This window comes from Streptomyces sp. CB00455, assembly GCF_001905445.1.
Classification (GTDB): Bacteria; Actinomycetota; Actinomycetes; order Streptomycetales; family Streptomycetaceae; genus Streptomyces.
Map to the genome: position 1 here is coordinate 1 of NZ_LIVQ01000010.1, position 55,983 is coordinate 55,983.

A 55,983-nucleotide genomic window follows, 5' to 3' on the forward strand; every position below is an offset into this window, starting at 1 on the left:
CCCGCGGAGCGGGTACCTGAGGCGCTGCGCGCCTCAGGAGCGGAACCGCCTCGCTGCGCTCGGCGGGCTCGGCTTCGCCGAGCAAGGCCGGCCTTCGGCCGGGGTCCTGCGCTTCGCTTCGGACTGCCCGGGTTTCGCTGGCCCCAGGGCGCTGCGCGCCCTGGATGGATTGCCCTCCGCTGCGCTTCGGGCAAAGCCGGCCTTGGGCCGTAGGGACCTCCGCTTCGCTACGGTCTGCCCGAGTGAAGCGCCCTCCGCTGCGCTTCGGGCGCCCCCCGCCTTCTGCTGGGAAAGTCCTCCGCTCCGCTACGCACTAGAGGACGGAGGCCCCCATCCCCTTCCGCTGCGCTGAGGGGGATGGGGGCTCCGCTCTGCTACGGGCTGCTTGAGGGATATGCCCTTCGCTGCGCTCTGGGCAAAAGCCGACCTGGGGCCGGAAGTCCTCCGCTTCGCTACGGCCTGAATCCCCCCTGAGGGTCATGCCCTCCGCTGCGCTCTGGGCAAGGGCGGGCCTTCGGCCGGAAGTCCTTCGCTTCGCTACGGACTGAACTGCTGTACCAAGTGGCCCTTCCTGCGCTTCAGGTAAAGCCAGCTTGGGCTTCAGGCTTCCGCTGCGTTCCAGCCTGAAGTGGTGCGTGTGTTGCGGCGGTTTTGTACGGGCGGCTGTTCCTTTTTGGCGGGGGTGAGGTGGGGTTTGCTTGGTTTTGTGGTGGTTCTGGAGGCGTTAACGGCGTTAATGGTGCTGGGCACGGTTGGTTCTGATTCAAAGTGGCGGCTGGATAAAGATAGGAATCAGACAGATTCCCCGGAGTTGGCGGGTGTCGGGTGGGGCGTGCGGTGGGGTCTGTGGGTTGGTGGGGTGTTGAGAAGTTGGGTCGGCGGAGGGGTTCGAGACGTGGGTCAGGACGCGCAGCGCGGTAGGAGACGGCCTATATAAGGTACGGAGATGCGTTTGCGCAGGTCAGAGGGGGTGTGGGGGGAAAGTTATGTCCCCTCAGAAGGGACATAACTCGGGGGATGTGTCGCTGGTAGGGGGACACAACGCGTGCAAAACGTCAAAGGTACTGACGGTATTTGGGCTAAAAAGTCGGCTGGGCTGACGTTTTGCACGGGATATGTCGGCGAACTGGTGGAGGGGGCGGTGGGGTTGGTGGAGGGGGTGGCGGGAAGGCGTGGGTATGGCCCTGGCCGAGATGTGTCCCTGCTGAGGGGACACAAGACACGCCGAACGTCAACCAGCGTGACACTTGTGTCACCCTTGTTGACATACTCTCTCTGCAGATCAACGAACTGGAGAGAAGCCTCGTGTCATCAGAGCCACAACGGCGTCGGCGGAGTCCGGCTGGTACGCCGCGTCCTGATCTCCCCGTTGATGATGCGATCTCGGCGTGGAGTCAGCCGCTGGCTCCGGTCAAGGATCTGGACAGCCTGGCGAAGCGGTACCCCAGTCGGAAGCTGACGCTGGACGGCGAGCGCAAGCCGCTGGAGTTCTACGGGACGCAGAATCAGCCGAATGCGTTCTCGATGGACAGCCTGGAGTTCTTCCTGGTTATCGCCCAGTACTTCCGGGAAGCCTTGCCGCTGAGGCTGATCCTGCTGCTCATCGCTTGCCAGCGAGCGGGGGGGCGGATTCCTCTTACGCAGGAGGAGATGGCTACCATCCTGGACGTCAGCCGGACAAAGACGTCGGAGGCACTGCACACCGTCATGTCTCATGGGATCGTCTTCAAGGTGCGGCGGGGCGTGTACCAGTTCAACCCGCCCTACAGTTACCGAGTGGCCGAGTTCATCCCGGGTACGGAGATGACGGGTGAGTTCGTGAAGGTGGAGCAGCACAGCACCATCTCGCAGATTCGCGGTGACACGAGCCTGCCCGACCTGGTGCGGTTTCCGTCGCTGGACCACATGCGGCAGGCCATCGAGGAACTGCGGGCCGAACGGGCCAAAGAGCGCGCTGCGCGTCGGCTGAGCCGGGCGCAGCGCACGGAAGAAGGGACAGCTCAGTGAGCACCTTGCGATTCGCTGCGGTCAACGCCGACGGGCTTCTCTCCGACCTGGACCTTCCGCCCGCGGCCTACCGCGTGTTGCTGAAGCTGCGTTCGCTGAGCGAGCCGGGTGGGCGGATCCTCATCGACCAGGCCACGGTCGGGGGACTGTTGGAGTTGAGCCGGCCGAGCGTCAACGCCGCACTGCGGAGCCTGGAGCTTGCCAAGCTGGTGCGGAAGGTCCGTAACGGGGTGTACCAGATCAACCCGATGCTGGCCGGGTACAACTCCTTCGAAGACGCTGTGGCCGCCGTGAACGACATGGCGCCGGACGAGCGGCTCGATGCGCGCGGGTACGTCGCCAGTTACCACCAGGCGGTGGCGGCGTATCAGGATCAGCTGGCCGAGCAGCGGAAGAAGCGGACCGCGCAGGCGGCTGCGAAGAAGGCTGCCGAGTCCAAGCGGCGGAGGACGTTGCACGCCGTGGGGTGAAGTGCCCCTGCGGGCTCGTGAGGGCCGTGTAGGGCCCCGGGGAACCATCCCCGGGGCCTTTGTGTGTTCGCGGTTGAGAGGGGGCTGGGAGGGCCTTGTCGGGCCTTCTGGTTCTTCCCTCTGCCTCGGAGGTCTGCTGCCGTTCCTAGAACGCGAAGTCGACGTAGTCGATGTCCGTGAACTCGACCAGGAGGCTCGTGGCGCGGGAGCCGTTGTCCTTGAAGTAGATCTCCTGGAGGGCCTCGGCCGCGATCTGGCGGAGTTGGGGTTCGGCGGCGCCGGCCTCCTGGGCGGTGAAGAGGCGGTCTGCGTACTCCGGGGGGAGGTGCTGGGTGATGCGGCGCATGCGGCCGTCGTCGGTGGTGCCGGGGGCGGCGGTGAAGCCGAAGCGGGCGCGGGTCTCGATGACCAGGCCCGTGGTCCGGGCGGCCTTCGCGCGGGCGCGCTTGCGGACCAGGGGCTGCCAGCTCTTGCGCACTTCGGCTTCGAGGCGGGCTGCCAGGTCGGGGCGCGGGGTCTTGATCTGGTTCTTGAGGTACCGCTCGACCGTGCGGACGGAGATGCCGAGGCGCTGCGCCGCCTGCTTGGTTCCCTTGGATGCCTTCACCAGGAACTTCATCCGGGCTTGGGGTGACTTGGGGATGGGGCGGGTGAAGTGTTGTTCGTCGGCCTTGGTCAGGCTGTCTGAGATGTCGGACATGTGTTACTCGCCGTCTGCCGCTGCGTCGTGGCCCTTGATGTGGCGGGCGGGGTTGAGACCTTCGTCGAGCATTCCGACGGCCCAGATGAGGGGCTGGGTGCCCTCGTGCTTGACCATGCCCGGGCTGACGCCGAGACGGAAGCCGCCGGGGAGGGGTTTGCCGTCGGGCGTGCGCGGGAGGAAGTCGAGCGGGCTGGGTCCGTTGGAGAGGTACACCGCGCAGTCGGAGAGGACGGCGATGGGATACTCGTCTGCTGCCGTGGCGAGCTTATGCATTTTGCGGTGCATGTTCACGCGGGCGGTGGAGATGACGGCGGCCCGGATGTCGGGGCGCCAGGTGGGGCGTTCGAGGGCGGGCCAGCGCTCGCCGGGCCGGTAGCCGGCGCCCTGGGGGCGTTCGCGGAGTTTGCCGATGCCGCCCTTGACCGTCGACTTGATGGCGGAGAGGACGGCGGTGGCGTTGTCCTTGCCCTGTTCCTTGTACGTCGTCATGGCCGTGAGGAACTCGGTCTCGGTGAGGCCCGGGGTGACGCCGAGGTCCGCCATCGTGGCCATGTAGGCGTCGCGGAGGCGGGTGTACCAGGCGTCGAGGTACGGGCCGCACTCGGGGCGGAGCCATGCCTCGGTGGGGTGCACCTCGTGACCCAGTTCCTGTGCGTAGGCGAGGGTCGGGGTGGCGTACCAGGCGGGGCCGGTGGGGGCCTTGCCGTGCGGGGTGAAGGGGCTGGGGAGGCGCGGGTCGACGGGGAGCGCGGAGAGGTCCGCCAGCCAGCATCCGGGGGTGGACGGGTCGAAGCGCGGGTTCGTGGTGTGGACCGCGGGGCCCAGGCCGACGGTCAGGCGGTTCGCGGCCGCGGCGAAGGCCATGTTCACGTCGATTCCGACGGCGTGGGTGCGGGTGCACTCGGCGTCGGTGAGGAGCTCCGGGTCGCGGATCCAGTCGTATGCCTCTTCGTCGAGGACCTGGTCCGGGGTGCGCTGGTGGGAGCGGGGGTACAGCGCGGCGACGACGGGGTGCTCGTCCGGGGCTTCCGGGGGGGCCGGATCGACGGGGCGGGTGAGGGAGCCGGCGACGGGGGCGGACTCCCAGGCGTTGGTCTCGGGATTGCGGGCGGCGCGGGTGGGGGGACGCAGGGCCGTCATGAGTTCGAGGCCGGTGACGGCGGTGGATCCGCGGGGGGTGAGGACGCGGGCGGCGTAGGTGGTGAGGAGCTCGGCGAGTTCGGGGGCCGGGAGGTCGCCGGTGTTCTCGCCCCAGGCGCGGGGGTCGAGGGCGCCCCAGGGGAGGACCGCGAGCTGGACGCACTGGCGGCCGGTGGTGGGGGTGGCGGGGCGGTAGACCCGGGCCCAGGGGCCGAAGCCGCGGCGGGTGAGCTGCCACTTGGCTTTGGCGAGCTGCTTCACGACCGGGTGGTTGTCCGGGAGGCGGAGGGCACGGCGGTCTTCGAGGGTGAGGGGCAGGCCGAGGCGCTCGGCCGCGGGGGCGGTGAGGACGAGGAGGGGGTCGCCGTCCTTGCCGTTGCGGTGGAGGCGGGGGGCGCGCAGGTCCGCCTGGGGGCCGAGGGCCCAGGTGACGAGGGCGGGGAGGCCGCCGGTGGTGGGGTGGTCCAGGATCAGGCCGCCGGCGGTGTGGGCGTGGCCGGCGGTGTGGGCGTGGCCGGCGCCGTCGAGGACGGCGAGGGGGCCGTTGCCCTCCTGGGGGGGCAGGGGCTTCCTGGGGGCGCGTGCCTTGCGGGGGGTGGTGGCTGTCTTGTGGGGAGCGCGGGTGGGTGCGGGGGCGGCCTGGGGCGTCGCTGCGTCGCTGCCCGGTTCTTCGGGGAGTGGCTGGGGCGTCGCCTCGGGTTGCGGATGGGCGTTAACGGCGTTAACGCCGTTAACGGGGGCGACGGGTGCCGGGTCCGGCTGCGGGGTGTTAACGGCGTTAATGGCAGGGGGCGTCGGCGGCTGGGCTTGCGTATCGGCCGGGTGGAGGGTGGCGAGGCCCTCCAGGAGGCGGGCGTACGCCGCGCGTTTGGGCGGGCGTGGGGAGGTGCGGCCGGTTTCCCAGGAGGTGACCGTCTCGCGGCGGACCGCCAGGGCCCTGGCGATCTGGTCCTGGCTCAGGCCGGCGGCCTCGCGCAGGCGCTTGCGCTCGTCCGGGTGGGGGAGCGGGTCCTGGGCGGCTTCTTCGAGCAGGGCGTCGACCGCTGCGAAGAGGCCCTCCTGCTCGTGGGTGTCAGGCTGGCTGTTTCGGTCGTTCGGCATCGGTACCTCCACCCGAAGCCTATGCGAATCGCACCATTGAACGCACATGAAACACACGTGGGGCGTTAACGGCGTTAACGGTGGATGGTCAACGGCGTCAGCGCCCCGGCGTGGGTGTGGCGTCAGATGCGGTTCATCAGGAGTTCCGTGACGGCCTTGAGGTCGTCGGGGGTGAGGTGGGCGGTGAGCGCGTCGGCGATCGTCTCCGGGGAGTGCGTGGAGATGGTGATCCGCGGGGGTGCCTCGCCGACGGTGCGCACGGCGTTGACGGCGTTAACGGCGTTAACGGTCGGGGAGGTGCGCTGGCGGGGGGGATTAACGGCGTTAACGGTTTCCTCTGCCGCCGCCTCCTGGGCTTCCTGGGGGAGGCGGCCGATGCGGCGGGCCGGTTCGACCTTGAGCTCGCCCGTCTCCACCTTCTCCTGGAGGGCGGGGGTGAGGTTGAGCAGGGTGAGCCGCTGGGAGACCCAGGCCGCGGTCTTGCCGAGGCGCTTGGCGACCTGGGCCTGGGAGCCGTGGACGTCGACGAGCTCCTGGAGGGCGCGGGCCTGGTCCATCGGAGCCACGTCCACGCGGTGGACGTTGGCGATGAGCGCCGATTCGAGGATGTCCGCCGCCGACGCGGACAGGGCGTCGTTCACGTGGATTTGGATCATCTTGAGGCCCGCCAGGTGGGCGGCGGCGAGACGGCGGTTCCCGTCGATGACCACGTACGGGGCGCGGCCCAGGCCGTCGGTCCGGCCCGGGTGGGCCTCCATGAAGGCCATGCGGGTGGCGACGGCGAGGGGCTGGAGCTGGCCTCGGGAGACCAGGGACTGCGCCAGCTCGTCCAGTTCCGTGAGGTCTTCGCGGAGGTTGAACGGATTGTGCGCGAGGGCGTCGATGGGAACCTCGGAGGGCGGGATCACCCCGGAGGTGGGCGCGCCGGTGGCTTCCGCGATCGCCGCGCGGCGGGAGCTGACGCCGGCCGGTTGTGCCCGGGCGAAGGACGCCGAGACTCCGAGTTTGTCGGCCTTGCTCATGAGATCTCCCTTGCGAGCGCGCGCAGCGCGACGGCCTGGTCGCCCTTGGGCGCGTACACGAACAGTGGCTGCTTCACGCGGACTGCTTCGCGCTGTTCCTTGAGGTCGGGAACGATGGCGACGACCCGCGGATCCTTTATGTCCATCCACGCCTGGAGCGAGGAGGTCGCGATGTAGCCGCGGCGGCCGTCGTAGAGGTTGACGACGAGGCCGAGGTAGTCGATGTCGAGGCTGAGGTCGTCGCGCAGGTCGTTGATCTGCGAGGTGAGGAGGTCGTAGGCGTCCGCAGAGGAGTCCTCCGCCTGTACGACGATCAGCGCGCCGGAGGCGCCGGGCTGCTCGGTGTCGCGGCGGCGGCCGTAGTAGATGGCCGCGTCCATGCTGAGGCCCAGGCTGGGCGGACAGTCGACGAGGATGACGTCATAGTCGGACTCGATGGGGGAGAGGGCCCGTTCGAGGGCGGCCTCGCGGGCGCGGACGGTGGAGAGGCGGACATCGAGGAGGAAGGCGTCCGTGCAGGCCGGCAGTAGGTGGAGCCGGTCGCCGAAGCGGTCGTCCGGGACGGGGACGATCAGGTCGGCGAGGGGGCCCTTGGCTTCGCCGGCCATGTGGCAGGTGAGGCTGTCACCGCCGATGGGGAGCGGCTGCTGGCCGAGCTGCTTGGTGAGGTGGCCCTGGGGGTCGAAGTCGATCAGCAGGACGCGCATGCCGAGGCCCGGGAGGTCCTCCAGGTCCGGCGGGGTGGTGCCCGGGTCGGGCTGGACGTCGTCGGTGGAGAGGCGGGCCAGCTGGCGGGCGACGCGTACCGGATGGAGGGACGCGGGGTCCTCGGCGAGGGCCTCGGCGGTGCCGGCGGTGATGGCGGTCTTGCCGACGCCGCCCTTCTGGTTGCACACGATGATGCGGCGCACGACGGAGGGGCGTACGACGGACGGCGCCGGATTGAGCTCCAGCCAGAGCCGGACGGACTGGGCGAGGCCTTGGATCAGGGAGACGCCGCGGTCCTTGGAGTCGGCGCGGAAGGATTCCCACTGACCGGCCGGGAGCCAGGTGGAGAAGGATTCCGCGCCGGAGGTGTCGACGGGGGAGGGGGCCGAGGCGAGGGCGCTCCAGTGGGCGATCCCCTGGTGGACGGCGTCCTGGATGTCCACCCGCAGTTGGGCGGTGCGGATCTTCAACTCCTGGCGCAGCCACGGGGGGAGTTTGGAGACGACCTTCTCTCGGTCGCTCTGGGACGAGGGCGAAGTCATGAGAGGGACTTTACTAACGTTCAGGGGTGCGTGTGGCCGCCACGCTTGAGTTTTGCTAACGAAGTGGCGGCAGAAGGGCCCGGATACGCCTCAGGGCGGCTTCGTACACGCCGTGGCGAGCACCCCCGTGGTTCACCACGGCGTGTACGAAGCCGCCCTGGATGCGCCGTCAGCCTGCCGGGACGGCTTGGGGGTCGGGGACGGGCAGAGCGATCTCGGCCCGGCAGGCGGGCGAGCCGGCCGGGTCGAAGCGGGGGAGCCTGGCGGTCGGAACGATGCCCGGGAGGAGCAGGGTCCACAGGTCGACGATCCGTGTGCGCAGGTCGTCGCGGCCGGTGCGGACGTGGGAGGTGACCTGGATGCCGGTGAACGAACCGACCAGGAGGGTCGCGAGGCCGTGCACGTCGATCGCGGGCAGGATGTCGCCGCGTTCCTGGGCGGGTGTCAGGCAGCCGTGGCAGATGTCGATCCACGAGTCGTACGGGGTCGGGTCCGGGTTCGTGAAGGAGCCGAACTCGATGACGAGGCGGATGCTCGCGCGGATGCGGACGTCGGTGCGCAGGCCGTGTGCCATCCGGTGCGTGAGGTCGATGACCGTCTGGAGGCCCGGGGTCTCGAAGGAGGGGACGTCCCGGAAGACCTGGAACTGTTCTTCCATCAGGGTGCGGGCGAGGACTTCCTTGGACGGGAAGTGGAAGTACAGGGCGCCCTTGGTGACTCCGGCGTGCTTGACGACGTCGCTGAGGCTGGTGCCGCCGAAGCCGGTGCCGTCGAAGGCGATGGCCGCGCCGTTGAGGATGGCCTGCCGGGTGATCTCGGCACGTGCCTGCCTGGCCCTCGCCACGTGTGCGTCTCCTGGTCGGTCTGCGGTCTGCGGTCTGCGGTCTGCGGTCTGCGGTCTGGTCGTCTGGTCGTCCGGGGGTGGTCTGTACGGGGCAATCTAGTGGGGCCTCGTCAAGGGAAACCAGTCGATAAGTACCTTCTGGCGGGTGGGGGCGGCGGCGGTGGCGTGTGGGAGGGCGGACGGCGTTAACGGCGTTAACGCCGTTAACGGTCAGCCCCTCTTGATGCCCTTGACGCTCCGCCCGGTCAGGCCCAGGGAGTGCCCGCCTGCTGGTGGGTGGCGAGGTTGATGCGGTTCCAGACGTTGACCATGGAGATGGAGAGGAGCAGGGCGGCGAGCTGCTCCTCGTCGTAGTGCCTGGCCGCCTCCTCGTAGACGTCGTCGGGGACGGCATTGCTGCGGTCGGCGACGCGGGTCACGGCCTCGGCGAGGGCGAGGGCGGCGCGCTCGGCGTCCGAGAAGTACGGGGTGTCGCGCCAGCCGGCAATGACGTGGATGCGGTCGTCGGTCTCGCCCAGCTTCTTGGCGATCTTGTGGTGCATGTCGAGGCAGACGCCGCAGCCGTTGATCTGGCTGGCCCGGATGTGGACCAGTTCGAGGGTGCGCTCGCTGATGCCGGTGGCGGTGACGGTCTTGCCGACTGCGATGAGGGCCGCCATGGCGCCGGGGACGACGAGGGCCGGGTTTCCCATGCGTGCGGTCATTGCGTTCTCCCTGGGTGGTTCTGGTGTGGGGCCCTGGTGTGGGCCCTCACTGAACTGACGGAGTGGGGAGCGGAAATGTGACAGCTTCCGGGAGGTTCATTTCGGCGGCGGGGTCCCGGCGGGGTGCGAGGGTCCCTGCGCCTGGGCGTGCGGGCGGGTAGGAGGGGAGCGCGAGGGTGGTGGCTTTCGCGCCCGCTTTCAGCATCCGGTCGAGGATGCGGCGCCGGCTGAGCAGGCCGTTGCGCAGGCGCAGGCCGAGTTTGGTGGACGGGGCCAGGAAGGGGCCCGTACGGTCACCTCCCTTCTGGCAGCCCTGGGCGTAGGGCCGCAGGAGGGACTCGTAGCGGGCGAAGGCGGCCCGGTGGTCCTCGGGTGAGCGGGCGAGCTCCCCCGCCAGGACGTACGCCGCCACGATTCCGGTGCCTGTGCCCATGCCGCCGAGGGTGGCACCGCAGGCGGCGTCGCCGACGAGGGCGATCCGGCCGCTGGACCAGACGGGGACGTCGGCGCGGCTGATCGAGTCGAAGTAGAGGTCGTCGGCGGCGGCGAGTGTGTCGAGGAGGTCGCGGACCTTCCAGGGCATGCCGGTGAAGGCCTGTTCGAGGAGGGCCTTCTGCGCCTCGGGGTCGTGGCGGTCGTAGGTGAATTCCGGGGAGGCGAAGAGGAAGAAGGCACCGGCGCGGGTGGGGTCGGTGTGACCGGCGCCGACGGCGGCCAGGCGGCCGGGGGCGTTGTAGCCGACGGAGCCGGCGCCGGGGCGGAGGCCGAGGCGGTTGGGGAGGCTCCAGGTGGCGACGTAGTGGCCGAGGTGGGTGACGTGGTCGGCCTCGGGGCCGAAGGCGAGGCGGCGGACGTTGGAGTGGATGCCGTCGGCGCCGATGACGAGGTCGAAGGTGCGGGGCGGGGCGGTCCGGAAGGTGACGTCCACGCCGCTCGGGGTCTGGCTGAGGGAGGTGATGGAGTCCCCGAAGACGTACTCCGCGAAGGGGAGGGAGGCGTCGTGGAGAACACGGGAGAGGTCGCCGCGCAGGACCTCGATGTCGCCGCCCGCGAACTGGGCGGGAAGGTGGAGCAGGCGGCGGCCGTCGGCGTCGACGAACGTCATGGGACTGCCGCCGGTCTGGACGCGGCGGAGGTCTTCGAGGATGCCCATGCGCCGCAGGACGCAGAGGTGGGTCGCGCCGCGGAAGTCGACGGCCTGGCCGCCGGGGCGGAGGGCGGCGGCGAGTTCTACGACGGTGGGGCGGAAGCCGTGGTGGCCGAGCCAGAAGGCGAGGGCGGGGCCGGCGACGCTCGCGCCGGATATGAGGACGGTGCGGGGTGCGGGCGTCGTCGGCGGCGTGGGGGCGGGGCACGGTGTGGGGTGCGGCATGGTGGTCTCCTGCGGATAACTGTGTCCGATGGACACTGAAACGGTACCGTGTACGGTAGACGCAGTTTTGGTGCGAGCGCAAGGGGATCCGATGTCGAGTGAGCAGTGGGGCGCGGCCGTGCGGTTGTTGTGGGGGCCGCAGGTCCGGTCCGCGCGGGGGCCCAAGCGGGGGCTGACGCTGGAGGGGATCGCTCGGGCGGGGATCGGGATCGCGGATGCGGAGGGATTGGGCGCCGTCTCCATGCAGCGCGTGGCCGGGGAGCTGGCGGTCACGAAGATGGCGCTGTACCGGTACGTGCCGGGGAAGGCCGAGTTGGTGGCGTTGATGGTGGAGGGCGCGATGCCTGTGCCTGTGCCTGTGCCTGTGGCGCCGGGTGCGGGTGCGGGCTCTGGGGCGGGGGGCGGGGGGTGGCGGGAGCAGTTGGAGTCGTGGGCGCGGGAGCTGTACGAAGGGTTCAGGCGCCATCCGTGGATGTTGGAGGCGACGGTCGGGGTACGGGTGATGGGGCCTCGGGAGCTGGGATGGATGGAGCGTGCGCTCGCGGCGCTGGACGGCTGTGGGCTGAGCGGGGCCGAGGCGATGGACGCGGTGGTGCTGCTGTCCGGGCACGTACGGGGGATCGCGGAGCAGGAGCGGGCGGCCGGGCCGGGGGGTGTGGGTGCGGAGGGTGAGGGTGCCGGGGGTGCCGGGGAGGGGCCTGATGCGCAGCTCGCGGTGATGCTGGGCGAGGTGATGCGGACGCAAGGGGCGGATTTCCCGGCGCTCGGGGCGGCGTTGGCGTCGGCGAGGGAGCACGGGGGGAGGGACCAGGCGCTGGAGTTCGGGCTGGAGCGGATCCTGGACGGGCTCGGGATGTTGGTGTCCCGGCGGGCGGTGGCCCGGCGTGCGGGTGGGGCGGGCGAGTCGTAACGGCGTTAACGGCGTTAACGGCGTTAACAGTCCTGGATTGGGGCGCCGCGGTGTTAACGCCGTTAAGGGTGGCTCGTTCTGGGCTGGAGGGCGGAGGGCCCAGGCGCCGGGGCGCCGCTTGGCGCGGCGGGGAGCGAGTGGCGTTAACGGCGTTAACGGTCCTGGGCTCGGGCTCGGTGTGCGTCGGGTGTTAACGCCGTTAACGCTCCTCCCGGGCGGGGCGCCGGGGGGCGGGACCGGTCGGCCGACCGTTAACGCCGTTAATGGTTTGCCTGCTCTCGGGGTGGGGCCGGGGGTACGGTGCCGGTTGCCGCTCTGGCTGTCCTGTGGCGGGCGAATGGTGGCCCAGTCGAGCGGTCGTTAACGCCGTTAACGGTCCTGGGTCGGGGCTCAGGGTGCGTCGGGGTGTTAACGCCGTTAAGGCTCCCTCTGGCGAGGTGCCGGGGGCGGGACCGGTCAGGCGACACCGTTAACGCCGTTAACGCCGTTAACGGTCTTCCCGTTTTGGGGGGTGGGGCCCGGGGGTGCGGTGCCGGTTGCCGCTCGGGCAAGCGCGGGTCCGTACGCCTTGCCTCGCGGTGGTGGGCGTCAACGCAGTGAAGACGTCTGGGGAGGGCGGCGGTCCGGCGTTAACGGCGTTCATGGCGGGAACGGGCAGCGGCCTGGAACCGCGGCGGGTGGGAAGCGTTAACGGCGTTAACGGTCCGCGGCCGGGAGCGGGCGGGGTGTTAACGGCGTTAACGGGGTGGGGTGGGGGTCATCGGGTTGTCCAGCCGCCGTCCACCGACAAGGTCGTGCCGAGGACGAAAGAGGCGCGGTCGCTGCACAGCCAGACGGCCGCCTCCGCGATCTCCGTCGGGCTCGCGATGCGGGGGAGGGGGGCCGACTGGAGGAGGACCTCTTCCATCGCCGGGTTCTCCTGGAGCCAGGCGTCGATCATTTCGCTGCGCGTGGAGCCGGGGGCGATGGCGTTGACGCGGATGCCCTGGGCGGCGTACTCGGATGCGGCGGCCTTGGTGAAGCCCAGGACCGCGTGCTTGGACGCGATATAGGCCGCCGTGACCGGGGTGGCGACCAGGCCGGCGGTGCTGCTGTTGTTCACGATCGAGCCGCCACCGCCGGCCAGCATCGCGCGGATCTCGTGGCGCATGCAGTTCCAGACGCCGCGGACGTTGGTGTCCATGACGGAGTCGTACGTGTCCTCGTCCAGCAGGTGCATCGGCTTGGGGGTCGCGCCGATGCCCGCGTTGTTGAAGGCCGCGTCCAGGCGGCCGTACGTGGTGACGGCCGCCTTGACGGCGCGGGCCACGTCCTCGGTGCGGGAGACGTCGGCGACCACGTACTGGGCCTGGTGGCCGGCGGTGCGCAGTTCTTCCATGAGGAGCGCCAGTTGTGGTTCGCGGCGGGCCACCAGGGTCACCGAGGCGCCCTCACGGCAGAACACGCGTGCGGCGGCCGCGCCGATGCCCGCGCTCGCGCCCGTGATCAGCGCCGATTTGCCCGTCATCAAAGAACTGCTGGTCCCCCCGGTCACCGCGCGACCGTAACACGGTGGGATGGAACGTGTGATGACGAGAAAAATCCTGCCGGTGACCGGAGCCACCGGATTTGTCGGTTCCGCACTGATGGGACGCCGCGAGGGACGGCGGCCGGCCGCAGTGCAGGGGAACGGATCTTGCCGGGGAGCCGGAGTCGGTGGACGCGGTGATCCGGCTCACCGGTGAGCAGATGAAGAGATGAGCAGTTGGCTCGGCCTGATCGAAGGGACAACCCTGAGGGGTCCCGGACGGCCGGGATGCGGTGGTGCGGTGGTACGTCTACGCCCCCGGGGGAATCGCTGCTGGTTCGGCGGGTCCGGGGCCGGGGGTCGGCGGCCCCGGCCGTGGGAGCTGGTGTCACCGCAGGGGGTGCGGCTCGGGGGCAGCGGGGGGAGCAGGGATACGGGCGGGGTGGGGCGGGCGGGTCAGGCTGCGCCGGTCACCGTTGAGGTGAAGACGGTGCGGCCTTCCTGGTGGCCGACGACCTCGACGCGGCCGGGGGCGAGCAGGGTGGCGTCGACCCAGCACGGGGTGTCCAGCTCCGCGTACTGGAGGAACTCGGTGGACAGGCCGGCGGGGGTGAACGCGCCGGGGAGGTGCAGCCCGCAGGCGGCCTGACGGGCGGCTTCGACCAGCACCATGCCGGGGTGGTGGTCGTTGGCGTGCTCGAAGAGGATCGGGTGGTCCAGGTCGGGGTTCAACAGCCAGCGGCCGGGCCGGTCGCCGGGGGCGAGGACCACGTCGAAGGGCAGCAGCCGGCCGGCGGACGCGGCGGGGACGGGCGTACGACGGGCCATCGGGTCCGCTATGCCGGCGTGGCCGCGGTCGCCGCGCAGTCGGCGGTAGGTGGCGGGGGCGACGCAGGCGAAGCGGGATGTGCCGGAAGCGGCAAGTTGCCCGTCGCGGTGGATGTCGACCTGGAGGAAGCCGGAGAACCGGTTGCCCTTCCAGCCGAAGTCCGTGCACCTCGCGGTGATGTCGAGTTCGCTGGGGCCCCGGCCGATGCGCAGCTGCTCGGGGTGGGACGTGAAGTCCAGGCTCCACAGCAGGACGTTGTGACCGAGGGGTACCCCGTACACGGCGTGGCACAGGTAGAGCCCCGCCTGTCTGATGGTCTCGCCGGCCTGCACCGGGTCGTGGCTGGTGCCGTCGGCGCTGGTGAAGAAGGTGTGGGCGCGGGGCCACTGCCCGGTGAGGGAGAAGGTGTCGTCGGACAGGCGGTCGCACCCGGTCAGGAAGACCTCGGCGAGCGAAGTGCGGTGGACGTACTCCCTGGGCACCGTCCTGGTCAGGACCGGGGCCTCGTTGCAGCGAGTCCAGGCCTCCGCCGTACCCCGCAGGGGGAGAACGGGCGCATCGTTCCGGATCGTCAGCATGGTCATGGGACCTCTCCCGCAGAGCCGTTTGACGGATGGGATGGGTTGCGTACGCGAGACGCAAGATACGTACTCTCCGGTTTTGTTTGCAAGGTGCGGAGGGAGAGTGGATGTCGCCGGTGCGTGGGTGCCGGGGGGTGGGCAAACGGGATGGCACGGGGTCGCCACGACGTCCACCAGCGAATATCAGGGCGGGGGCGGCCGGACGTGGTGCGGGGGATCACGCCCCAAGTGGGAACCGGTCTTCCGGTCATATGTGCCGGTCCGGCAGGGCATCGTCACGTGTTGTTCAACGAGTGGCGTTCGAGCTGCTTTTGAATGATCGTCATGTGACCGGACGTACCTCGCAAACCATTGGCAGGCGGGGCGGGTCAATGTCAGAATCGGGGCCGCCACCGGTCGGTAAAGAACCGGATGGATGGTTTCTGAACGCAAGGTGTCGGCGGTGTGCTGCACCCTGTGACCGATGTACGTCACCATCCTGGAGAGCTCTCAGATGAACAACCGTCAGTGCCCCATAGCGATCGACCTCTCCGGAGCGGAGATGCACGCCGAGGCGGCGCGCATCCGTGAGCAGGCGCCGGCGACCCCGGTGCTGCTGCCCGGCGGGGTGACCGCCTGGGCCGTCAACCGGCACGCGGACATCCGCAGGCTGCTGGTGGACCCGAGGGTGTCGAAGGACGCCTACCGGCACTGGCCGGCGTGGATCAGCGGAGAGGTCGGCAACGAATGGCCGCTGGCGATCTGGGTGTCCGTACAGAACATGATCACCGCCTACGGCGCCGAGCACACGCGCCTGCGCAAGCCGGTGGCCGCCGCCTTCACCTCGCGACGCGTGATCGCGCTGCGGCCGCGCATCGAGGAGGTCGTGGACGAGCTGCTGGACGGCCTGGCCGCGCTGCCGCCCGGCCAGGTGATCGACCTGCGGGCGGAGTTCGCGCACGAGCTGCCGACCCGCATGGTCTTCGAGCTCTTCGGGATCCCGGAGCGGTCGTGGGCCCCCTTGCACAAGATCATCAAAGCCTTCTTCGACACGACGATCACGGTCGAGGCCGCGCAGCAGAACGCCGTCGACCTGGACCTGACGATGGCCGACCTGGTCGCCCACCGGCGGGAGCACCCCGGGGAGGACCTCACCAGTGTGCTGATCGCCGCCCGGGACTCGGGCGGCGAGGAGGACGGGGCGGCGCGGCTCAGCGAGAAGGAGCTGGTCGACAACCTGATCCTGCTCTTCACGGCCGGGTACGAGACCACCGTCAACCTCATCTGCACCGCTCTGGACGAACTGCTGCGCCACCCCGATCAGTTGAAGCTCGTGCGCGACGGGATCGCCTCCTGGGACGACGTGGTCGAGGAGGCGCTGCGCATCGAGCCGCCGGCCTCGTACGGGCTGCTGCGGTTCGCGGTGGAGGACATCGACATGGGCGAGGGGGTGGTGATCCCCCAGGGGGATCCGATCCTGGTGTCCTTCGGCTCGGCCGGACGGGATCCGCAGGTGCACGGGGCGGACGCGGAGCGGTTCGACGTCACCCGCGAGACGCGCGGGCAGCACCTCTCCTTCGGCTTCGGGACCCACTACTGCCTGGGCGCGACCCTGGCGCGGGCGGAGTGCGCGATCGCGGTGCAGCGCTTCTTTGAGCGGTTTCCGGCGCCGGTGCGGTCGGCTTCGGGGACCGGGGGGCTGCCGCGGGTGGCGTCGTTCATCTCCAACGGACTGCAGGGGCTTCCGGTGGTGCTGGGGCCCGAGGCCCGGGGTGTGTGAGGTGGGAGGGATGGAAGCGGTGGGAGAGGGCAGGGGGGTTTTGGCGGAGAGGTGACGGATTGTGATGCTGGCCTGTGCGGGAGTGCTTGACTAAAATACGGACCTTCTGGTTGGTTTTCATGGGGTGGTGGATCCTGTACGGGGATCCGGCAAGCGCGATCCCTCGAACAACGGAGGCACCGTGGCACGGCAAGAGCGTGCGGTACGTACGCGTCGCGCGATCTTGGAAGCGGCGGCGGCGGTCTTCGACGAGCGCGGCTACGACGCGGCCACCATCGCCGACATCCTCTCCCGGGCGGGCGTCACCAAGGGCGCCCTCTACTTCCACTTCTCCTCCAAGCAGGAGCTGGCCCAGGGCGTGCTCGAAGAGCAGTTCGCCGAGGGCGGGGTGCCCCACCGGGAGAGCAAGCTGCAGGAACTCGCGGACGTCGCGATGGTGCTGGCGTACCGGATGAAGCGCGAACCGATGCTCAGCGCGGGGGCCCGGCTCTCCCTGGGCCCCGGCATGCGCGACATCTTCGGCGGGGGGTCCGTACCGGGCTGGATCGAATTCACGCGCGCCCTGCTCTGCGAGGCGAAGGAGCAGGGCGAACTGCTGCCGCACGTGAATCCCGCCGAGACGGCCTGGATCCTCTCCGCATGCTGGACGGGTGCGCAGATCTTCTCGCAGACCCTCAACGAACGGACGGACCTCGAACAGCGGGTGGCCGCCGTCTACCAGCACATCTACCCGAGCATCGCCACGCCGGCGGTGCTCGCCAGGCTGGACCTGGACCCCGACCGGGGGCGGCGGGTGACCGCGGAGATGGGGCTCGGGCCGGAGCCGGTGCAGGAGCCCGAACTGGCGCTGCCGTGAGGCCGCGCCCCGCGGATCGCGGTTCCCGTCCCGGCGGCTGAGGGACGATCCCCTCGTCCTGGCGGTGGTGAGGGCGCGCGGACCGGGTATACGGCCTGAAGTGCGTTCGCGGGGCGGGCTGGTGTGTCACGGCTCCAGTGGGACACGAGCCGCGCTCCGTTGCGGCCGCAGACTGTGGCCGCCAAGATCCCGTACCCCTCTGGGCAAACCGCATTGGCGGTTTGTGGAGACTTCATGGTCAAGCAGGAGCGTGCGGCCCGCACGCGAGAAACTCTGATCCGTGCTGCGGCGGAGGTGTTCGCCGAGCAGGGCTTCGTCACCGCGTCGATCGCGGCGATCAGCCGACGGGCCGGTGTGAGCGCCGGCGGTCTGCACTTCCACTTCGAGAGCAAGACCGCGCTCGCCCAGGCCGTCGAGGACCGGGCGGCCGAGGCGCTGAGGGAGGTCACCGCCGGGAGACGGGCCGTGGCGGGGCCGGTGGACGGCAACGCCCTCCAGGTGCTGGTGGATGCCACCCACGACCTGATGGCCCTGCTGGCGGCGGACGTCGTGGTCCGGGCGGGCTTCGGGCTGTGTGCGGACGTCTCCCGCACGAGCGGGGTCGACCTGCGCCGGCAGTGGCGCCTGTGGGTCGAGGAGGCCACGCGGGCCGCGGCGCGGCAGGGGGAGCTGGCCGACGGGCTCTCCCCGCAGGACGCGGCGAGTGTGGTGGTGGCCTCCACCGTGGGGCTGGAGGTCCTGGGCGCCGGTGAACGGGACTGGCTCGCGCCGCACGCGCTCGCCCGGTTCTGGGCGCTGGTCCTTCCGCGGCTCGCGGCCGACCGGACGCTGGGTGTGCTGGTCCCGGAAGGGGCGGGCGGGTCGGCTGGTGTGACTGGCCGTGATTGCGTCGCGCAGCGGGGCGAAATACCAGACTGACCGGTCTGTTTGAGGAGGGGGTGACGCCCCTCCTGTGGCCTTTGTCGAGGGGTGGTTGAGGGGTTCGGCCGCTGGCGGTGGATGTGGAACAAAAGGCGAAACCGCAGGTGGAAATGGGTTCTTGAGCCATGCTGGGGTCGCGCTGGTCTTCAAAACAGCACAACCGGTTTGATATTGACAAACCGTCGGTCCTGTTTTCTACTGACTGTGCGACTCATCCAAGGACAGGGGAGTACGGCGTGGACATCGATGTACTGGGCGCGTTGGCTGTGCGGGAGAACGGGATCTCCATCACGCCGACCGCCCCCAAGCCCCGGCAGGTCCTGGCGCTCCTGGCCCTCCATGCCGATCAGGTGGTGCCCGTATCGGCGCTCATAGAAGAGCTGTGGGCGGGTGAACCGCCGCGCAGTGCGCGGACGACGCTCCAGACGTACGTCCTGCAGTTACGTGCCCTCATCGCGACCGCCCTGGAGCGGGGCGCGGCCGACGGCGAGCAGTCCGGTGCGGACCCGGATGCCGCGCCGGGCGCGGCCGTGCGGACCGCCAAGGACATACTCGTGACGCTGCCGGGCGGCTATCTGCTGAGCAGTGGTGGCGGCACCCTGGACGTCCGGGAGTTCGACCGGCTCGCCGGGACCGGCTACCGCGCGATGGACGCGGGGGACTTCCCCGCCGCGGCGCGGCTGCTGCGCGAGGCCCTGGCCCTGTGGACCGGGCCCGCCTTCGCCGACGTACAGGGCGGGGTCCAGCTGGACATGGAGATCCGGCGGCTCGAGGAGACGCGGCTGTGCGCCCTCGACCAGCGGATCGAGGCCGATCTGCGGCTGGGCCGGCACCGGGAGCTGCTGGCCGAGCTGACCGTGCTGGCGACCCGCTACCGCACGCACGAGAACCTGCACGGCCAGTTCATGCTCGCCCTGCACCGCTCGGGCCGGCGCGGTGAGGCGCTGGACGTCTACCAGCGGCTGCGCGGAACGCTGGTGCGCGAGCTGGGGCTGGAGCCGTCCGTGGCGCTGCGGCGCCTGCAGCGCTCCATCCTGATGGCGGGTCCGGAGAGCCTGTCCGAGCCCGCCGTCGAGCCCGGGGGCGAGCGGCTCGTACGGGTCTGACGTCGCCGTGGTTCGCAGGTCACCGGGGGCCCTGGGGCCTTTCGGGACCACCGCTCTCCGCCCTCCGGCCCCCAGGGGCCCGCGAGGGGCGGGGGCTTTGTCGGCGGCGGAAAAGGAGACGGCTCGGTGCAGGAGAGGTCGGAGCGGACCCGCAGGCGGCTGGTCTGCGCCGGGGCCGAGATGTTCCACCGCAACGGCTACGCCAACGCGACGCTGGGTGAGATCGCGGGCGCGGCCGGGGTGACGAAGGGGGCGCTGTACTTCCACTTCGCCTCCAAGGACGAACTGGCGGAGGCGGTGCAGCAGCGGGGGTACGCCCTGCTGCACGATGCGGTACGGGCCCTGCGCGAAGCGGGGGCGTCGCCGCTGCAGGCGCTGATCGACATCACGCACTGGCTGGCGCGGACGCTGCACGAGGACCCGGCGGTCCCGGCGAGCTTCCGGATCACCAAGGAGTGCGGGGCGGGACCCCGGGGGCCGGCCGGGGCGCGGCCGGTGGTGGTGGACTTCCACGCGGCGTGGATCTCGGCGGTGTGCACGTTGCTCCGGCTGGCACGGGACACGGGGGAACTCCCGGCGGCGGGCGGCCGCTGGGAGAGCACCGAGGCGCTGGTGGCGGCCGTCGCGTGCGGGATCGAGGTCTTGTCCGGGACGGGGATGCCGTACGCAGAGCTGCAGCGGAAGGTGGCGGCCATGTGGGCCCTGCTGCTGCCGGGCCTCGTGGACGGCGAGCGGGTGCGGGAGTACCGGACGGCGGGGCGGGGCGGCACGGCGGCCGGCTCCGGGGCGGCTGCGGCGGGCGGGCAGTGGTGCGACGAGGCCGTGGAGTTCCTCGGGGGCGGGGTGGGAGGGGCGCAGGCGGTGCGGAGCGCGCTGTGAGCGGTGGGACGGTGGTTCCGCTGTGGGCGGCCCCGCTGGGAGGAGTCGCGCCGACGGGAGCGGTGCCGAACGGGAAGGCGGGCGGCGCCGAGGGCGACGGGGGCGGCGTGGTGCCGCTGCCGCCGGGCGACGTGGTCGGGGGAGACCCGGCGGGCGAGTAGCTCGGCTGGCGCGTGGTCCGGGGCTGCGGGATCCGGGACCGGACCGGCGGGCGAGGGGGCGGGCGCGCTTCGGCGTCGTGACCCTCGGGTGTGTGAGGGGCGCCGGAGCGCCGTCCGGCCGGGGCGCCGGGATAGGGCGGAACCGGCTGGGGGGTCGGCATCAACGGCGTTGGGTGGCGCGGTGGTTCATGCGTGGGCGTGCTGTCCGTGGGGGTGCCGTACGGCTGTCGTCGGTGCGGGTGCGGGTGCGGGTGCGGGTGCGGGTGCGGGTGCGAGGTGGGGTGGGCGCGGCGGGGTGTGTGGTCGGGCGGATCTCGGCATGGAGGGGTGGGGCGTGGAGGGGCGGGGCGTGCCCGGCGGGGGGTTTCTGGTTTTGGGTGGGGCGCGTGGTGGCGTCGGTCATGGGTCGGGAGTGTCTGTCGGGCTGGGACGTACGGCCGGGGTGGATTCCGTTTGAGGAGGGTGCCCCGGCCCGGGCGGGGCTCGGACGGCACGCCGGTGCAGGGCCGGCGGTGGGGCGGGGGGAGTGCCGGTCCGGGGCGGGGGCGCGGCAGGTGTGGGTTCCGGTGTCGCTTGCGGGCCTGGTGGGGGGCGTACGGCGGATTCGGGCCGGTGTGGGCCGGGAGTCCGGGGTGGGTTCGGTTCGTCCCCCCGGCAGGGGCGGCGGAGTCCGGGGCGCGAGGCGTGAGGGGCTGGATTTGGACATCGGGGTGGGGCTTCCGGGGGCGGTCCAGGCGGTGTTCCGCCGGGATGCGGCGGCAGGTTCGCGGCCGTGGGGCGGGGCTTGGAGGGGGGCTCGAAAGGGGCTTGAGGATCCGGTGACATCGTTCGGGGCCCGCTACCGTGCCCCGAGTCGAAGGCCGAACGACGAGGGACTCGACGACTTGCGGAGGAGACCGTGAAGATTCAGGTGCTGGGTCCGTTGAGTGCCGAGGTCAACGGGGGTTCGATCGTTCCGACCGCACGCAAGCCGCGGCAGATCCTGACGCTCCTCGCCCTCTACCCGGGGCGGGTGATGCCGGTGCCCACGCTCATGGAGGAGCTCTGGGGCACCGACCTCCCGCAGAGTGCGCTCACGACCCTCCAGACCTACATACTCCAGCTGCGCCGGCGGCTCGGGACCGCCATGGGGCCGGGCGGCGGCCCGGGAAGTCCTGGTGGCGCGAAAGAGGTCCTTGCCACGCGGCACGGCGGGTACCTGCTGCAGATCCCGCCGGAGGCGGTGGACGTGCACGAGTACGAGACCCTCGTGGCCCGGGGGCACAGCGACTTCGAGCAGGGCGACGACGAGAGCGCTGCGGCCATGCTGCGCGCGGCGCTCGCGCTGTGGCAGGGGCCCGCCCTGGTCGACGTACGGGTGGGACCGATCCTGGAGATCGAGGTGATGAGGCTGGAGGAGAGCCGGCTGGTCACCGTGGAACGGCGGATCGACGTGGACCTGCGGCTGGGCCGGCACACGGAACTGCTGGCCGAACTGACCGAGCTGATCGCCCGGCATCCGCAGCACGAGGGGCTGCACTCGCAGGCGATGGTCGCGCTGTACCGGTCGGGGCGCCAGGCGACGGCCCTGGACGTGTACCGCCGGCTGCGGGGCCGGCTGATCGAGGACCTGGGCGTGGAACCGTCACCGCAGCTCCAGCGCCTGCACCAGGCGATGCTGACGGTGGATCCGGCGCTGGACGTGCAGGCGGGACCGAAGCGGGGGTCGACCTTCGACCTGTACGCCGTCTGAGCCCGGGTGCCCGGGCGGGGCCGCTCACCGGCCCGCGGGCGCACGTGCGGGGGTCCGGCCGGTGGCGCCGACCGGTGGCGCCGTCCGGGCTGAGCCTGCCGGTGCTGGTGCGACACCTGGCGGAGGTGGAGCGGGGATGGTTCCGCAACGTCATGGGCGGTGAGACGCAAGCGGCTGCTTGCGCGGGAACGCGGCCGGGAAGCGGACGCCTCAGGCCTGGGCGGTGCCGGGGCGGTTCAGGGCGTCGAGTGCGGCCTGCCAGGGAAAGTGCGGCGGGTCGTCCTGGCCGGCCGGCCCGGGGGTGAAGCCGCCCTCGCCGTAGAGGAGTTCCACACCGGCGCCGCGCAGGGCGGCGAGGGACTGGTCGAAGCGGGGGTGTGCGGCCAGCGCGGCGTTGGTGCAGGGCATGGCCACGACGGGAATGCCCTTGCCGATCGCCTCGGCCGCGACGCCCACGGCGAAGCGGTCGGTCAGGCCGAGGGCCCACGCATTGACGGAGTTGAAGGTGACCGGCGCGAAGAGCAGCGCGTCGGCCTGCGGCCACACGTCGGCCTCGCCGGGCAGCTTGTACTGCCAGCGCACGGGATGACCGGTGAGCGCGGCCAGCCCGTCGAGGCTCCCGGCCACCCAGTGCGCCGCGGTGGGGGTGAGACCCAGGCACACGTCCCAGCCACTGGCCTGGGCGTTCTCGATCACGTGGGCCACGTCGAAGACGGGCGGTGCGGCGGAGCAGAGCAGGTAGAGAGTCCTCATGGTCATGTCGCCATATGATCATATCGAGGGTCCTCAACCATGCTTGAGGAAATCTGCTTCGCGCCGCCGGGGCATCGGCGCGCGGGGCGGCACGCGGGTCGGCGGCCCGGCCTGCTGGAGCCCTCCTGGCTGTTCGGCCAGCCGATGTCGTCGTCCGGGTGGGTCCTGCGCGCCGCGTCCGGGCGCCGGGCGGAGGGCCGGGTGGGCGTGGTGTGGGCTGCGGGCGTCCAGGACGCGCGGGATGCGCACACCGATGGCCTCATCGTCGACTCCAGGGCGCTTCGTACCAGAAAAGAGCAGGGCGCCGGCCGGGGGCAGGGCCGGGTTCTGGAGAGTCTGCCTCGGCCCCGTGGAGGAACGCTCGAGGAGCGCATGACGTGCGCATGAGGCCGGCCGCGAAGGCGTGGCAAAGGTTTGCCCGCCTGTTGCCGGGCGTCCTACGCTCGTTGCCGGTTCCCGACAGATTTCTTGCCCGCGACCTCAGGGATGCTCATGCTGCGACAGCCCGCGTTCGGACACCGCCTGAGAAAGCTACGGACGGCCCGGGGGCTGTCCCAGACGGCACTGGCAGGCGAGGGCATGTCCACCGGCTACCTCTCCCGTCTGGAGTCCGGGGCGCGCCAGCCGACCGAGCGGGCCGTGGGGTACCTGGCGGACCGACTGGGTCTGGAGTCCGCAGACTTCGAGGAGCCGGCCACCGGTTCGCTGGCCCACGCGCTCACCCTCGCGGCGTCCACCGGGTCCCCCGACGCCGTCGAGGCGTTGCGCCGGGCACTGGCTGCCGAGGGCCACGAGAGCCCGGTACTGCGCTGGCAGGCGCTGTGGCTCCTGGCACGGGCCGCACGCATCCAGGGCGACCACGCGCTGGAGCGGGACCGGCTGGACCAACTCGTCGGCCTCGGCGAGGAAGTGGGCGTCAGCGAGCTTCGCGTACGCGGTCTGACCCGGCTCGCCCGCTGCCTGCGGTCCATCGGGGAGATCACCCCGGCCCTGGACGCTGCCGTCGAGGCCCACCGGATCGCGCTGCGCGAGGAGCTGGGCGTGGAGGACCGGGCCACCGCCCTGCTGGCGCTCGTGTCCGTCCAGGCCGAGGCGGGCCGCATCGGCGACGCGCGTGTGCACGCCGACGAGCTGACCGTCCTCGTCGAGGGCCGCTCCGACGCGCTGTGGGCCGAGGCGATGTGGACGGCCGCTGCCGTCCGCATGCGTCTGGGCGACTACCCCGGCGCCCAGTCCTGCCTGGACGACGCCCTCGACCGCTTCGGCAGCCAGGAGGACCTGGTCCTGTGGATCCGGCTGCGCCTGGCCACGGCCCGGCTGCACCTGCAGAAGCTGCCGGCCGATCCGGAGCAGGCGCAGCGCCGCGCCGCCGAGGCCGAGGCCGCCCTCGCCTTCGTGGGCACACCGGCCCTGCGGCAGGACCTGACCGCGCTCAAGGCCGACCTCGCCTTCGCCACCGGCCGCTACGACGACGCGCGCGACCTGCTCGGCACGCTGGCCGCCGATCAGCCGAGGATGACCTACCGCGGCCAGGTACGGCTGGAGATCCTGCGCCACCAGCTGCTGATCCTGGGTGGCGACCCCTCCGGGATCCAGGGCCTGCGCGATCTGGCACAGCAGGCACAGGAGGACGCCAACATCGACCTGGCCGCCGAGATCTGGCGGGTGCTGGCCGACGCGCTGACCCAGGCGGGCCACGCAGGTCAGGTGGTTCACGCAGGTCAGGCGGGCCACGCAGGTCAGGTGGGTCAGGCGGGCCGGCTCAGCGGGGTCTCGGCCGTCGGGGGTTGAGGAAGGCTCGAGTCCCCTGGTGCAGCCTGGAGCGCATCGTCGAACGATCAGGGGAGGTACGTCTCATGTCGTCGCAGCGCGTGCACGCGAGCGAGCAGACGGCGTGGGTGTCCGCTCCGGCCGGCGTGGTCTACGGACTGTTGGCCGACGCCGTCCGCTGGCCGCTCCTGCTGCCCCCGCCCGTCCACGTCGAGCGGATGGACTTCGACGGGGTCCGGGAACGGCTGCGGCTCTGGGACGTGCGGGACGGGCTGGTTCGCTCCTTCCACCTACGCCGGGCGCTGCACCCGCACACGAGGACCGTCGAGTTCGAGCAGGAGGACACCGCCCGCCCGGGCGCGCCCACGGCCGGCGTCTGGACGGTGGAGGAGCACGGCGGGACGCGATCGCTGCTGACGCTGCGCCAGGAGCGCACCCTGGAGGGACTGCCCGCCGCCGAGACCGGGCGCAGCCGGCAGGAGTGGCAGGCGGAACCGGCAGAGCAGCTCGCCCACATGAAGGCGATCGCCGAGCGCTGGGACCGCCTGGACCAGCTGCTGCTCTCCTTCGAGGACAGCGTGCACGTCGAGGGCCCCGCCGAGCTGGTCTACGACTTCCTCTACCGGATCGAGGACTGGCCCGAGCGCGTCCCGCACGTGGAATCGGCCGACGTGGTCGAGGACGTACCCGGCGTGCAGCTGGCCATCGTGGACACCTGCGCCACCCCCGACGGCCGGACGCTCACCACCCGCTCGGTCCGGCTGTGCTTCCCCTCGGCCGCACGGATCGTCCACAAGGAGCTGACGACGTCCCGCCTGGTCGCCGCGCACAGCGGCGAGTGGTCCCTGGTCCCGGACGGGAGCGGCGTACGGGTCGTCTGCGCGCAACGGGTGATGCTGCGCGAAGAGGCGGTCGAGGAGGTGCTGGGCGCCGGCACCGATCTCGTCGAGGCCCGGCGGTACGTACGCACATGGCTGGGGCGGGCCGCTGCCGAGACGCTGCGCCTGGCCAAGTGGCACGCCCAGAGCGCCGTCCGCCGTCTGCGATGAGCACGAGAAGGAGGCCGTAACGATGGCCCTCACCCGGCCCCGCCCCGAGCCCCTCGACGCACCCCTGCACATCGCCGGCCCCGAAGGCCCCTGGGACGAGGTGGGCGACCGGCTCGACGACACGGGCCGGGCGGTCATCCGCACCACGTGGGGCCAGTGGCTGGCGGCCGTGCTGCTGGACCCCGCGCTGCGGCCCCTGCTCGGGAGCGACTGGCCGCGCTACCGGCAGACGGCCGCCGCGGCCGGGAGGATGCGCTTCGCCGTGTCGCGCTTCGTGGTGAAGCACACCGCCGCCGCCGCGCTGGGCGTCCCCGTGGACACCCTGGACCTGGGCTACGAGCCGGACGGGCAGCCCCGGGTGCGGGGCGACGGCGAAGGTGTGGAGGTGAGCCTGGCGCACGCCGGTGAGCTGATCGTGGTCGGCGTCAGCCGCACCGGCCCGATCGGTGTGGAGGTGGTGCCCGCGGACCGTGACGTCTCCCGCGAGGCGCCGCCCGGGCACCTGTGCACGGCGGAGGAACGCGCGGCACTGGCCGCGCTGCCCGAGAGCGAACGCCGGGGCCGGCTGCTGTGGCTGTGGACCGTGAAGGAGGCCCACGCGAAGGCACTGGGGCCGGGGCTGCGCCGCCGCTCCTGCGCCGTCGGGTTCGTCCACGACGACGGGGGCCACCCCGCCCTGGCCGGCGCGGCGGATCAGGGGGCCGCGGCCGGGGTGTGGAGCTTCGCCACCCATCTCGTCGAGGACCGCTACCTGGTCGGCGCCGCGCACCGGCGCCTGCCTGCCCTTCCGGCGGTCCCGGCGCCGGTCGACACCGGTTCGCGAAGCGCTCCAGCACCGCTTGAGGAAAGGGGCCCCGGGCCGGGGGACCACCTACGCTTTCTGCGACCGGTGACCTCCGGCCGGGGCGAGGAAAGGTGGACGCCGTGAACGCAGGACAACTCCGCGCGGTGCCCTTCGCGCCGGCCCCGCTGTGCCGTGCCCGTGCCGGCGACTGACGAGCACGCGGCGGGCGCGCGGGCCGGCGGCGTGCGCGGCGATGGTCTGCGGGCCGACGGTGTCGGGGCCGGACGCGCGCGGGCCGGACGTGTGCGGGCCGACGGTGTGCGGGCCGGAGGGTGAGCCGCCACGACGCCGCGGACGGGCCCGGGCCGGTCCTCGCGGTGGTGCACGAGGCGGGCCGCGCCGCCTCCGGCTCCGCGCTCGTCCTCGGCCTGCGCGGGCTTCGCCACGATGCGGACGCCGAGCTGTTCGCCGCCCGCATCGCCGAACGGCACCGCCGCTTCCAGGTCACCCTGGACTGCCACGGACCGGGCCGCCACACCCTGCGCCTCCTCCCGGACGCCGCCGCGCCCGGCCCCGCGACGCTGGACGCCGAGCTGCTGGCCGACCTGCTGGGCCCCTACCCGGGCGCGGGCGAGCCGCTGGCCCTGGCCGGCTACCGGCGCGAACTGCTCGTGGAGGCCGTCACCCGCCCCGACGGACCCGACCCGCACCTGGAGCAGATCCACTGGAACTGGTCGGGGCCGCTCGACCGGGCCCGCTTCCGCGCGGCCTGGCAGTCCGTCTGCGCGCGGGAGTCGATCCTGCGGGCCGCCTTCGACTGGACGGCGGTGCCACGGCTCCTGCTGCACCCGTGCGCCGAGGTGGAGATCGTCCACCGCACCCGCGCCGGCACCACCTGGCAGGAACTACTCGACGAGGACCGGCGCCACGGCTTCGCCCTCAACCGCCCGCCGCTGCTGCGCCTGACGCTGCTGGAGGGCGAGCCGGGGGCGCCCACCCGGGTGCTCCTGACCTGCCACCGCGCCCTGCTCGACGAGCGCGGGGTCCACCTGCTGCTGCGCGAGTTCTACCGCGCCTACCTGGCCGGAGGCGCCCTGCCCGGCGGTGAGCGCCGCCCCGACCTGCGGGACCACGCGCGCTGGCTGGGCCGGCAGAGCGCCGAGGGCGCCCGGGACCTGTGGACGCGCACCGCACCCCCGCGCCGCGCCGCGACCGCCCCCGGACGCCCCGGCGGGGACACCCGGCAGAGGGGCGACGGACACCTGCGCCGGCGGCTGGGCGAGCCGTACGGCTCCCGGCTGCGCTCCTGGGCCGCGGCCCGCGGCGTCGGCGAGAGCAGCGCCCTGCACGCCGTGTGGGCGCTGCTGCTGTACCGGGCGGCGGCCACCGAGGGCCCCCTGCCGGTGAGTTTCGGCGTCCGGCTCTCCGGCGGCGACATCGTGCTGCCCGGGGCCGCCGGCATCCCCGGGCTGCTCGGCAGCCCGCTGCCGATGACGGTGCGGGTGGACCCCGCGGCCCCCTTCAGCGGCCTGCTGCGGCAGGTGCGCGACGCCCGGCTGGACATGGCCGCCTACCCGTGGGTCTGCGGGGACCACATCCGCGAGTGGACCGGCCGCCCCCCGGGGGAGCGGCTCACAGACACCGTCGTCGTCTTCGACGGCCCGGCCGGTCCGGGGACGGGTGTACGCCGCGAGCTGGAGGCGCAGGGCATCGAGGTGGACGAACCGCGTACCGTCGGCGCCGGAACCGGCCTGCCCGTCACGCTCGTCGCCCGGCACGCGAGCGGCGGCGCGCTGGTGCTCGACGCCGTCTACGACCGGGCGCGCCTGGCCGACGCGGACGCCGCCGCGGCGCTCGGCCAGTGCGTCGGGCTGCTGCGGGCCCTGACCGAACTGCGGGATCCCGATCCCACCGTCGCGCAGGTGCTGGACCTGCTGGCGGACGTCGATACCCCCTCCATGGCCCCCCGGCCGCCCGCGCCGCGGCGCACCGCCGTGAGAACGCTGCGCAGGGGATCGCCCTCGGCGGACGTGTTCTGCCTGCTCACCGTCCCCGGCGTGGTGGACGGCTGTTACGAGCTGTTCACCCGCGACCACCAAGGCCCGGAGACGATCGTGGCGTTGGAGCTGGACGGCCCTCCCGGCGCGGCGGTGCCCGCCGCCCTCAGCGCTCTGCCGCTCTCCGGCGGGCGGCTGGTGCTGTGCGGGTGCGGGCCCGGCGCGGTGGCGGCGTACGACCTCGCGCGGGCTCTCGCGCACGGGAAGGGCTCCGCGGTGAGCGTCGTCATGACGGGCCTCGGCGGTCCCCGGAGCAGCGCGGACGCGCTCGCCCGGGGGCTCGCCGGGGTGCCCGTGCGGCGCGCCTGACCCGCCGCACGGGCGGCGCCGACACTCCCTACGCCGCGAACAGGTCGAAGGTCGAGGTGCGGCGCGGTCCGGCGAGCACGTCGAGCTGCGGATCGACGGCCAGCATGGCCTGGTGAAGCCGCTGGAGCTGCGGTGACGGCTCCACGCCCAGGTCCTCGATCAGCCGGGCCCGCAGCCGGCGGTAGACGTCCAGCGCGCTCGCCTGCCGGCCCGAGCGGTACAGCGCCACCATGACCTGCGAGTGCAGTCCCTCGTGCTGGGGGTGGCGCGCGGTCAGCTCGGTGAGCTCGGCGATCAGTTCGCAGTGCCGGCCCAGCCGCAAGTCGGCGTCGATCCGCCGCTCCACGGTGACGAGGCGGCTCTCCTCCAGGCGCATCACCTCGATGTCGAGGATCGGCCCGACCCGTACGTCGACCAGTGCCGGACCCCGCCACAGGTCCAGAGCGGCCCGGTAGCGGGCGGCGGAGACCAGGCTGTCGCCGGACTCGAAGGCCGCCTGGCCCTCTCGGACGAGGCGTTCGTAGTCGTACACGTCGACGCCGGCCTCGGGTATCTGCAGCAGGTAGCCGCCGTGCCGGGTGACCAGCACCTCCTTGGCGCCGCCGGGAGCGTCGGGCCCCATCGCGGTGCCCAGCCGCCTGCGCAGCTGGAGAATGTACGTCTGCAGGGTGGTCAGCGCGCTCTGCGGCGGCTCGGTTCCCCAGATCTCCTCCATGAGGGTGGGAACCGGCATGACGCGCCCGGGATAGAGCGCGAGAAGTGCCAGGACCTGTCTTGGTTTTCCCGCGGTCGGAACTATGGATCCCCCGTTGACCTCGGCGCTCAGCGGACCCAGAACCTGAATTCTCACGGTCTCCTCCGTACTTCCTTGGCTCTTTCCCTCCGGTGACCAAGGAGCTGCCCCCGTTGGGGGCACGCTAGCCGGGGTAGACGTATTCCATCCCTTTCCTGTAGCGGCTCTTGAGCCGCCTTCCACCTGCGGTGGGGTACTTCCGCGCGCCCGCGTTGCGCACGGGGTGCCGGAAAATGCGAGAGGGGGATTCCGATCGGCTTTCGCGGTGGGCGGCAATCGGGTGCGCATTCCTCGCGGGGCGGCAGGCCGACCGTAAGAGGAGGGGCGAACGGCCGGGGAATTCGCGCCGATGGATGGTTACGGCCAGTCGATCCGGCCGGTGAGGGGGCCGGTGCCGGGAACGGTCGGCGCCGCGGCCGAGGTCGGGGGGACCGGCCAGTCGATGGCACCGCCGTCGGCGTGGGCGGCGCCGCCGGCCGTGAGGACGGCCGCGCCGGCGAGAGCGGCGGTGGCGACGATGCGGGCGATGTTCTTCATGGTGACTCCTCCGTGGCAACTGTTCGAACCGTCTTGGCAAGTCCTCTGCCAAGAAGACTGGCAACAACCGCTCGGGATGTGCTCGTCAATCGCTTGAGAAAGGCTGGAGGAAAGGCCGGAGGAGCCGGAACGGGGGACCGCTGCGGCCCTCCGCGCGTTTCCGAACCCCGGCGACCTGCGAGGGAGTTGTCGTGGCAGAGCCGGACGCATATTTGCCAGAAGTTGCCAACGAGCCCGCACTAGAGCCTCACCGGAGCGGGCATTGCCAAATCTGCCAGGTGCTGGGCAAGGTATTGCCAAGCATTTTGGCAACATGCGGAACACCGGGTCGTGGAGGTGCCGCGGCCCCACAGCGGGGGGAGGCCCCTGGATGAACGCGCCGACGTACCACAGGGAACGAACGGCCCACCTGAACACCGCGGGCACGGGCCGGATGCCGGACGGGGTGCGCGCCGTGCTCACCGCCTGCACGGCCCACGACGACCGCTTCGGGACCCGCGCCCTGGAGGAACACCTCGGCGGCGTCCTGCACACCGAGGTGCACGGACGCATCGGCGCCCTGCTGGGCGTCCCGGCCGAAGACACGGTACTGACCACCGGCGCGGCCGAAGCCTTCGACGCCCACGTCCGCGGCATGGAGCTCGGTCCCGGCGACCGGATCTGGACCACGCCGTACGAGGGCGTGGCCCACCTGACCACCCTCTGCGCCCTGCGCGACCGCACCCGATGCCGGCTGGAGGTCGTCCCGCTGCGGACGGACGGCGATCTCGACCTGGACTGGATGCGGGCGCACATCGACGAGGACGTCGCCCTCGTCTCCGTCGTCCACGTCTCCTCCGCCTGCGGAACCGTCAGCCCGGTCGCGCAGGTGGGAAAGCTCCTTGCGCCCCACCGGGCCCGGTACGCCGTCGACGCCTCCCACTCCGCGGGCCAGCTCCCCGTCGACGCCGCGCGCATCGGCGCCCACCTGGTCACGGCGGACGGCTGGAGGTTCCTGCGCGGCCCGGAGGCCACCGGCTTCGCCTACGCCGCACCCGGAGTGTGGGACGGCCGGCCTCAGGCGCCCGCCCCGGCGGCCGCCGCCGCGCTGAACGCCGCACTCGCCCACCACACCGCCGCCTCCTCGCTCCCGTACGAGGACGACCTGCTGCCCCGGCTGCGGGCCGCCCTCGAACGGGCGCCGGGGGTCGAACTGCTCGCACCGGGCCGGGAGCAGGCCGGCATGCTGGCCTTCCGGCACGGCGAGGTCCCGGCCGCGCGCATCCGCCGCGGTCTGGCCCGGCGCGGGGTCGTCCTCCGGAAGACCGTCGCCCAGGAGAATCCGCTCCACCCGGCCGCGCAGGGCGGGGCCACCGCCGTCCGGGCGTCCGTCCACCACGACAACACCGCACAGGACATCGACCGCTTCGAGCAGGCCCTGCGGGACGTCCTGCGCGAGGAGCGGGACATCGCCGCAGCCGCAGGCGAGGCGCTCACAGCGGCCGGCGGGGACGACTTCGGCCGGCCGTCGGCGTACCGCACGAAACCGGCCGGGCGCGGTCACCTCACCCTGCACCTGGCTACCTGAGCCCTGTCGCACCCGGGGCCGACGCCAGGCCCCGCCATCGGGCCGCCGAAGCCCGGCCCCGCCATCGGGGCCGCCGAAGCCGGCCCCCCATCGGGCCGAGGCCGCCGGTCGCAGCGGCGCCCAGGACCGTTTCTCGTGCGGGGTTCGAGCGGACCTCCACGGCGTCCCGAGCCCCCCGCGCGACGGTGGCCACAATCCGGCCTTCACCTCTGGAGGATCCACATGACCATCAGTGACGCGCCCCCTCTGCCGGACCTGGACCGCGCCGCGGAACTCGCCGGCATCAAGGCCCGGGCCCTGGCCGGCCCCGACGAACGGGCCACCGAGCGCCAGCACGCCAAGGGAAAGCTCACCGCCCGCGAGCGGATCGGCCTGCTGGTGGACGAGGGCTCCTTCCACGAGATAGAGGCCCTGCGGCGACACCGCGCGAGCGGCTTCGGGCTGGAGCAGAAGCGGCCCTACACCGATGGCGTGGTCACCGGCTGGGGCACGGTCGGCGGCCGCACCGTCTTCGTGTACGCACACGACTTCCGCATCTTCGGAGGGGCGCTCGGCGAGGCCCACGCGGAGAAGATCCACAAGGTGATGGACCTGGCCGAGGCGGCCGGCGCCCCGCTGGTCTCGCTCAACGACGGAGCCGGCGCCCGTATCCAGGAAGGCGTCTCGGCCCTGGCGGGCTACGGCGGCATCTTCCAGCGCAACACCCGCTCCTCCGGCGTCATCCCGCAGATCAGCGTGATGATGGGCCCGTGCGCGGGCGGCGCGGCCTACTCGCCGGCGCTCACCGACTTCGTCTTCATGGTCCGCGGCACCTCGCAGATGTTCATCACCGGCCCCGACGTCGTGCGCGCCGTCACCGGTGAGGAGATCTCGCAGAACGGCCTCGGCGGCGCCGACGTGCACGCCGCGGTCTCGGGAGTCGCCGCCTTCGCCTACGACGACGAGCACAGCTGCCTGGAGGACGTACGGCACCTGCTCTCGCTGCTGCCCTCCAACAACCGCGAGACGCCGCCGCGCGAGCAGGGCGACGACCCGGCGGACCGGCGTACCGAGGCGCTGTCCGGCATCGTCCCCGCCAACCCGCAGCAGGCGTACGACATCCGCAAGGTCATCGAGGAGGTCGTCGACGACGGCGACCACTTCGAGGTGCAGCCCGGCTGGGCGCCCAACGTGGTGTGCACGCTCGCCCGGATGGACGGACACGTCACCGGCTTCGTCGCCAACCAGCCCGCCAGCCTCGCCGGGGTGCTCGACATCCACGCGAGCGAGAAGGCGGCCCGCTTCGTGCAGTTCTGCGACGCCTTCAACATCCCGCTGGTCACCCTGGTCGACGTGCCCGGCTTCCTGCCGGGCGTGGACCAGGAGCACGGCGGCATCATCCGGCACGGCGCCAAGCTGTTGTACGCCTACTGCAACGCCACCGTCCCGCGGATCTCGCTCGTCCTGCGCAAGGCGTACGGCGGCGCCTACATCGTCATGGACTCGCGCTCCATCGGCGCGGACCTCGCGCTGGCCTGGCCCACCAACGAGATCGCCGTCATGGGGGCCGAAGGCGCGGCCAACGTCATCTTCCGCCGGGAGATCACCGCCGCCGCCGACCCCGACGCGATGCGGGCACAGAAGATCAAGGAGTACACGACCGAGCTCATGCACCCCTACTACGCCGCCGAACGCGGCCTGGTGGACGACGTCATCGACCCGGCCGAGACCCGCTCGGTGCTCGTCGGCGCGTTGGCCATGCTCCGCCCCAAGTACGCCGACCTGCCGTCGCGCAAGCACGGCAACCCGCCCGTATGACCGCCCGGAAGGCGGAGGCGGAGGCCGGCGCCGGGGGGCGGGACGGAGCGGAGCCGTGGAGGATCGCGCGCGGGCGCCCCGACGCGGTGGAGACGGCCGCCGTCCTGGCGGTCCTGCGGGCGTGGCTGAGCAGGCCCGGGGCCGGCCCGCCGGCGCCCCCGCGCACGGAGGCGGCCGGCTGGGACCGCTCCGGCGGGTTGCGCCGCGCGGGAAGCTGGCGCGAGCGCTGATGCGGTGCGCCGGTACCGGCAGCCGCACCCGGTGCCGGCGCACCGCACCGTCACCCGGCGGCGCACCGCGCAGGCGCTGAGGCGCAAAGGCGCAACGGCGCACAGGCGCACTCCATCCCACTTCCGTCGCGCCCCGAGTGCCCTCCGGCACGCTCTGGTGCTGTGACCGGGCGAACGACGGAGGGACGAAGATGACGGTGAAGGCGAGAGACAAGGCTCCCGAACGACCCGTGGCACTGGTCACCGGGGCGACCAGCGGCATCGGGCTGGCCGTCGCCCGGGACCTGGGCGCCCGCGGGCACCGGGTGTTCATCTGCGCGCGCACCGAGGCCGCGGTCAAGCAGACCGTCGCCGACCTGCAGTCCGAAGGCCTGAGCGTGGAGGGCGCGGCCGCCGACGTACGCGACCGTTCCGCCGTGGAGGCGCTGGTCGCGGGGGCCGTGGCGACGTACGGCGCGCCGGTCAGCATCCTCGTCAACAACGCGGGCCGCAGCGGCGGCGGCGCCACCGCGGGCATCACCGACGAGCTGTGGCACGACGTCATCGACACCAACCTCAACAGCGTGTTCCTGCTGACGCGCGAGGTGCTCAACAACGGCGGCCTCGGCGCCGAACCCTGGGGCCGCATCATCAACATCGCCTCCACCGCGGGCAAGCAGGGCGTCCTGCTCGGCGCCCCCTACTCCGCCTCCAAGCACGCCGTGGTCGGCTTTACCAAGGCGCTCGGCAAGGAGCTCGCGCCGACCGGCACCACCGTCAACGCGGTCTGCCCGGGATACGTGGAGACGCCCATGGCGGCGCGCGTGCGCAGCGGGTACGCGCAGGTGTGGGACACCACCGAGGAGTACGTGCAGGAGCAGCTCGAATCCAAGATCCCGCTCGGGCGCTACTCCACCCCCGAGGAGGTGGCCGGACTGGTCGGCTACCTGACCACCGACCTGGCCGCCTCCATCACCGCCCAGGCGCTCAACGTGTGCGGGGGCCTCGGGAACTACTGATGCCGGCCGCGGCCGAGGACACGCGGGAGAGGGCCGCGGACGGTCGGCCGTCCGCGGCCCTCCCCCTTGCCCGTGCCCGCTTCTCTATAGGACGGTCGGCGACCCCGAGACGTCCCAGAGGACGGCCTGCGGCGCGGTGCCGGCGTCCCGCCAGTCGGCCAGGGCCGGCGCGTCCACCGGCTCGTCCGAGAGCAGAACGTGCCGCAGCGCCGGCAGGCTGCTCCCGCTCCGGCGCGCCGCCGCGGCCAGCCGCGCGAAGGCGGACGGCAGCTGCGTCAGCACCGTCACCTCCTGCTCGGCCAGCAGCCGCGCCGACGCGCGGGCGTCGGACGCCGTGTCGCGGTCCACGACGACGGCGCGGCCGCCCGACAGCAGCGGCCCCCACATCTCCCGCATGCCCAGGTCCAGGCTGAGGGAATGGAAGTACGTCCACACGTCGTCCGGTCCCGACTCCAGCATCGGAAGACAGGCGTCCACCCACGACAGCACGTCCCCGTGGGTCACCGGCCGCACGGCCGCCGCCCGGCCCGGCTCGCCGGCCGGCGGGAGCGCGAGGAAGGCCGTCGCCCGCGGGACCTCGCGGCGCACTGCCGCCTCCGGCCGCACCGCGAGGACGAACCGGTCCGCCTTGGCCACCGGGATCTCGTCGCGCAGCAGGCCGCTGTCCGAGACGACCATCCCAGCGCCGGCGTCCCGCATCAGGAACTCCTGGAGGCCCGCGTTGTGCCCGGCCTCCAGCGGCAGGACCGCCGCTCCGGCGCGCAGCACGCCCACCACGGCGGCAGGGGCCGCGCAGGAGCGCTGGGCGCGCACCGCGACCGCCGAACCCGGACCGGCCCGCCCCGACAGGCGCCGCGCGATGTCGTCCGCCAGCCAGTCCAGTTCGAGGTAGGTCCTCTGCCCCTCCCCGTCCAGGGCGGCGACCCGGGCCGGATGCCGGGCGGCCGCGGCCGCGAAACGGATGTCGATGCGGTCCCGGCGCGCGGACCACTCGTCGGCCGGGTCGAGCCCGATCCGTCCGAGCAGGCCGGCCAGGTCCGCGGACAACCGGTCGAGCTCCGGATGATCCGGAGTGGCGTTCATGCGGCCTCCCAGCGGGTGGGTCGTTACTCCTGGGCCGATGGTGGCGGGGGAGACCGGAGAACGGCTCAAGTCCCGCCGTACAGGACCGCTCGGCGGCCGGTCGGGAGCCGCTGGACACCCGCTCGACGACACGTCCATCCGGGGTCGAGGACCACTCGGGACGCCCTGGCCCGCCCTCCGGGGGCATGCCTACGATCCTGGGGCTCACGCCGAAGCCACACTCTCCCCGTCGCGCTCCGAGGTGACCACTCGTAGACGCAGGCATATGGAACTGAGCTTTGTGGCTATGGCCCGTCTCGCGAGACTGGACTTGACTGTACTCATGACTCAGAACACGCAGATCACCCTCGTCATCGGCGGTCACGGCAAGACCGGCCGGCGCGTCGCCGAGAAGCTTTCCGCCCAGGGCCGCGAGGTCCGGATCGGTTCCCGCAGCGGCGAGCCCGCCTTCGACTGGCACGAGCCGGCCACCTGGGTACCGGCGCTGGAGGGCGTCGACCGGGTGTACGTGACCTACTATCCCGACCTCGCCTTCCCGGGCGCCGCCGAGCAGGTCCGCGAATTCTCCAAGGTGGCCGTCGCGAACGGCGCACGCCGCCTGGTGCTGCTGTCCGGGCGCGGTGAGGAGGCCGCGGAGGTCTCCGAGGAGAACCTGAAGGCCTCCGGCGCCGACTGGACCATCGTCCGCTCCAGCTGGTTCAACCAGAACTTCTCCGAGAGCTTCTTCCTGGAGCCCGTGCTGGCCGGCGAGATCGCCCTGCCGACCGGCGACGCCGTGGAGGCCTTCGTCGACGCCGACGACATCGCCGACGTCGTGGTGGCCGCGCTGACCGACGACAAGCACATCGGCAAGACCTACGAGCTCTCCGGCCCGCGCCTGCTCAGCTACAGCGACGTGGCCGCCGAACTGTCCAAGGCCACCGGCCGCGAGATCAAGTACATCTCCGTCACCAACGAGCAGTACCGCGCCGTGCTGCGCGAGAACGACCTCCCGGAGGAGTTCGCCGACCTGTTCACCATGATCCTCGACGGGCGCAACGCGCACCTGGTGCACGGTGTCGAAGAGGCCCTGGGCCGCAAGCCCAAGGACTTCTCCGACTTCGCCCGCGAGGCGGCCGCCTCCGGAGTCTGGAACGTCTGACGGCACGCCGCACCGCCGGCCCGGCCGGCACCACCCCACTCACCCCTTGACCGGGCGGCGACTCTGGTACGGCCGCCGCCCGGTGCCCGGGGCATCCGGGGACGCACACCGGCACCGCGCACGACCGACCGGCAGGAGGCTCCCGTGCCCGCTCCCAAGCCGTATTCCAGCGAACACGGACTGGAACACCTTCCCCCGCACTTCCACGGCTTCGCCCTGATGCACATCGCGATGCGGCGCGACGCGGCCCGGCTGCGCGCGGCGGCCCCCGCCTGGAACGGCGCGGGCACCGAGTGGTGGCAGCGCCTGCGCCAGGTCATCGAATGGCACCACACCAGCGAGGACGACGTCCTGTGGCCGGGACTGCGCCGCCGGGACGCCGACTTCGACGCACAGGCACGCGAACTGCACGAGGACCACGAGGAGCTGGACGCCGCCATGGCGGCCGTCTCGACGGCCATCGCCCGCCGCGGCGACGGCCTGGTCCCGGCGGCGCAGACCTTCGAAGGCGTGCTGCACGACCATCTCCGCGACGAGGAGCGGATCGTCTTCCCGGTCTTCGACCGGCTCGGCGAGCAGGCCTACCTGGCCGAGGAGCGCAAGGTCGTCTCCAGCGCCCCCGTACGCGTGATGACCTACCTCCAGCCGTGGATGTTCGACGGCGCCTCCCGCCGGTCGGTCGCGCACGTCTCCGCCACCATCCCGCCGCCCGTCCGGCTGATCGGCGCCACGCTGTTGCAGAGGCGCTACGAGCGCACCGTGAAGGGAATCCTGAAGTGAGCAGCACGACGACGCAATCCGTGACGCTGGTGGCGGCGACCGTGGGCACCGGACTGATGGCCGGCCTCTACTTCGCCTTCGACATCTCGGTGATGCCGGGACTGGGACGCGGCGACGACCAGACCTACGTGACCGCCATGCGCAACATCAACGAGGCGATCGACAACGGCCTGTTCGGTCTGCTCTTCCTCGGCGCCTTCCTCGCGACCGGGGTGGCGGCCACGCAGCAGCAGCGCGGCGGCCGCCGCGACGCGGCGCGCTGGGGCTGGCTCGCCTTCGCGCTGTACGGCCTCTCGCTGGCCGTCACCGCCCTCGTGAACATCCCCCTCAACAACCAGCTGGCACGGGCCGGCGCCGACGCCGCGGCGGCCCGCTCCCGCTTCGGCGGCCGCTGGGCCTCCGGCAACACCGTCCGGACGCTGGCCTGTACGGCGGCCCTGGCCGCGCTGGGACGCGCCCTGACCCTGCACGGCCGCGCCTCGGCGTAGGCCGTGCTCCGGCCGCTCCGCCGCTCCACCGTTCCGCCCCCGCGAACGGCGCCCGCTCTCTTTTCCGTCCCCCGCGGGAGAGCGGGCGCTTCGCCGTGCCCGGACGGGGGCGGGCAGGACGCCGGGACGCGCGACCCGCAGGAGCGCACGCCCTGGACAGGACGCACGACGCGGAGAGGATGTACGCATGGACACGCTGACCGGACTGCTCGAAGGCCCCAAGGCCCGGGGGGCCTTCCTCCTCAAGTCCGTCTTCAACCCGCCCTGGTCGCTGCGCGTCGAGGACAGGGCCCCGCTATCCGTCGTCACGATGGTGCACGGCGACGCCTGGCTGGTCCCCGACCTCGGCACCCCGGTCATGATCCGGCCGGGCGACGTGGCCGTCGTCCGGGGCCCCGAGCCGTACACGGTCGCGGACCGCCTCGACACGCCGGTCCAGATCACCGTCGGCCCCGAGCAGCGGTGCAGCACCGAGGAGGGCGAGGACGTCACCGACACGATGGCGCTCGGCGTGCGCACCTGGGGCGACGACTTCCAGGACGCCGGCTCGGCCGTGATGCTGAGCGGCACCTACCAGGCGCCGAGCGAGATCGGCCGGCGGCTGCTGAGCGCGCTGCCGACCATCCTGGTGCGCCCGGCCGAAGCCGCGGACAACACCCTGGTCACCCTGCTCACCTCGGAGATCTCCAAGGACGAGCCGGGCCAGGAGATCGTCCTGGACCGCCTCCTGGACCTGCTGCTGATCGGGGTGTTGCGCACCTGGCTCGCGGCGCCCGGCAGCGGCGCGCCCTCCTGGTACCGCGCCCAGAGCGACCCGGTCGTGGGCCCGGCCCTGCGGCTCCTCCACGAGAACCCCGCCCACGGCTGGACCGTCGAGGAACTCGCCCTGAAGGTCGGCGTCTCCCGGGCCTCCATGGCCCGCCGGTTCACCGATGTCGTGGGCGAGCCGCCGGTGGCCTACCTGACCGGCTGGCGCCTCGCACTCGCCGCCGACCTGCTGCGCGAACCGGAGGCCACCATCGCGACCGTGGCCAGGCGCGTGGGCTACGGCTCGGCCTTCGCCCTCTCGACGGCCTTCAAGCGCGTCCGCGGCATGAGCCCCCAGGAGTTCCGTACGGGCGCCCACCCGGTCACCGCGCCGCAGGCACCGCAGCCACCGCGCACGGTGGTGCTGCCCACGCCGTGACGGACAGGTCCCGGAGTCCTACAGCGCGAGTGCGGCGACCGCCTGGCCGCCGCTGCTCTCGCCGGTGCGGCGAAAGCCCAGGCCGGCGTAGAAGCCCTCCGGCCCGTCGGGCCCCGGGTGGTAGGTGACGTAGGCGTGCTTGGCGCCGCGGCGCCGCACCTCCTGCGCGACGGCCAGCACGGCGAACCGGCCGTACCCCTTGCCCTGCTCGGCGGCGGCGATGTTCAGCCGCCACAGCCCCGAGCGGACGTCGTGCGGGTCGTCGTCCCAGGCCACGTCGAAGAAGGCCATCACGAAGCCGACGGCCCGGTCCCCGTCGAGGACCAACCGCGGCCAGGCGGCGGTGGGATGGACGTACGCCTCGGCGAGGGACTTCACCACCGGCGAGACCAGGTGCTGCTGGTCGGCCCGGACGGATATGGCACAGGCGGCGTCGAGGTTGTCGCCGGTGACCTGGGCCAGGCGCAGGGATGCGGTGCTCATGCCCGCACCCTACGAGGGCGCCCCCACGGAGATCATCTCGGGTTGCGGGGCCCGCTCGGGGCCGCCTGCCCCCCGCGCGACCGCGGTCAGCACCAGCTCCGGACCGGCCAGCCACCGGCCCTCGTACACCGGGTCCACGGGCGGCGGGAGCGGTGGGTGCAGGGTCGCCGTGAAGCCGCCCGCGGGGGAGAGGGTGAGGGTCGCGTCGCGGAAGCCGAGCCAGATGCCGGTCGCCGGGTACCACGCCTTGTACGCGGCCTCCTTCGCGGAGAAGAAGACGCGGTCCCAGGGGACGGATGGGGCGGCGGCCGCGAGGGCGGCCAGGTGGGCGCGCTCCGCCTCGGACGCGATCAGGGCCAGCACGCCCCTGGGGAGCGGGCCGGCCGGCTCCGCGTCGATGCCCAGCGCGGCCACCGCGGACGCCGGGGCCGCCACCGCCGCGCGGTAGCCCTCGCAGTGGGTGATGCTGCCGACCACGCCGGACGGCCACCGGGGGGCGCCGCCCGGGCCCGGGAGCAGGGCCACCGGACGGCGGCCGAGGTCCGCCAGGCAGCGCCGGGCGCAGGCCCGGGCCGTCGCGAACTGGCGGCGCCGGCGGGCCCGGCGGCCTGCCATCAGGGCCGCCTCGGCCGGGAAGAGAGGAGCGGGCGCCGCGTCGTCGAAAGCCTCCGATGACGTGACGCCCGGGGGAAGGATGTCCTCGATCATCGCGAGGCGAGCTCCGACACGGCCGCGACCGCCAGCAGCGGACGCTCCAGCGGGAGCATGTGCCCCGCGCCGGGAACCCGTTCGAAGCGGGCACCCGGCAGGACCTGCGCGAGGGTCTCGGCCAGCGCGATGTCGATCACCTTGTCGCCCTCGCCGTGCAGGACCACTGCGGGCGTGGCGACCGACTTCAGCGCCTCGCGGACGTCCCAGCCGCGGGTACAGCGGAAGAAGTCGGCCCGCACGCGCGGGACGGTGGCGGCGAACATCTGCCGGTTCACGTCGCGCACGACGGGATCCACGCCCTTGCCCATGGTGGAACCGAGCAGCTTGCCCCCCAGCCACGGCCGGCGCAGGGCCCGGGAGAAGAGCCGGCTGCCCATCATCTTCACCTCGCTGTCCGGGGTGTCCTGGCCGTGCGCCGCCGTGCCCAGCAGCACCAGACCGCGCAGCCGGCCGGCCGAGGGCGAGGTGGCCGCGTACGACAGGGCGGCGAAGCCGCCGCCCGAGTGGCCGACGAGCACCGCCTCGCGCGCGTCCGTCTCGCCCAGTACCGCCGCCAGGTCCGCGGCCAGCCGCTCCACCGAGACCGGGGTGCGGCCCAGCGTGGACGCGCCGTGGCCGCGGTGGTCGTACAGCACCACCCGGTGCCCGGCCCGGATCAGCCGGTCCGCGACCGTGCCCCAGGCGCGGCGGGCGTGCGCCCAGCCGTGCACCAGGACCACGTCGGCGGCGGCCGGCGCCCCCGCCAGGGGCGCCAGCACCGTCACCGCAAGCTCCGCGCCGTCGTCCGTACGGACCGTCAGCTCGTGGGTGACCTCCGCAGCCGTGGTCACCGCGACACCGCCGACAGCTGCCGGTCCAGCGACTCGAACGCCGCGAGAGTGGCCTTGGAGTGCTCCGCGCCCAGGTCCGCGACCTTGGCCAGCACCTTCAGCCAGCCGTGCGGGCTGCCGGTGAAGTGCATCGAGACGCGGGTGCGGCCGTCCGCCAGAGGTTCGAGCAGGAAGGTGCTCGGACCGCGGAAGACACCGTCCACGTACTCGATGTCCAGCCGGCGGCCCGGCTCCACCGCCACCGTGCGGGAGGTGAAGCGCAGCTTCAGCCCGCCCTTGTCGACGCCCTTGGTGTGCACGACCACGCCCACCGTGCCGCCGACCTCGTCGGGGGCGCCGGAGACCGCCGTGAACGTGTTGTGCGGGACCCACCACTTCTTCGCGCCGCGGAATTCGGCGACGAGCGCGTCCCACACGGCATCCGCCGGGGCGTCGATCACCGCCTCGTCGATCAGGTCGTACGTCGTCATCTCGCAGCCTCCACTCGATACGGGGAAAAGGCGGTGGGGGCGGGGTCCCTCTCCCCGCCCCCACCGCCGGGACTCCACGGCCGGCCGGCCTGCCGTCAGGCGAAGAAGCCCTGGCCGGGTGTGAAGATGTTGTTGGGGTCGAACTTCTTCTTGGCGTTGACGAAGCCGCTCCAGCGGTTGCCGAAGTGCTTTTGCCAGTCCGCGCCCGTCATCGGGATGGATCCCACCAGGTAGCGCTTGGCGCCACTGGCCACCGCGAGGTCGTACAGGCGGCGGTTCTGGTCGATCATGCCCTGGATGTTGGGCTCGCCCGGGTTCGGGAAGCGCAGCAGGTCGAAGAGGTAGACCACGGACTCGTTGGGCATCATCGCCAGCGGCCGCTTGATCTTCGACGTGTAGAACGGGTAGAAGAGCAGGAACCCGCCGCCGAGCGAGTTCGCGTCCAGCTCCTGCTCCACGCGCTTCATGAACGCCTTGGTCTTCGAGGCGGGGAGGAACATGCTCAGCCACGGCTTGGGCGTGTACCAGTGGCCGCCCTCCTTCAGGATCGCCTCGTAGGCGTCGAGCCGGAACATGTAGTCCCGGAACGACACGTCCTCGATGACCGCGTCCGCGCGGACGTCCTTCAGGTCGCACAGCAGCTTGTTCCGGTTCGGCGGCGTCGTGTTGTAGGTGGCGCCGACCTCCAGCTTGTACCGCCAGCCCGAGTTGTCCGGGGTGCGCAGCATCTCACCGGCGTGGACCTGGAACCGGCCGTCGGCCAGCACCTTCTCCGAGTCGGCGAGGTACTGCTCGACCGTGTTGTAGAACAGGCTGAAGATGACCGCCCGCTGGGGCGCCGGGATCAGCTTGACGGTCGCCCGCACGATGATGCCGACCTGGCCGCCGCCCGACAGCGCCGCGTTGAACAGCTCCGAGCGCTGCGAGGCGCTGGCCGTGACGAGCTTGCCGTCACCGGTGATGATGTCGATCGACTGCACCGTGTCGCACAGCAGGCCGTACCGCTGCACGGTGCCGCCGATACCACCGATGCTGATGGTGCCGCCGACCGAGATGTACAGGTAGTCGGGCAGCGCCGGCGGGGTCTTGCCCACCAGCAGGGCGGCGTCGGTCAGCTGCCCCCATGTCACCCCGGCCTCGACCACCGCGCTGTCGTTGCCGAGGGACAGGATCTTCGACATGCCCTTGGCGTCGATGGAGATGCCGCCGGGGACGCGCGCCTGGCCGTAGACCGAGTGCGACTCGATGTCGTTTCCGGTGCCGCCCTGGCCGTTGACGGCGACCTTGATGTTGTTCGCACGGGCGTAGTTGACGATCTTGACGATGTCGTCGATGCCACCGGGACGCAGCACCGCCCACGGCTTGCTCGCGGCGCCGTCGAAGAGGTGCCCGAAGTCGTTGGCGAAGGCGTCGACCGTGGCGGGCGTCGTCTCCAGGGTGCCGACCAGTCCCGGCACCGGCACGACATCGGAGTTGCCGGCGGCTTCGGCGGCCGTGGCCCAGGTCTGGTCCACGGCGTTCCAGCCGACGACGGCGACGGCCGTGGCCGCCATTCCGCCGAGGATGCGGCGGCGGGAGGGCTCGGCGGTGGTGCCCGCCTCGGTTCTGGGGGTGCTGCTCATCTGCGTGCGTCTCCTACTGGTGAGGTACCGGCTTGGTGCTGCGCACCCGGGAAGCGAGCTGGTACTCGCTCAGATCGAGGCGCTTGGTCCCGCGTCGGAAGCGCCAGGTGTACGTCGGGAAGATCGACGTGTTGCGGCCGTTGGCGTCGAGGTACCAGCTCTTGCAGCCGCCCGACATCCAGACCGTGCCTTCGAGGTGCTTGTCCAGCTTCTGGTTGTAGGCGTCCTGCGCCTCCTGCCGCACCTCGATGCTGGCCAGTCCCCGCTTCTGCGCCTGCTTCAGCGAATCCACGACGTACTGGACCTGCGCCTCGATCATCACGGTCTGGGAGGAGTGACCCAGCGCCGTGTTCGGACCGAGCAGCATGAAGAGGTTGGGGAAGCCGGCGATGGTCGTACCCCGGTGCGCGGACATGCCGTCCCGCCACGTCTCCCGCAGCTGGACGCCGCCCCTGCCCCAGATCCGCCGGGCGACCGGGCGGTCCGTGGCCTGGAAGCCGGTGCCCAGGATGATGGTGTCGACCTCGCGCTCCACACCGTCCGTGCCCACGATCGACTTGGGCCGGACCTCGGCGATCCCGTCCGTGACGATCTCCACATTGGGCTGCTGGATCGCCGGGTACCACGTGTTGGAGAACAGCAGGCGCTTGCACGCCACCAGGTAGTCCGGCGTCAGCTTGGCGCGCAGCGCCTCGTCCGGCACCGACTTCTCCAGGTGGTCGCTCGCCATCTTCTGGACCTTCTCGGCGAGCTTGGGGCGCTTCCAGAAGAAGGCAAGGATCTCCCGGCCCCACATGTTGAAGCCCCGCCGGAACTGCTGGTAGCCGGGCAGCGAGCGGAGCATCTTGGTGTGCAGCTCGCTGTTGGCCTTGTCCGGCTTCGGACCGATCCACGGGGGCGTGCGCTGGTACAGGTCCAGCTGCCCGACCTCGGGCTGGATCTTCGGCACGAACTGGATCGCTGAGGCGCCCGTGCCGATGACGGCGACGCGGCGGCCGGCCAGGTCGTGGTCGTGGTCCCAGTTCGAGGAGTGGAAGACCTTGCCCTCGAAGTCCGCCAGCCCCTTGATGTCCGGTACGGCCGCCTCGCTGAGGTAGCCGGTGCCGGTGACCAGGAACTGGGCGGTGTACTCGCCCTGCGAGGTCTGGATCTTCCAGTGCCGCTCGCCCTCGTCCCAGCGGGCGGCTTCCAGCTCGTGCCCGAACCGGATGTGCGGGCGCACGCCGAAACGGTCGGCCGTGTCGCGCAGGTACGCGAACAGCTCGTCGCGCGAGGCGAACGTCGACTTCCAGTTCGGGTTCCGTGCGAACGAGAACGAGTAGAGGTGGGACATGACGTCGCACGCACAACCCGGATAGCTGTTGTCGCGCCAGGTGCCGCCGACCTCATCGGCCCGCTCGAACACCAGGAAGTCGTCGATGCCCGACTGCAGCAGCCGGACGGCGGTGCCGAGGCCCGAGAAGCCGGTGCCGATGACCGCGACCCGCAGGTGCCGGGTCGGGCCGCGGCCACCGGGAACCGTCTCGGTGCCCGTACGTGCTCCGCCGTCCTTGGCCGGCTCGAGAATGCTCGTCACGTCGGCCTCCTTAGCGGCGCGTGATGGTGACGCGGAAGTTGTTGAAGAACTTGTCCTCGAGCGTGTAGGCGAAGATGTCGAGGTAGCGCTCGAAGCGGGAGACGACCTCTTCGCCCTCCAGGGCGACGGCCTCGTCGCGGCGCTCGGCCAGCAGGACCAGCCACGCGCGGCAGGCCATCGCGAAGGACTCGCGCTCGTTGACGATCTCGTCGATCTCGAAGAGACCCTCGGCGGCGGCGCTCAGCTCGCTCAGGTGCGGGATGTGGCAGCCCTCGAACTCGGAGCGCTGGAGGAACTTCAGGTCGTCGAGGAGCGCACGGTTCATCGGCAGCGCCTCGGCGGTCATGGTGTGCAGCACGAACTTCGCGCCCGGGTTGAGGGCGTTCGCGACCTGCTGGAAGAAGTACCGGTAGCGCTTGGTGCGCTCCTTGGGCGGCAGGTTCGAGGAGACGAAGTGCTCCAGCGCGTTGATGCAGAACGCCGCGTCGTACTTCTCGCTGTCGTCCGCGACCTTGTAGTCCGCCCAGCTCTGGACCAGCGTCGTGATGCGCGGGTTGTCGAGGCCGGCGATGAAGGCCTCCTGAGTGCGGGACAGGGTCAGGCCGACGGCCTGCTCCGCGCCGTGCACGGTGGTGAGGCGGTTGAGCATGGTGCCCCAGCCGCAGCCGATGTCCAGGACGCGCTTGGCACCGCCGGTCGCCACGTTCGCGAGCTCGGCGAACTTGTCGAGCTTGCGCTCCTGCGCCTCGTCCAGGGTGGCGACCAGGTCCTCGCCTTCCTCCCAGTAGCCGCCCGAATACATCATCGTGGGGCCCAGCAGGAGCCGGTAGAAATCGTTGCTGACCTCATAGTGGTGCCTGATCGCATCGACCTCGGGGTCCACCGACTTGGGGGCGACCGTTGTCATCCTGATCCTCTTTCCTGCGTGTCCGGCGGGCCGTATTTCCGAATTCGCGTCCGAGGAAACCGGATGCCCCGCAAGGCGTGCGCAAGACGGGCAAAAATCGCGGTCCGGCGCCGTGTTGCGCCTTCCTTGCGGGGGCGCGGCTTTCATCACTCTCGAAAACAAGACACGCACTGCCGAGTTGCATTGCCGAGAGAGGACCGACCCCATGTCGCTGCCCACCATCGAAGAACTGGCGAGCCAGCTCGAGGCCGTCTCGGGTGCCGCGGAGGTCAGCCCCGACGCCCCGCTCCAGCACATCGCGGACGTCGACTCGCTGGACCTGATGGAGTGGCTGTACGGCTTCCAGAACCAGTACCCGCACATCCCGGCCGACGAGTCGCTCTTCGCGGACCTCGACGACACGACGACGCTGCGTGACGTGTACGCGAAGATCGTCGATCTCGCCCCGGCTCAGGCGTAGCGAGGGGTGACGTGACCGGCTTCGACATCACCGGGTGGGGCATGTCCGTACCCGAACGCATCGTCACCAGTGCGGAGCTCGCGACACGTTTCGGCGTGGACGAACACTGGGTCGTCAGCCGCTGCGGCATCCGTGAGCGGCGGGCGGTCAACCCGGGGCAGACCACTGCCTCCCTGGCCGTCGAGGCCGGCCGGCGTGCGCTGGACAAAGCGGGGCTGACCGGCGCCGACATCGCCCACCTCATCGTCGCGACCGCCACGCCCGAGCAGCCGTCCCCGGCGACGTCCGCGTTCGTCCACCACGAACTGGGCATCTCGGGGAGCGCGCACGACGTCAACTCCGAGTGCGCGGGATTCGTCTACGGCCTCGTGTCCGCGATGGCCCTGATCGCCATCGACCCCCGGCCGATCCTGCTGATCGGCTCCGACACCCACACCCTGACGGCCAACCCGGCCGACCGCGACCTTTCCATCCTCGTCGGCGACGGCGCGGGCGCGGTCGTCCTGCAGCCGGGCGCGGAGAACCGGGTCAAGGCGTGGAACCTGGGCGCCGACGGCGCCTGCACCGGCTCCCTCAAGGTGCTCGCCGGCGGCAGCCGGATGCCGACCACCGAGGAGACGGTGGCCGCGGGTCTGCACTACGCGCAGATCAACGGCAACGAGATCTACCTCAACGCCGTCCGGTACACCGTCCGTACGGTGCGCGAGACGCTGGAGAACGCCAAGGTGGACGCGGCCGACGTGGACCACGTCGTGCCGCACCAGGCCAACATCCGGATCATCAACTCGATCCTGTCGCACACCGGGCTCCGCCAGGAGGCCCTCATCACCAATCTCCAGAAGTACGGCAACACGGCTTCGGCGTCGATCCCGATCGCGCTGACCGAAGCCCTGGACGAGGGCCGGATCAAAGCCGGTGACAAGGTCCTCCTGGCCGGCTTCGGAGCCGGCATGACCTGGGGTTCGATCCTGATGGAGTGGGGCGGTGTCGCGGCATGAGCAAGAACAGTGCGGGTCAGCGGCCCGAGTCCCCGGTCGCGCTGGTGACCGGTGCCTCGGGCGGCCTCGGCCAGGCCCTGGCGCTCGAACTGGACGCGCTCGGCTGCCGGGTCGCGGTCCACTACAACAGCGCCCGTCAGGCCGCCGAGGCCGTCCAGGAAAAGCTGGTGAACCCGTCGGTGCTGGTCACCGGTGACGTCGGTTCGTGGGAGGCCACCCAGGCCCTCCACGAACGGATCTGCGCCGAGCTCGGTCCGGTGGACGTACTCGTCAACAACGGGGCCATCCGCAAGGACAGCCTGATGGCGATGCAGAACCCGGCGGACTGGGCGCAGGTCATCCAGACCAACCTGATCGGGTCGTTCCACACCGCCCGGGTCTCGGTGCCGCACATGCTGCGCCAGCGGTGGGGCCGGGTGATCAACATCGTGTCCCCGTCGGGCATCATCGCGACGGCCGGCCAGACGGCGTACTCGGCGTCCAAGGCGGGTCTGATCGGCTTCACCCGCACGCTGGCCTCCGAGTGCGGCCGGCGCGGGGTGACGGTGAACGCGCTGTCCCCCGGCTTCATGATCACGGGTATGACGAACACCCTGCCGGACCGGGTGATCGAGGGCATGGAGGGCAAGGCCCCCATCCCCCGCTTCGTCACGGTCGAAGAGGTCGCCCGCAGCGCCGGCCTCTTCCTGGACCAGGACTGCATGACGGGCCAGGTCATCAGCATCGACAGCGGCGTGTCCATCACCTGACCCGCGGTTCCCTCTCCCCGGCCCCGGCCCTCCCACCCCCCCAGGGGAGGCCGGGGCCGCTCGTCGTCGTCGCGTGCCGGTATCCGGGCGTGCCGGTATCCGGGCGAGCGGGGATACGGCGATACGGGGATACGGAGGGTACGGCGATACGGGCATCCTCGGGTTGCGGACCCGGGCGTGCGGAAGGCCGCCGCCGCGGAGTTCGCGGCGGCGGCCTTCGCGCGGGGATCAGGCGGCCGGGAAGGACGTCACCGGATGGGTGACGCAGCCGTGGTCGGCCAGGGAGCACGGACGGGGGGCCGGCGCGCGGTGGTCCATCTCGAAGACCCCCATCAGCACCGGGTCCAGGCAGGTCACCGAGCGCGGGGCCGACCGGGGCTCCGGTGTGCGCAGCAGCTCCAGGTACGCCGCCTCCGTCTCCGGCGCCGGGTCGATCCCGAGCTCCTCCGCCAGCACCTCGCGCAGCTGCTGGTAACTGCGCAGCGCCTCGGCCCGGTTGCCGGCCCGGGTGTGGGCCGCCATCCGGCAGCGGTAGGCGCTCTCCCGGAACGGGGCCCGCCGGACCGCCTCCTCCGCGTAGCGCAGGGCGTGGTGCTCGTCGCCCAGCGCGGAAGAGGAGAGGCTCGCGGTCTCCAGCGCTTTCAGACGCAGCTCTTCGATCTGTTCGCGCATCGCGTTGACCCAGTCACCCTCGTGCGAGGGCAGGAACGAACCGCGCAGGTTCGACACCGCGCCGGCCGCGAGCTGCTGCGCCACGGCGTAGGCGCCCTCCGCGTACGCCTCCGCCGCCTCGGTCACCGCGGTCTCCGCGCACTCCACGTCCACGGCGGCGTCCTGCGGTATCCGCAAGAGGTACCGGCCCCCCTGTGCGACCAGCGGAGTGACCCCCGGCTGGTCCTGCGGAGTCGTGACGAACGTACGCACCCGGCTGACGAGGCTGCGCAGGGCCGAGGCCCAGGTGTCCGGCAGGCCCTCGGGCCATATGGTCTCGGCCAGTTGGTCACGGTCCGTACCCCCGGACCGTTCGAGGATCAGCCGGGCGAAGGCCACCTGCGCCTGGGCGCTCGACAGGTGTTGCGGCGCTGCTCCGTCCGGCTCGATCGTGACAAGACCTATGAGTCTGATCAGCACTATGCACTCTCCGAAACGGTCGGCTTCCGGCCGTGTCCCCCTAGTTCGTGCGATTCAGAGGATACCGGCGGGCCGTCTCCGCATGTCAACAGCGGCCGGTAAAACATTCCTTCGCGAATGAAACCCGGGGTCTGGTCATTCCCTTTCGCTTTTCGAGTACTGCTGTGGTCCCGCTCTTGCGCCGCTATTGCGCCCCACGAGTCTTAATGGAATTCCACTAGAGCCCGGCCGGAAGCACGGCAGAGCACCGATGGAGTTCCGGGTCCGCCGGACGATCGCGATGAGGAGAAGCACGTGAACGCATCCGCCGCCTGGAGCCGACTCGAGCCGAAGCTGGCGTACTTCCGCGACCGCGTCCGGTCCCTGGAGTACGAGCCCAACCGCAAGAACAGCTTCGTGGCCTACACCGTCGAGCGGGATTCGGCGTACGCGGACCAGGACGGCCAGCGCCTGCTGATGATGTCCGGCTACAGCTACCTCGGCCTGGCCGGCGACGAGCGCGTCGTGTCGGCGGCCAAGGCCGCCGTCGACCGCTACGGCACCGGCAACCACGGGGTCCGCGCACTGGCCGGATCCACGCCGCTGCACGAGGAGCTGGAGGCGGAGGTCGCCAAGTTCGCCGGCCGCGAGCAGGCCCTCGTCTTCGGCTCCGGCTACGCCGCGAACGTCGGCACCGTCGGCGCCATCGTCGGCCCCGGCGACACCGTCTTCATCGACAAGTACGACCACGCGAGCATCGTCGACGGCTGCAAGCTCTCCGGTGCCACGGTCACCCGTTTCCGCCACAACGACGTCGCCCACCTGGAGCGCCGCCTCGCCGCCGCGCCCGACACCGGCGTCCGCCTGGTCATCGTCGACAGCGTCTACTCGATGGACGGCGACATCGCCCCCCTCGTCGACCTGCGCAAGGTCTGCGACGCCCACAACGCGCTGCTGATGGTCGACGAAGCCCACGCGCTCGGAGTCATCGGCGCCACCGGCAAGGGCATCGAGGAGCACTTCGACTACGAGGTGAAGGTCGACGTCAAGCTCGGCACCCTCTCCAAGGCCATCCCCTCCATGGGCGGCTGGGTCGCCGGCTCGGCCGAGCTCATCCACCACCTCAAGTACGCGGCCCGCCCCTTCCTCTTCTCCGCGGCGCTCGGACCCGCCCAGGCCGCCGCCGCGCTGGAGTCCCTGCGGATCCTGCAGCGCGAACCGGAGCGCGTGGAATTCATCCAGCGCGAGTCCGAGCGCTTCCGCACCACCCTGCACGAGGCCGGCATGAGCACCGTCGACAGCGAGACCGCCGTCGTCCCGGTCATCGCCGGCTCCGACATCGCCGCCTACGACTACGCCACCGTGTGCCGCAAGAACGGCGTCATCGGCCTCCCCGTGGTCACCCCGGCCGTCCCCAACGACCTGGCCCGGCTGCGCATCGCCATCACCGCCGCCCACACCAAGGCCGACATCGACTTCGCCGCCGAGGCCTTCATCAAGTCGGCGCGCGAGTGCCGGATCATCTGACCGCCCTCACGACGAACGCCCTTACGCCTTAGGGAGCAGACACATGCCTGGACCGTCCAGGGGCAGTACGGCGCAGCCGCCCGTAGCCATCACCGGCATGGGCGTGGTCACCCCCGGCGGGTGCACCCCGGACGAGCTGTGGGACACGCTGCGGGCCGGCCGCTCCACCGCCGCCGAACTGACCCACTTCGACCTCACCCGCCACCGGGTGCGGATCGGCTGCCGGGTCCGCGGCCTCGACGGCCTCGCCGGACTGGTCCCGGCCAAGGAAGCCCGCCGGATGGACCCCTTCGCCCACTACGGCACCGCCGCCGCCCTCGCCGCCCACCGCGACGCCGGATCGCCCACCGCCGAAGCCGGCCGCACCGCCATCGTCGTCGGCAACGCCGTCGGCGGCCGTGCCACCAGCGACCTGGAATCCGCCCACTACACCGAGGGCGGCCCGGCCAGGGTCAATCCGCTGATGCCGTTGATGACCATGCCCAACGCGGCCGCCGCCCACATAGCCATCCGGCTCGGCTGGACCGGCCCCGCCCTGACCGTCGCCAACACCTGCGCCAGCGGCGCCGACGCCATCGGCCACGCCCTGATGCTGCTCCAGACCGGCCGCGCCGACCTCGTCATCGCCGGCGGCGCGGAGCACACCCTCACCCCGGTCACACTGGCGGGCTTCGGCAACCTCAACGCCGTCTCCTTGCGCAACGACGACCCGGAGCACGCCTCGCGCCCCTTCGACAAGGACCGCGACGGCTTCGTGATGGGCGAGGGCGCGGGGTTCGTCGTACTGGAACGGCTGGAGGACGCGAGGGCGCGCGGGGCCAGGACGTACGGCCTGGTCGCCGGGTACGCCGCCACCGCCGACGCCCACCACCTCGCGATGCCGCTCCCCGACGGCGCGGGAGCCGCGGCGGCCATGGCCGGGGCCATCGCCGACGCCGGCCTCGACCCCAGCGACATCGTGCACGTCAACGCCCACGGCACCTCGACCCCGCACAACGACCGGTCCGAAGCCGCCGCCCTCACCAAGGTGTTCGGCACCGCCCAGCCGCCCGTCACCGCGCCCAAGTCGGTCATCGGCCACCTCATCGGCGCCGCGGGCGCCGTCGAACTCATCGCCACCGTGCAGGCCATGCGGCACTGCGAGGTGCCTCCCACCGCCAACCACGAACAGCTGGAGCCAGGAATGGACATCGACGTCGTCCACGGCACGCCCCGTGCCGTGCGCTCGGGAGCCGCCATCACGAACTCCTTCGGGTTCGGCGGTCACAACTCCTCCGTGGTGGTGACGCCGGTATGACGCTCCTGTCCCTGCCCTCCCCGGTCCGCACGCTCACCGTCACCGAACCCGAGATCACCGACTACCGCGGCGCCGCCCGCAGCGGGCTGCCCACCGCCCGTCCCGGCCAGGCCTCGCCCGTCCACACCTTCGTCCTCGCCCACACGGTGGCCGAGCAGACCGTCGCCGCGCTGACCGCCGCCGAGCCCGGCCCGGTCTCCGTGGTCCACCTCGGCCAGGACATCCGCACCGTGCGGCCGGTCCGGCCGGGCGAGCAGGTGACCGTGGCCCTGGAGGTCGCCGGCGTCCGCAGGGAACCGCGCGGCGCCCGCATCGCACTGCGGGTCCGGCTCGTCGGCGAGGACGGCCCCGAGCCCTTCGCGGAACTGGCCATCTCCGCCCTGCTGGTCGGCGCGACCCTGCTCGAACCGTTCGGCGACATCGCCGGCGGACCGGCCGCCCCCACCCCGGTGGGCGCCGGGGTACCGCAGACCGCGGTGCACGCGCTGACCACCGACTGGATCAGCACCTACGCCCACGCCTCCGGCGACCTCAACCCCATCCACCTCGACGCGGAGGCGGCCCGCGGGGCCGGCTTCGACACCGTCATCGCGCACGGCATGAGCGTCGTCGCCCTCGCCGTGGAGGAGGCCGTGGACCGTTTCGCGGCCGGTGACTCCGCCCGGGTGCGCGGCCTCGGCTGCCGCTTCTCGGCCCCCGTGCCCCCCGGCATCCCGCTGGAGATCACCCTCCAGCCCGACGCCGAGGCCCACGTCATCCGCTTCACCTGCAAGACGCCGAAGGGCGCGGCCGTCAAGTCGGGCTGGATCGAGCTCGCACAGCCGCTGCCGCCGCAGGAAGGAGACCAGCCATGACGAACCCGACCGGACCGACCGGGGTGACCGGAGCGACCGATCCGACCGGCCTGACCGCCCCCAGCACCCCGGACGCCCCGACCACCCCCGCCGTCGAGCTCGGCCTCCTCGGAGGGTTCCTCACCCAGGTCCGCGACCGCCCCCACGCCACCGCGCTCGTCTTCAACGGAGAGGAGACCAGCTACCGCGAGCTGTACGAACTCGCCGGCCGGGAACGCGACCGCCTCGCGCACCTGCAGCTGGCCCCGGGCGTGCCGGTCGGCGTCCTCGCCGACAAGTCCCCCGCCGCCGTGGCCCTCGTACTGGGCTGCCTGCTGGCCCGCCGGCCGCTGCTGCTCCCCTCCCCGGCCCTCGCCGACACCCTGCTCGCCGATCTCTTCGCCCAGGCCGGCTGCGCCCGTGTCCTCGCCCCCGGCGGCGAACCCGCCCGGGTCACGCCCAACCCGGACGTCGCGGCCCAGCCGCTGCCGGCCGACGAGGCCGCCGACGTGGCCTTCATGCTCACCACCTCCGGCTCCACCAGCCTGCCGAAGATCGTCCCGCTCGCTCTGGACGCCGTCGACCGCTTCACCCGGTGGGCCGGCAACGCCTTCGGCATCGGACCCGACCGCACCGTCCTCAACTACGCCCCCCTCAACTTCGACCTCTGCCTCCTCGACGTCTGGACCACCCTCGCCCGCGGCGGACGCGTCGTCCTCGTCGACCCGGCGCTGGCCGCCCACGGGCGCCACCTGCGGGACCTGGTCCTGCGCCACGACGTCCACGTCGTGCAGGCCGTCCCCATGGCCTTCGGGCTCCTCCAGGACGCGGCGGCCAAGACCGGCGACGTCTTCCCCGGCGTCGACCACGTCATGTTCACCGGCGACGCCATCCCCGAGCGCACCTTCGGCGCCCTGCCGACGCTCTTCCCCAAGGCCCGCATCCACAACATCTACGGCTGCACGGAGACCAACGACAGCTTCGTCCACGAGGTCGACACCTCGGCGACCACCTTCCCGCCCGTTCCCATCGGCCGCCCGCTGCCGGGCGTAGGGGCCCTCGTCCTCGACCCCCACACCCAGACCCCCGTCGAAGGGCCCGGCAGCGGTGAGCTCTACGTCTCCACGCCCTTCCAGACCCGCGGCTACCTCGACCGGACCCGGCACGCCGACAAGTTCACCGCCCATCCGCTGGGCCTCGACGAGCGGCGCTGGTTCCGCACCGGCGACCTCGTACGGCGCGACGCGGCGGGCACCCTGCACCTGACCGGACGCACCGACTTCCAGGTCAAGGTGCGCGGAGTCGCCGTCAACACCGCCGAGATCGAACGGGTCCTGCAGGAACACCCCGCCGTACTGGAAGCGGGCGTCGCCGCCCTCCCCGACCCCATCGCCGGCAAGAAGCTCATCGCCGCCGTCCAGCGCGCCCCGGGCTCCACCCTGACCGGCCTGCAGCTGCGCACCCACTGCGCCCGGCACCTGCCCAGGGCCGCGGTGCCCCACCAGCTCACCCTCATCGACACCCCGCTGCCGAAGACCGCCACCGGAAAGGTCGACCGCAAGGCGCTCGACCGGCTCGACCGGCTGGGCTCCTCCCCGGCCGCGCCCACGCCCACACCGACCACGACACCCGTCGCCACACCTCTCGCCGAAGGAATCCCGTCATGAGCAACATCGACACCATCAAGAACTTCGTCATCACCGAGTTCCTTCCCGGCACCCCGGCCGGCGAGCTCGCGGTCGACCACGACCTGCTCAACGACGGCGTCATCGACAGCCTGGGCGTCCTCAAGCTGATCGCGTGGGTCGAGGACCGCTTCGAGGTCGCCATCGGCGACGCCGACCTGGACCCCAACAACTTCCGCAGCGTCGAGGCGATCGACACCTTCGTCGCGGAGGCCCGCCGCACGGCGGCCGCGTAGAACCACCCACCACCATCCCGACGGAGACGAGACGGAGACCGACTGTGCACGACGCACTCACCGGCCTGCTGGAGCAGCAGGCCCCGGTCGGCCGGGAGACCTGGCGGTCCTGGTGGGACCAGCTCGGAGACGGCCGGCTGGACAAGGCCGAGGTCGTCGCCCTGCTGGCCTCCCTGGCCAGCCGGCTCCCGGACCACCAGACCCTGCGCCACCTGCTGGACTCGCTCTCCGAGCGCCGGCCGGCGGCGACGGTGACCACCTCCTGGGAGGGCACCGTGAATGTCGTCGGCACCGGCGGCGGGCCCAAGACCTTCAACATCTCCACCGCTTCGGCCTTCGTCGCCGCGGCCGCCGGGGTCAAGGTCGTCAAGACCGGCTCCCGGGCCTACACCAGCTCGCTGGGCTCCGTCGACCTCCTGGAGCGGCTCGGTGTCCGCCTCACCTCCTCCTACGCCCAGACCGAGGACACCCTCGCCGCCCACGGGATCGCCTTCGCCGGACCCTTCGTCTACCCGGCGCAGCTGACCCGGCTGGCGCGGACGGTGGCCCCGTACTCCATGAAGCCCTTCGGCCGCTTCCTGAACGCACTGGGTCCCTTCCTCGCGGACCTGCCCGTGGCCGCCCAGGTCACGGGGGTCTCCGCGGCCGCGCCCCTCGACACCCTGCGACAGCTCGCCGCGACCACCACCACCCGGCGGATCTGGCTCACTTCGAACGACACCGGAGCGGACGAGCTGCTGCCCTTCGCGACCAACACCGTCCACGGCGAACGCTCCCTGGCCCGGATCATCCGGCCGGGCGAGCTCACCCCCGGCGACGGCTCCTTCGGGGACCTGAGGCCGGCTTCCGAGCCCGCCGCGGCGGCCGGCCACTTCCTCTCCGTCCTTTCCGGTACGGCGGGCCGGGTGGCCACCCGCACGGTCTGCCTGGGCGCCGCCGCCCTGGTGGTGGCCTGCGGCCTGCGCCGGGACTGGCCCTCCGCGGTCGCGCTCGCCGAGGGCGCGGTCCGCTCCGGCGAGGCCCACGACCTCGCGCGGCGCGTGGCGGCGGCTTCGGCCCCCCGCACCCGCACACCGGCGGTGGCCCATGCCTAGGACCGCCCCGGCGGGCACGGACCCCGCCCTGCCGCAGCCGTCGGCTCGGGCCGCACACCCCGCGCCCGCGCCCTTCTTCGCCCACCGCAGGCCCGGCGGCCCGCCCGGACTCGCCCTCTTCCTCAATGCGGGCGACCCGCCGCTGCCGGTCCTGCGGGACCTCGTCCTGATGCTCGACGAGGAGGGCGTGGACTGCCTGGAACTCGCCGTCCCCTTCCC

General features: G+C 72.0%; 54 protein-coding genes (1 of these 54 only partly in view). 33 read left to right on the forward strand and 21 right to left on the reverse strand.

Annotated features, from left to right (window positions below; genetic code table 11):
* Window positions 1-1,305: 1,305 nt before the first annotated feature.
* Window positions 1,306-2,007, forward strand: coding sequence for a hypothetical protein (locus AMK16_RS29835; RefSeq protein ID WP_073920448.1), 702 nt, complete (start codon window positions 1,306-1,308; stop codon window positions 2,005-2,007).
* Window positions 2,004-2,477 carry a MarR family transcriptional regulator gene (locus AMK16_RS29840; RefSeq protein WP_073920449.1) on the forward strand — a complete coding sequence of 158 codons (474 nt, stop codon included), beginning with the start codon at window positions 2,004-2,006 and terminating at the stop codon, window positions 2,475-2,477. Before AMK16_RS29835 ends, AMK16_RS29840 begins: the two co-directional genes overlap by 4 nt.
* Window positions 2,478-2,622: 145 nt before the next feature.
* Here the strand turns inward: AMK16_RS29840 and tpg are convergent, their stop codons facing one another.
* The 7 genes from tpg to AMK16_RS29875 form a co-directional block, all read right to left on the reverse strand.
* The gene (gene tpg, locus AMK16_RS29845; RefSeq protein ID WP_073920450.1) at window positions 2,623-3,177 is read right to left on the reverse strand and encodes a telomere-protecting terminal protein Tpg; all 555 of its coding nucleotides are present in this window, start codon (window positions 3,175-3,177) and stop codon (window positions 2,623-2,625) included.
* 3 nt (window positions 3,178-3,180) lie between these two features.
* A complete protein-coding gene (gene tap, locus AMK16_RS38210) occupies window positions 3,181-5,421 on the reverse strand; it encodes a telomere-associated protein Tap (RefSeq protein WP_073920451.1) in 2,241 nt (746 codons plus the stop codon).
* 122 nt (window positions 5,422-5,543) lie between these two features.
* Window positions 5,544-6,443 carry a ParB/RepB/Spo0J family partition protein gene (locus AMK16_RS29855; protein WP_073920452.1) on the reverse strand — a complete coding sequence of 300 codons (900 nt, stop codon included), beginning with the start codon at window positions 6,441-6,443 and terminating at the stop codon, window positions 5,544-5,546.
* Window positions 6,440-7,693: a ParA family protein gene (locus AMK16_RS29860; protein WP_073920453.1), complete on the reverse strand. Its 1,254-nt coding sequence runs from the start codon at window positions 7,691-7,693 to the stop codon at window positions 6,440-6,442. Before AMK16_RS29860 ends, AMK16_RS29855 begins: the two co-directional genes overlap by 4 nt.
* Window positions 7,694-7,862: 169 nt before the next feature.
* A complete protein-coding gene (locus tag AMK16_RS29865) occupies window positions 7,863-8,537 on the reverse strand; it encodes a ScbR family autoregulator-binding transcription factor (protein WP_073920454.1) in 675 nt (224 codons plus the stop codon).
* Window positions 8,538-8,782: 245 nt separating this feature from the next.
* Window positions 8,783-9,241 carry a carboxymuconolactone decarboxylase family protein gene (locus AMK16_RS29870; protein ID WP_073920455.1) on the reverse strand — a complete coding sequence of 153 codons (459 nt, stop codon included), beginning with the start codon at window positions 9,239-9,241 and terminating at the stop codon, window positions 8,783-8,785.
* 46 nt (window positions 9,242-9,287) lie between these two features.
* On the reverse strand, window positions 9,288-10,613 hold the full coding sequence (locus tag AMK16_RS29875) for an FAD-dependent monooxygenase (protein WP_107417288.1): 1,326 nt from the start codon (window positions 10,611-10,613) through the stop codon (window positions 9,288-9,290).
* Between the two features lie 91 nt (window positions 10,614-10,704).
* Here AMK16_RS29875 and AMK16_RS29880 point away from each other — a divergent pair, with 91 nt between their 5' ends.
* Window positions 10,705-11,523, forward strand: a complete 819-nt coding sequence (locus AMK16_RS29880; RefSeq protein WP_073920456.1) for a TetR/AcrR family transcriptional regulator — start codon at window positions 10,705-10,707, stop codon at window positions 11,521-11,523.
* A gap of 757 nt (window positions 11,524-12,280) precedes the next feature.
* On the opposite strand, the gene AMK16_RS29885 is transcribed toward AMK16_RS29880, so the two are convergent.
* The gene (locus AMK16_RS29885) at window positions 12,281-13,030 is read right to left on the reverse strand and encodes an SDR family NAD(P)-dependent oxidoreductase (RefSeq protein WP_073920457.1); all 750 of its coding nucleotides are present in this window, start codon (window positions 13,028-13,030) and stop codon (window positions 12,281-12,283) included.
* A gap of 456 nt (window positions 13,031-13,486) precedes the next feature.
* Complete coding sequence (locus AMK16_RS29890) at window positions 13,487-14,443, reverse strand: ScbA/BarX family gamma-butyrolactone biosynthesis protein (RefSeq protein ID WP_073920458.1); 957 nt, start codon at window positions 14,441-14,443, stop codon at window positions 13,487-13,489.
* 460 nt (window positions 14,444-14,903) lie between these two features.
* Between AMK16_RS29890 and AMK16_RS29895 the strand changes: the two genes are divergently transcribed.
* The 8 genes from AMK16_RS29895 to AMK16_RS38630 all read left to right on the forward strand — a co-directional run bounded on the left by AMK16_RS29895 (window position 14,904) and on the right by AMK16_RS38630 (window position 22,159).
* A complete protein-coding gene (locus AMK16_RS29895) occupies window positions 14,904-16,199 on the forward strand; it encodes a cytochrome P450 family protein (protein ID WP_242438994.1) in 1,296 nt (431 codons plus the stop codon).
* 181 nt (window positions 16,200-16,380) lie between these two features.
* A complete protein-coding gene (locus AMK16_RS29900; RefSeq protein WP_073920459.1) occupies window positions 16,381-17,055 on the forward strand; it encodes a ScbR family autoregulator-binding transcription factor in 675 nt (224 codons plus the stop codon).
* 234 nt (window positions 17,056-17,289) lie between these two features.
* Complete coding sequence (locus tag AMK16_RS29905; protein WP_073920460.1) at window positions 17,290-17,973, forward strand: ScbR family autoregulator-binding transcription factor; 684 nt, start codon at window positions 17,290-17,292, stop codon at window positions 17,971-17,973.
* A 239-nt stretch (window positions 17,974-18,212) separates the two neighbouring features.
* Entirely contained in the window at window positions 18,213-19,082 is an 870-nt protein-coding gene (locus tag AMK16_RS29910; RefSeq protein ID WP_073920461.1) for an AfsR/SARP family transcriptional regulator, read from the forward strand.
* 126 nt (window positions 19,083-19,208) lie between these two features.
* On the forward strand, window positions 19,209-19,961 hold the full coding sequence (locus AMK16_RS29915; protein ID WP_073920462.1) for a ScbR family autoregulator-binding transcription factor: 753 nt from the start codon (window positions 19,209-19,211) through the stop codon (window positions 19,959-19,961).
* Window positions 19,958-20,122, forward strand: a complete 165-nt coding sequence (locus tag AMK16_RS36395; RefSeq protein WP_158071263.1) for a hypothetical protein — start codon at window positions 19,958-19,960, stop codon at window positions 20,120-20,122. Before AMK16_RS29915 ends, AMK16_RS36395 begins: the two co-directional genes overlap by 4 nt.
* Before the next feature lie 898 nt (window positions 20,123-21,020).
* Complete coding sequence (locus AMK16_RS29920) at window positions 21,021-21,854, forward strand: AfsR/SARP family transcriptional regulator (protein WP_073920463.1); 834 nt, start codon at window positions 21,021-21,023, stop codon at window positions 21,852-21,854.
* Between the two features lie 74 nt (window positions 21,855-21,928).
* A complete protein-coding gene (locus AMK16_RS38630; RefSeq protein ID WP_073920464.1) occupies window positions 21,929-22,159 on the forward strand; it encodes a mycothiol transferase in 231 nt (76 codons plus the stop codon).
* On the opposite strand, the gene AMK16_RS29930 is transcribed toward AMK16_RS38630, so the two are convergent.
* The gene (locus AMK16_RS29930; protein ID WP_073920465.1) at window positions 22,065-22,613 is read right to left on the reverse strand and encodes a flavoprotein; all 549 of its coding nucleotides are present in this window, start codon (window positions 22,611-22,613) and stop codon (window positions 22,065-22,067) included. The two genes, AMK16_RS38630 and AMK16_RS29930, sit on opposite strands and share 95 nt — an antisense overlap.
* Before the next feature lie 486 nt (window positions 22,614-23,099).
* Here AMK16_RS29930 and AMK16_RS29940 point away from each other — a divergent pair, with 486 nt between their 5' ends.
* From AMK16_RS29940 to AMK16_RS29955, 4 genes are all read left to right on the forward strand, one after another.
* Window positions 23,100-24,398 carry a helix-turn-helix domain-containing protein gene (locus tag AMK16_RS29940; RefSeq protein ID WP_079191816.1) on the forward strand — a complete coding sequence of 433 codons (1,299 nt, stop codon included), beginning with the start codon at window positions 23,100-23,102 and terminating at the stop codon, window positions 24,396-24,398.
* Between the two features lie 65 nt (window positions 24,399-24,463).
* On the forward strand, window positions 24,464-25,426 hold the full coding sequence (locus AMK16_RS29945; RefSeq protein ID WP_073920467.1) for an SRPBCC family protein: 963 nt from the start codon (window positions 24,464-24,466) through the stop codon (window positions 25,424-25,426).
* A gap of 22 nt (window positions 25,427-25,448) precedes the next feature.
* Window positions 25,449-26,354 carry a 4'-phosphopantetheinyl transferase family protein gene (locus tag AMK16_RS29950; protein ID WP_073920468.1) on the forward strand — a complete coding sequence of 302 codons (906 nt, stop codon included), beginning with the start codon at window positions 25,449-25,451 and terminating at the stop codon, window positions 26,352-26,354.
* A gap of 188 nt (window positions 26,355-26,542) precedes the next feature.
* Window positions 26,543-28,576 (forward strand): condensation domain-containing protein, encoded by a 2,034-nt coding sequence (locus AMK16_RS29955; protein WP_073920469.1) that lies wholly within the window; start codon window positions 26,543-26,545, stop codon window positions 28,574-28,576.
* Between the two features lie 28 nt (window positions 28,577-28,604).
* On the opposite strand, the gene AMK16_RS29960 is transcribed toward AMK16_RS29955, so the two are convergent.
* Together AMK16_RS29960 and AMK16_RS29965 are read right to left on the reverse strand one after the other, a co-directional pair.
* Window positions 28,605-29,426 (reverse strand): AfsR/SARP family transcriptional regulator, encoded by an 822-nt coding sequence (locus AMK16_RS29960; RefSeq protein ID WP_073920470.1) that lies wholly within the window; start codon window positions 29,424-29,426, stop codon window positions 28,605-28,607.
* Window positions 29,427-29,726: 300 nt separating this feature from the next.
* The gene (locus tag AMK16_RS29965; protein ID WP_073920471.1) at window positions 29,727-29,906 is read right to left on the reverse strand and encodes a hypothetical protein; all 180 of its coding nucleotides are present in this window, start codon (window positions 29,904-29,906) and stop codon (window positions 29,727-29,729) included.
* 370 nt (window positions 29,907-30,276) lie between these two features.
* Here AMK16_RS29965 and AMK16_RS29970 point away from each other — a divergent pair, with 370 nt between their 5' ends.
* The 4 genes from AMK16_RS29970 to AMK16_RS29985 all read left to right on the forward strand — a co-directional run bounded on the left by AMK16_RS29970 (window position 30,277) and on the right by AMK16_RS29985 (window position 34,498).
* Window positions 30,277-31,473 carry an aminotransferase class V-fold PLP-dependent enzyme gene (locus AMK16_RS29970; RefSeq protein WP_073920472.1) on the forward strand — a complete coding sequence of 399 codons (1,197 nt, stop codon included), beginning with the start codon at window positions 30,277-30,279 and terminating at the stop codon, window positions 31,471-31,473.
* Window positions 31,474-31,695: 222 nt separating this feature from the next.
* Window positions 31,696-33,270 (forward strand): acyl-CoA carboxylase subunit beta, encoded by a 1,575-nt coding sequence (locus AMK16_RS29975; protein WP_073920473.1) that lies wholly within the window; start codon window positions 31,696-31,698, stop codon window positions 33,268-33,270.
* Window positions 33,267-33,500, forward strand: coding sequence for an acyl-CoA carboxylase epsilon subunit (locus AMK16_RS29980; protein ID WP_073920474.1), 234 nt, complete (start codon window positions 33,267-33,269; stop codon window positions 33,498-33,500). The genes AMK16_RS29975 and AMK16_RS29980 overlap by 4 nt, the downstream gene beginning before the upstream one ends.
* A gap of 191 nt (window positions 33,501-33,691) precedes the next feature.
* Complete coding sequence (locus AMK16_RS29985; protein ID WP_073920475.1) at window positions 33,692-34,498, forward strand: SDR family NAD(P)-dependent oxidoreductase; 807 nt, start codon at window positions 33,692-33,694, stop codon at window positions 34,496-34,498.
* Between the two features lie 84 nt (window positions 34,499-34,582).
* Here the strand turns inward: AMK16_RS29985 and AMK16_RS29990 are convergent, their stop codons facing one another.
* Complete coding sequence (locus tag AMK16_RS29990; RefSeq protein ID WP_073920476.1) at window positions 34,583-35,581, reverse strand: AMP-binding protein; 999 nt, start codon at window positions 35,579-35,581, stop codon at window positions 34,583-34,585.
* Window positions 35,582-35,903: 322 nt separating this feature from the next.
* Here AMK16_RS29990 and AMK16_RS29995 point away from each other — a divergent pair, with 322 nt between their 5' ends.
* From AMK16_RS29995 to AMK16_RS30010, 4 genes are all read left to right on the forward strand, one after another.
* Window positions 35,904-36,722 (forward strand): NmrA family NAD(P)-binding protein, encoded by an 819-nt coding sequence (locus tag AMK16_RS29995; protein ID WP_073920477.1) that lies wholly within the window; start codon window positions 35,904-35,906, stop codon window positions 36,720-36,722.
* Window positions 36,723-36,866: 144 nt separating this feature from the next.
* Window positions 36,867-37,502, forward strand: a complete 636-nt coding sequence (locus AMK16_RS30000) for a hemerythrin domain-containing protein (protein ID WP_073920478.1) — start codon at window positions 36,867-36,869, stop codon at window positions 37,500-37,502.
* A complete protein-coding gene (locus AMK16_RS30005; protein ID WP_073920479.1) occupies window positions 37,499-37,990 on the forward strand; it encodes an anthrone oxygenase family protein in 492 nt (163 codons plus the stop codon). The genes AMK16_RS30000 and AMK16_RS30005 overlap by 4 nt, the downstream gene beginning before the upstream one ends.
* A gap of 187 nt (window positions 37,991-38,177) precedes the next feature.
* Complete coding sequence (locus tag AMK16_RS30010) at window positions 38,178-39,176, forward strand: AraC family transcriptional regulator (RefSeq protein WP_073920480.1); 999 nt, start codon at window positions 38,178-38,180, stop codon at window positions 39,174-39,176.
* 18 nt (window positions 39,177-39,194) lie between these two features.
* Here the strand turns inward: AMK16_RS30010 and AMK16_RS30015 are convergent, their stop codons facing one another.
* From AMK16_RS30015 to AMK16_RS30045, 7 genes are all read right to left on the reverse strand, one after another.
* The gene (locus AMK16_RS30015) at window positions 39,195-39,659 is read right to left on the reverse strand and encodes a GNAT family N-acetyltransferase (protein ID WP_073920481.1); all 465 of its coding nucleotides are present in this window, start codon (window positions 39,657-39,659) and stop codon (window positions 39,195-39,197) included.
* Between the two features lie 9 nt (window positions 39,660-39,668).
* A complete protein-coding gene (locus tag AMK16_RS30020; protein ID WP_073920482.1) occupies window positions 39,669-40,367 on the reverse strand; it encodes a 4'-phosphopantetheinyl transferase family protein in 699 nt (232 codons plus the stop codon).
* Entirely contained in the window at window positions 40,364-41,200 is an 837-nt protein-coding gene (locus AMK16_RS30025) for an alpha/beta fold hydrolase (protein WP_073920483.1), read from the reverse strand. The genes AMK16_RS30020 and AMK16_RS30025 overlap by 4 nt, the downstream gene beginning before the upstream one ends.
* Entirely contained in the window at window positions 41,197-41,670 is a 474-nt protein-coding gene (locus AMK16_RS30030; protein ID WP_073920484.1) for an SRPBCC family protein, read from the reverse strand. The genes AMK16_RS30025 and AMK16_RS30030 overlap by 4 nt, the downstream gene beginning before the upstream one ends.
* Before the next feature lie 95 nt (window positions 41,671-41,765).
* Window positions 41,766-43,292 (reverse strand): FAD-binding protein, encoded by a 1,527-nt coding sequence (locus AMK16_RS30035; protein ID WP_073920485.1) that lies wholly within the window; start codon window positions 43,290-43,292, stop codon window positions 41,766-41,768.
* Window positions 43,293-43,305: 13 nt separating this feature from the next.
* Window positions 43,306-44,868: a flavin-containing monooxygenase gene (locus tag AMK16_RS30040; RefSeq protein ID WP_073920486.1), complete on the reverse strand. Its 1,563-nt coding sequence runs from the start codon at window positions 44,866-44,868 to the stop codon at window positions 43,306-43,308.
* Window positions 44,869-44,878: 10 nt separating this feature from the next.
* Window positions 44,879-45,775 (reverse strand): class I SAM-dependent methyltransferase, encoded by an 897-nt coding sequence (locus AMK16_RS30045; protein WP_073920487.1) that lies wholly within the window; start codon window positions 45,773-45,775, stop codon window positions 44,879-44,881.
* A 205-nt stretch (window positions 45,776-45,980) separates the two neighbouring features.
* Between AMK16_RS30045 and AMK16_RS30050 the strand changes: the two genes are divergently transcribed.
* Genes AMK16_RS30050 through AMK16_RS30060 form a run of 3 tightly spaced genes read left to right on the forward strand, consistent with a single transcriptional unit; the run spans window position 45,981 to window position 47,982 of the window.
* Window positions 45,981-46,235, forward strand: coding sequence for a hypothetical protein (locus AMK16_RS30050; RefSeq protein ID WP_073920488.1), 255 nt, complete (start codon window positions 45,981-45,983; stop codon window positions 46,233-46,235).
* A gap of 11 nt (window positions 46,236-46,246) precedes the next feature.
* A complete protein-coding gene (locus AMK16_RS30055; RefSeq protein WP_073920489.1) occupies window positions 46,247-47,233 on the forward strand; it encodes a 3-oxoacyl-ACP synthase III family protein in 987 nt (328 codons plus the stop codon).
* Window positions 47,230-47,982, forward strand: a complete 753-nt coding sequence (locus AMK16_RS30060) for an SDR family NAD(P)-dependent oxidoreductase (protein WP_073920490.1) — start codon at window positions 47,230-47,232, stop codon at window positions 47,980-47,982. The genes AMK16_RS30055 and AMK16_RS30060 overlap by 4 nt, the downstream gene beginning before the upstream one ends.
* A 228-nt stretch (window positions 47,983-48,210) precedes the next feature.
* On the opposite strand, the gene AMK16_RS30065 is transcribed toward AMK16_RS30060, so the two are convergent.
* Complete coding sequence (locus tag AMK16_RS30065) at window positions 48,211-49,113, reverse strand: AfsR/SARP family transcriptional regulator (RefSeq protein WP_073920491.1); 903 nt, start codon at window positions 49,111-49,113, stop codon at window positions 48,211-48,213.
* A gap of 294 nt (window positions 49,114-49,407) precedes the next feature.
* Between AMK16_RS30065 and AMK16_RS30070 the strand changes: the two genes are divergently transcribed.
* The 7 genes in view from AMK16_RS30070 to trpA are tightly spaced (at most 44 nt apart) and all read left to right on the forward strand, a layout consistent with a single transcriptional unit that may run on beyond the window.
* The gene (locus tag AMK16_RS30070; RefSeq protein WP_073920492.1) at window positions 49,408-50,619 is read left to right on the forward strand and encodes an aminotransferase class I/II-fold pyridoxal phosphate-dependent enzyme; all 1,212 of its coding nucleotides are present in this window, start codon (window positions 49,408-49,410) and stop codon (window positions 50,617-50,619) included.
* 43 nt (window positions 50,620-50,662) lie between these two features.
* On the forward strand, window positions 50,663-51,916 hold the full coding sequence (locus AMK16_RS30075; protein WP_073920493.1) for a beta-ketoacyl-[acyl-carrier-protein] synthase family protein: 1,254 nt from the start codon (window positions 50,663-50,665) through the stop codon (window positions 51,914-51,916).
* Window positions 51,913-52,770 carry a MaoC family dehydratase gene (locus AMK16_RS30080; RefSeq protein ID WP_073920494.1) on the forward strand — a complete coding sequence of 286 codons (858 nt, stop codon included), beginning with the start codon at window positions 51,913-51,915 and terminating at the stop codon, window positions 52,768-52,770. The genes AMK16_RS30075 and AMK16_RS30080 overlap by 4 nt, the downstream gene beginning before the upstream one ends.
* Window positions 52,767-54,416 (forward strand): AMP-binding protein, encoded by a 1,650-nt coding sequence (locus AMK16_RS30085; RefSeq protein WP_073920495.1) that lies wholly within the window; start codon window positions 52,767-52,769, stop codon window positions 54,414-54,416. The genes AMK16_RS30080 and AMK16_RS30085 overlap by 4 nt, the downstream gene beginning before the upstream one ends.
* Window positions 54,413-54,670: an acyl carrier protein gene (locus AMK16_RS30090; protein ID WP_073920496.1), complete on the forward strand. Its 258-nt coding sequence runs from the start codon at window positions 54,413-54,415 to the stop codon at window positions 54,668-54,670. Before AMK16_RS30085 ends, AMK16_RS30090 begins: the two co-directional genes overlap by 4 nt.
* A gap of 44 nt (window positions 54,671-54,714) precedes the next feature.
* Window positions 54,715-55,764, forward strand: a complete 1,050-nt coding sequence (locus tag AMK16_RS30095; RefSeq protein WP_073920497.1) for a hypothetical protein — start codon at window positions 54,715-54,717, stop codon at window positions 55,762-55,764.
* Window positions 55,757-55,983, forward strand: partial view of a tryptophan synthase subunit alpha gene (gene trpA, locus AMK16_RS30100; protein ID WP_079191818.1) — the 5' end (the start) only. 664 nt of this gene lie beyond the right edge of the window; the window shows 227 of its 891 coding nt (coding positions 1-227); its start codon is at window positions 55,757-55,759; the stop codon falls past the right edge of the window. The genes AMK16_RS30095 and trpA overlap by 8 nt, the downstream gene beginning before the upstream one ends.

Excerpts from the sequence above, each read along its gene's own strand:
- AMK16_RS29965 (WP_073920471.1), bottom strand. The coding sequence starts at position 29,906 with ATGAAGAACATCGCCCGCATCGTCGCCACCGCCGCTCTCGCCGGCGCG.
- AMK16_RS30080 (WP_073920494.1), top strand. The coding sequence starts at position 51,913 with ATGACGCTCCTGTCCCTGCCCTCCCCGGTCCGCACGCTCACCGTCACC.
- AMK16_RS29870 (WP_073920455.1), bottom strand. The coding sequence starts at position 9,241 with ATGACCGCACGCATGGGAAACCCGGCCCTCGTCGTCCCCGGCGCCATG.
- AMK16_RS29975 (WP_073920473.1), top strand. The coding sequence starts at position 31,696 with ATGACCATCAGTGACGCGCCCCCTCTGCCGGACCTGGACCGCGCCGCG.
- AMK16_RS29885 (WP_073920457.1), bottom strand. The coding sequence starts at position 13,030 with ATGACGGGCAAATCGGCGCTGATCACGGGCGCGAGCGCGGGCATCGGC.
- AMK16_RS29940 (WP_079191816.1), top strand. The coding sequence starts at position 23,100 with ATGCTGCGACAGCCCGCGTTCGGACACCGCCTGAGAAAGCTACGGACG.
- AMK16_RS30010 (WP_073920480.1), top strand. The coding sequence starts at position 38,178 with ATGGACACGCTGACCGGACTGCTCGAAGGCCCCAAGGCCCGGGGGGCC.
- AMK16_RS30085 (WP_073920495.1), top strand. The coding sequence starts at position 52,767 with ATGACGAACCCGACCGGACCGACCGGGGTGACCGGAGCGACCGATCCG.
- AMK16_RS29860 (WP_073920453.1), bottom strand. The coding sequence starts at position 7,693 with ATGACTTCGCCCTCGTCCCAGAGCGACCGAGAGAAGGTCGTCTCCAAA.
- AMK16_RS29985 (WP_073920475.1), top strand. The coding sequence starts at position 33,692 with ATGACGGTGAAGGCGAGAGACAAGGCTCCCGAACGACCCGTGGCACTG.
- AMK16_RS30020 (WP_073920482.1), bottom strand. The coding sequence starts at position 40,367 with ATGATCGAGGACATCCTTCCCCCGGGCGTCACGTCATCGGAGGCTTTC.
- AMK16_RS29970 (WP_073920472.1), top strand. The coding sequence starts at position 30,277 with ATGAACGCGCCGACGTACCACAGGGAACGAACGGCCCACCTGAACACC.
- AMK16_RS29980 (WP_073920474.1), top strand. The coding sequence starts at position 33,267 with ATGACCGCCCGGAAGGCGGAGGCGGAGGCCGGCGCCGGGGGGCGGGAC.
- AMK16_RS30050 (WP_073920488.1), top strand. The coding sequence starts at position 45,981 with ATGTCGCTGCCCACCATCGAAGAACTGGCGAGCCAGCTCGAGGCCGTC.
- AMK16_RS30030 (WP_073920484.1), bottom strand. The coding sequence starts at position 41,670 with ATGACGACGTACGACCTGATCGACGAGGCGGTGATCGACGCCCCGGCG.
- AMK16_RS29875 (WP_107417288.1), bottom strand. The coding sequence starts at position 10,613 with ATGCCGCACCCCACACCGTGCCCCGCCCCCACGCCGCCGACGACGCCC.
- AMK16_RS29950 (WP_073920468.1), top strand. The coding sequence starts at position 25,449 with ATGGCCCTCACCCGGCCCCGCCCCGAGCCCCTCGACGCACCCCTGCAC.
- AMK16_RS29880 (WP_073920456.1), top strand. The coding sequence starts at position 10,705 with ATGTCGAGTGAGCAGTGGGGCGCGGCCGTGCGGTTGTTGTGGGGGCCG.
- AMK16_RS29905 (WP_073920460.1), top strand. The coding sequence starts at position 17,290 with ATGGTCAAGCAGGAGCGTGCGGCCCGCACGCGAGAAACTCTGATCCGT.
- AMK16_RS29995 (WP_073920477.1), top strand. The coding sequence starts at position 35,904 with ATGACTCAGAACACGCAGATCACCCTCGTCATCGGCGGTCACGGCAAG.
- AMK16_RS30090 (WP_073920496.1), top strand. The coding sequence starts at position 54,413 with ATGAGCAACATCGACACCATCAAGAACTTCGTCATCACCGAGTTCCTT.
- AMK16_RS29945 (WP_073920467.1), top strand. The coding sequence starts at position 24,464 with ATGTCGTCGCAGCGCGTGCACGCGAGCGAGCAGACGGCGTGGGTGTCC.
- AMK16_RS30075 (WP_073920493.1), top strand. The coding sequence starts at position 50,663 with ATGCCTGGACCGTCCAGGGGCAGTACGGCGCAGCCGCCCGTAGCCATC.
- tpg (WP_073920450.1), bottom strand. The coding sequence starts at position 3,177 with ATGTCCGACATCTCAGACAGCCTGACCAAGGCCGACGAACAACACTTC.
- AMK16_RS29990 (WP_073920476.1), bottom strand. The coding sequence starts at position 35,581 with ATGAACGCCACTCCGGATCATCCGGAGCTCGACCGGTTGTCCGCGGAC.
- AMK16_RS29890 (WP_073920458.1), bottom strand. The coding sequence starts at position 14,443 with ATGACCATGCTGACGATCCGGAACGATGCGCCCGTTCTCCCCCTGCGG.
- AMK16_RS30035 (WP_073920485.1), bottom strand. The coding sequence starts at position 43,292 with ATGAGCAGCACCCCCAGAACCGAGGCGGGCACCACCGCCGAGCCCTCC.
- AMK16_RS30060 (WP_073920490.1), top strand. The coding sequence starts at position 47,230 with ATGAGCAAGAACAGTGCGGGTCAGCGGCCCGAGTCCCCGGTCGCGCTG.
- AMK16_RS30045 (WP_073920487.1), bottom strand. The coding sequence starts at position 45,775 with ATGACAACGGTCGCCCCCAAGTCGGTGGACCCCGAGGTCGATGCGATC.
- AMK16_RS29930 (WP_073920465.1), bottom strand. The coding sequence starts at position 22,613 with ATGACCATGAGGACTCTCTACCTGCTCTGCTCCGCCGCACCGCCCGTC.
- AMK16_RS29855 (WP_073920452.1), bottom strand. The coding sequence starts at position 6,443 with ATGAGCAAGGCCGACAAACTCGGAGTCTCGGCGTCCTTCGCCCGGGCA.
- tap (WP_073920451.1), bottom strand. The coding sequence starts at position 5,421 with ATGCCGAACGACCGAAACAGCCAGCCTGACACCCACGAGCAGGAGGGC.
- AMK16_RS29895 (WP_242438994.1), top strand. The coding sequence starts at position 14,904 with ATGTACGTCACCATCCTGGAGAGCTCTCAGATGAACAACCGTCAGTGC.
- AMK16_RS30015 (WP_073920481.1), bottom strand. The coding sequence starts at position 39,659 with ATGAGCACCGCATCCCTGCGCCTGGCCCAGGTCACCGGCGACAACCTC.